Here is a 41,234-nt window from a genome sequence, read left to right on the forward strand (position 1 = left end):
CGCGGCGTTCCTGCTGGCCGCGACCGGTGCGGGCGTCTTCGTCCAGGCGGATGAAAGCTTCGGCAAGCTCGACGCCGATGATCCGCCGCGCTGTCCCGTCGGCGCGGACTGTGTGCCCTCGACCTTCGCCGAGATGGCCGCACACCAGAAAGCCGTGCAGGAGTACGCGCTGGCCGGCACGGTGATCACGACCGTGGCGGGGCTGGCGTGCCTGGGCATCTGCGTGACCCTGCTGCTCAGAAGTCGACGGCACCGCGCCTGACGGCGAACGTCCGCCGGGGGCGCCGGAGAGGGCTGGAACCCGTCGAACGCCTTCAACGTCAAGACCGCGATCGGGTAGGCCCTACCTGTCCCGTACTCGCGCGACTCCGGCCAGCATCCAGACCCGATCGCCCTGCTGCTCGGGCGGGATCTCAGCCTCCGGCCGCCAGTACGACGCCGGGACCAGTCCGGGCGCGACGAGTGCCAAGCCGCTGAACAGCTCTTCGATGCGTCGGCGGGGGCGGATCTCGACGGTCAGTCCGGCCGACCGGTACAGCCGCTGGATCTCCATCACTCCGTCGGCCCGGCTGGTGGTGTCGGTGGCGTGCGAGATCACCAGGTGGCTTCCCGGCGTCATGACCTCGCGGAAGGCCGCCACGATCGGTTCGGGCGAGGTGAGGAAATGCAGCACCGACGACATCAGTACGGCGACCGGCCGACTCCAGTCGATCAACAACCGGGTCCGGGGATCGTCGATGACCGTCCATGGCCGACGGATGTCCGCCTGGATCATCGCCGTGCGCTCACCGTCATCCAGCACCGTACGGCCACGCTCGAACACGGCCGGGTCGTTGTCGACGTACACCACCCGCGCCTGCGGTCGCCTCTCGCGAGCCACCTGGTGAACGTTGGGGTGAGTGGGCAGCCCCGTGCCCAGGTCGACGAACTGGTCGATCCCGGACTCACCGGCCAGGTAACCAACCGCGCGCGCCAAGAACTCGCGGTTGGCTCGCGCGACCGGCTTGAGATCAGGCGCACGGCGCAGCAGGTCGTCGGCGGCTTCGTGATCGACCGCGTCGGTGCCCTCACTGTCCAGGTAGGCGTTGTACAGCCGTGCCACGGTCGGTCCGTCAGCTGTCGTGTCCCGCCTGCGGGAGTCAGGCGGCCCGGGATGCCCCGGTAAGTCCTCACCGTCCACGTGCCAACCTCACCGCGTGTCCCCAACAGGCCACAACTAGCGTCACGACCACATTTACCACCCCTCTCAACAAGCCGAAGCGTCGAGAAGGGCCTTGATGTCGGTTTCCCGGTAGCGGCGTTGGCGACTGGGGGTCCTGACCGAGGGGATCTTCCCGGTCAGCGCCCACCGGTTGACGGTCTTGGGGTCCACGCCGAAGATGCGGGCCACCTCGCCGGGGGTGAGCAGCCGTTCGGTGGTGTCCGGCCCGGTGGAGAAGGTGCCGTCGGGGGCTACGGCCTTGAGCGGAGACATGGGGACTCTCTTTCAGCAGCGGAGGGTGTGCAGGATCTGGTCGTGCCGGGCCAACGCCCTGGCCAGCCGGTGCAAGGTCGTACGGCCGAGCACATCCCGGGCCCCGGCTCCGCGCTGGTCGAGGCGCAGGGGTTCGTAGCGGACGGCCCACCAGCGGGGCAGCCCGGGCAGGTCGTGCTGTTCGTACCGCCAGGCGGGGTGGGTGCTGATGAGCAGGTCGATCAGGCGTCGCTCGTCGTCGGTCATGGTCGTCCCGGTTCGGAGGGCGGACAGGGAACACACGTCGTTCGGGCCGGACTTTCGAGGGCCTTTGTTCGGACCATGAGGCCAGGACCTCACCCGACCAGGGCTCCCGACCGTTTGGACCGTGAGGCCGGGAGTCCTGGCTGGGCTCCTGATCGTTCGGGCCATGAGGTTCACGAAGGGAGGAGGGGCGGGTGCCCGGCCCCGAGCCGGGGAGCACGGGCCGGGCACCCTGGAGGAGGACCGGCCCCACGCACAGGGCCGGTGCGCCAGACGACTCCCCCTTCCCCAGCACGCCAGCGTGCGTGGGAGCCGTCTTGCGGAGGTGTGCGGCCCAGGTCCCTCCTACCTGAGCCACACGTTCATGAGGTACGGCGAGCGACGGGTGGGATGACGTCCACGCCCGCCGTACCGGCTTCAAGAGCGCAGCAACCTGCGCAACGCCGTAGCCCGACCCGGTTGAGCGGCCTGACCAGGACATACGGCCTGCACGACCCGGGCGGTTCGAGTCCGCAGAACACGGGCGACGGCGACGGCCTGGATGCTCGGCGGCACCACCGGGGACACCTGGGCGGCCAACTTGCGGTCCAACTCCTCAGCCGACCCGGCCCGCACCAACAACACGTCCCCGGGGTACGGCCTGCCGGACAGGGCGCTCCGGTAGGCGCTCCACAACCCGGACCGCGAGCTGTGGAACACCAGCCATCCGGGGTGAGCCGCCTGCACGGAGTTACAGGTTCGATCTGAAAACTCAGAAACTTGACGCGGAGCCCAGGCCGACAGCATCATGCCGCCCTCCCACCCGGCGAACGCCGATCCTCAGCGGACACCGTTCCTTCACTCGGTGAACGCCGTGCCCGGGCGGACACCATTGCCTCACCTGACGAAGGCCGTCCCCCGGCAGGCACCGTTCCCTCACCCGGCGAAGGCCGTGCCCGGGCGGATGCCGTCTCCCCGCCCGGCGAGCCCCGCTCCCCGCCGACCACCTCGTTCCGTGCCCCGGAAGACGGACGGCCGGCCCCACCCCTCCTACGCCGAACCGGCGCCGGGGAGGACCGCGGCGAGAGCCGGAACGCCCGGATCATCTCGGCCTCCCGCATCCGCTCCTCCAACCCGTCAGCCGTGGGGTCCTCGACGATCACCGGCCGGGGACCGTCCCAGGCGGCCACGGCGTAGAAACAGCGTCGTCCCAGGCTGTAGAGCACGGTCCAGTCGGCCCAGGCCTGGTCGATCCGCTCGGCCTCGGCCCGCGCGGGGCCGTCCCAGACCCGCCGATAGACCGGGGCGTACGGTAGGCCGTCGCGGTGGCGTCCCGTCATGAGGTGACCTCCTCGACCAGGGCGGTGCGGGCGGTCTCCTCCTGCTCGGCGACGATGGCCTGGATCTCGTCGAAGGTGTCGGCGTCCACCGCCGACTGCGCCCCGGCCCGTACGGCGGCGCGGGGAAAGAGGTGGGTGCGGAAGGCCCAGAACCGGCCCGCGTCACTGATGATCAATCGCCAGCCCGGGATCACCGGGCGGCTGGGGGTGTGCTGCATGATCTGGACCTCCGTGATCCGATCAGAGGCATGTCTGGCCAGGGTGCTCGCCAGACGGGCCTGCCCTGCGGGACAAGGAACAGCCGGAACCCGAACAGGCCGCCAGGCCGTACGAACATGGGGAACGCGACATCGGTCTCCACATCGAAGGGGCCTGCCGCTCGCGGGCCGTACACCGGAGTGGCCGGGCTGACGCACCCTCGTCCAGGTGATCCCCGGCCGAGGCACGCTAGAGGAGGTCCGCCGGATTCGCCGAGGCAGCGACGCCCGAACAGGCCGTACCCGCACAACGGGCGCAGGCTCTGGAACCCGCTCCGCAGCGACGGCCGCCTCGTCCACGAGCTCCGGCGTCTCGTCGGCACCATCCGGTACGGCGTTCGCAGCCGGGACCATCGCGGGCGCCTCCGGCTCAGGGTCAGGATCGGGACGCCGCTGGGCGGGCACCAGCGGAATCACCTCAGCGGGCGCGACCTCCACCGGAGGCCGGGGTGCCGGGAGGAGCTGCGGACCGTACTCGCGGCGGGCCTGGAGACGAGCGTTCATCAACGCCCCGGACGGCTGCACGTAGTCGTGCCTGTCCTGGCTGGAGCAGCCATGGGCGTAGGGGGAATGGCCACAGCGGGCGCATCCCATGGGCAAGGGGACGGCGTCACCGAAGCAGTCGCATCCGTTGCGGAAAGTGATCGACTCAAAGGTCGAAACACTAGGCTTGGTCACGGCTTGGACTCCACTTCCTGATCAAGGAGCCGTCTGGATGAGGCGGGGCGAGAACTGCCCTAAAGTGTCGTACGACACTGGACGCTAGAGCAGGTCAGGATGTCCGTCAAGCGGAATGGCCTACGACACTTGGATATGGTGGTTCGCGTGCAAACAGACCCGAATTCGCCCGCGCGTCGCATAGTGGCCGATCTACGGGCCGACATCACCGCAGGACGCCTGCCCGCAGGCGCGAAACTGCCCTCCGTCCGTGACCTCGCCGACCGATACGACGTCTCCCGTAACACCGCGAACAAGGCCCTCACCATGCTCAAAGCAGAGGGCCTGGTCGTCACCCGGCACGGATCAGGCGCCTATGTCCGCGACGCTTACCCGATCCGACGCCTGGGACCAGACCGCTACGCACGCCACCGCTGGCAGAAGACCACCGTCGAAGTGTTCGCCACCGAACAGCCCAAAAGCGCCTCCGCCCGGCAACAGGGACACCAGACACAGGACGTCTCCCTGGTCGAAGCCGACGAAGCGACAGCCACCGCCCTCGGCATCGAACCCGGCTCACCGGTCTACGAACGAGCCCGCGTCATGACCCGCGACGGCATCCCCACACACACCATGACCTCCTACTACCGCCCCGCCGACATCGAAGGCACACCCCTGACCGACCCCACACCCGGCATCGCCGGACAGTCCGGCGGATTCCAAGTCCTGACCGACCAAGGCCTTCCCCCACACCAGATCACCGAGGACATCTCCGCCCGAATGCCCACCACCGAGGAAACCCTGCTCCTCGACCTCCCCGCAGGCGAACCCGTCGTCGAAGTGCGCCGCACCACCCGCACCGCCGAAGGCCACGTCATCGAATACGCCCGAGGCATCCACTCGGCAAGCAGATTCACCTGGTCATACACCTTCGACATCCCCGACTGACCATCACGCGCAAGGGGCGACAACCGCGAAAACCTAGCCGAACGACCAGCCCGTCCAGCCGGTGATGTGGACCAGGATCACCGCGCCGGTCGGCGGCACCCCCGATACTGTCCGTAACGGGCGATGAGCCGCTCCAACGCTCGGGCCCGCTCCGGCCCCTCTTCCCGGACCTGGGCACGTCCGCCCGCACCCACCACAACCGATCCCAGTCATCGTCGTACTCATCCACCAACAGCGAGACCTGCGGATTCGCCGCGATGTTCGCCAGCCGCCGCAGCCGTACCGTGGACTTCGGCTTGTGATCAACGGCAATCGCGATCACATCGTCAACGACCGCGAACGTGACCGGCACCAGATGAGGTCGACCATCATCACTCACCGTGGCCAAACGGGCCACCCGCGCCGTCTCAAACCGGGAACAAGCCTCTACGGGATCCAGTTTCACGCCTTCACCATGCCCTCATCACACGAATGGCAGCCCACTGTGAACCGCGTTCATTCGGAACTTCCACAGAGGAAAGGCACCAGCTCCGAGATGCCGTCGATATGCCAATCAGCCGGCCGATCCCTCGCCCACAGGTGCCCCCATGGGCCTCGCCTGATCAGGCACGTCCGCAAACCCGCCGCCCTGGCCGGAACGATGTCGTTGGCCGGATGGTCCCCCACGTAAACCGTCTCCTCCGGTGTCGCCCGGCCCAGCTCGACGACACGTCGGAAGAACTCCGGGTCCGGCTTCGCCACCCCCACTCCTCCGAGACGCCGATCTCATCGGCGGGCAGGCCAAGGCCACGCACGAGATCCCCGGCCCTGACCGTCTGGTTACCGGCCACACACACCCGCACCCCTGCCTCCCGCAACGCCCGAAACCCCGGCCGCACATCGGGATACAGATCGCTCTCGTCAAGGAACTCCCCGCGTCCGGCCTCCTCCCGGGCCCGCCGCTCGGCATGCAAATCCGCCCCGGGACGCAACAGCCGGATCGCCTCCGCGTTGTCCAGCCCCATCGCCGTCACCGCACCGACCAGAGCCGACAGAGTGTGCCGGGAAACCCCCAGCCAATCAGCCCAGGACGCCCAATAACGATCATCCCGAACAAGCGTCTCACCGATGTCGAACACCACAACCCTGATCACACCTGGCAGGGTAAGCCACCCCTCCAAGAACGGCCCGGAAGGCGTCGAACCTCTCTGGCCCCGACCTTCATCCCTGCCCAGTGGCGCTCGTTCATCGGCCACGTGAACACCGGCGCCTTCGACGCCTGATCGCCTGCCCTCTCCGCAAGGCCCCGGCACCCTACGGCGCCAGGGCCTTGTCCATGTCAGGGGGGTTGCTCGCACCGTGGGAATCGGAAACGCTGGCTGACGGAGGAAGGGCGCGTGCCCCACCCACGCCACCGGTGGGCCGCCTCCGAAGCGTGGAAAGTGGATGAGTCCGTGCTGTGGCCCGACGCGATACGTAACACGGTCAAAACCGGCCCGGACCGCGAGGTCCTGTCGGTCTACCCCTACCGATCCGCCTGCCCCAAAAGCGTGTGGCGTTCCCTGATCACCAACGCCACCTCAACCATCGTCCTGGCCGGATACACCAACTACTTCCTCTGGCTGGAACACCCCAACTTCGCCAAAGTCCTCAAACGTAAGGCCGAACAGGGCTGCCGCGTCCGCTTCCTCATCGGCGACCCCGACAGCGACGTCACCCGCCGCCGCGAACAGGCCGAAGCCGTACCGCTGACCGTCTCCACCCGCATCCGCGTCACCCTGGCCGAACTCGACCCCCTCAAGAACCTCTCCGGCATCGAGGCCCGCTTCGGCGACGAACACATCGCCCTGTCGGTCTTCCAGTTCGACGACGAGATGCTCGTCACCCCGCACCTGGCCAACCTCGTCGGCCACGACTCCCCGATGCTGCACCTCAAACGCCACCAGGACGACGGCCTCTACGACCGCTTCGCCTACCACGTCAACGAACTGTGGCAACACGGCCGCGACATCTGGACCAACGAACCCGCCGCCCCCTGAACCCAGCAGGAGAGCCGCACGATGTCCCTACAATCGCGCTATCTGGACCTTGCCATACAAATCCGGACCCTGAGAGTTGGCGCTTCGTTCCTCTGGACGATCAGGCCGGTGCGGGTGTCCTCGGATCAGGGTCGAGTACAGGTCACCCGGGCGAACAGGTCCAGCGGAACGGAGCCGTGGTTGGTGGCGCGCACGGTCCATCCGGTGGTCGTCGGGAACGACTCGTTGAAATCGACCGCCGGATCGCCCAGTCCGCCGCCCCCGGTCGGCACCTCACCGGGTCCGCACTCGACGTGGGCGGTGCCCGTGGCGCCCTGTGCCAGCCGGGTCGGACCGCTGGCGTAGGCGGTGTGGGGCGTGTCGGCGCACCGCACGTAGGTCTGCAGGATCACGAAGCGGGGGCCGTGGTTGGTGACCCGGCCGACCCACTGCCGGCCGATGTCGGACGACTGGCTGATGTAGGCCTGCCCGCTGTCGGACCCCGTACCGCGGGCGCCCGCGTTCGGCCCGCCGCCGGTGGCCACCTGACCCGGGTCGCAGGTCGCGCGGACGGTCGCCGTCTGCCCCGACGGCACGTTGACGGAGGTGCCGAACCGGGTCGTGTGGCGCTGGAGGGTGCAGATCGCCACGGGGGTGAAGGTCTGCGGCGTGTCGGTCTCGTTGTAGACGTCACCGACCCAGCTGATTCCGCTGGGCCATGTGGCGGTCAGGAACACCCCGTTGCTCGTGGTGAGCACGCCTCCCCCCGAGGGGAACCGTCCTCCCTGGCAGGGGACGTTACTCGTGCCCGCCGAGTGCGGGCCCACGGTATGGGGGATGCCCACGGTGATCGTGTGCGGAGCCTGGGCGGGGACGGGTTCCGTGTCGGCCGAGGTCTCCCCGGCGCAAAGGACGGTGGCGAACAAAGCGCCGACGGCGCCGAGCGCGGCCAAGCGAGGACGGCCCACGGTTACTCCAGGTGATCATTGAGGTGAGAATGTCAAGGCTGTCATGCCTCATACGCACAGATCAAACACGTAGAGTAATTGAAATGAGTGGTGGCGAAGGAGGGCCTTTCCCCTGCCGTCCGGTATGGACGACAGGGGGTTGGCCCGTTGCCGGGCCTGCTGGTCGCCGCCGGACGGGGTCGGGGCCGGGACATGGGCCCGTTGGTCAGACTCGCCATGCGCGGGCTCAGGCCCACCCACCACCCCAACTGGACTGCGGCTTCAGCCCTTGACCGCTCATCGCCCCGAAGGGTTCGCGACGACCGCGTGCGCGGTCCGAGACCGTAGACGGTGGGTCGCTCATCACCGTCACAGACGGCGGCCGACGGTGAGGACGGCCAGCCAGTGGCGGGTCAGCCGGCCGTCCGGGCGTACGGCCAGCAGGCGGCGCACCTCCCCGTAGAGGTGTTCGCGCTTGGACGCCTGCATGGCGATGTGGCCGGAGAAGGTGTCCAGCAGCGCGATGTACTCCTCGGCGGTGTACTTCCGCGCCCACACGTGGCGTCGCGTCCCGACGACCGCGAACTGTCCGGAGTCCTCGAACTCGGCCGCGGTCGGGTCGGGCTGTTCCTCGGGCGTCGGTGGTGGCCAGGCCGCGCCGTCGCCCTCCCCCATCTCGTCGTAGACCCGCTGGATCTCGGTGAAGAAGGGGTCGAAGTCCTCGGGGAAGGCGTGCTGGGCGTCCCACACGGCCAGGTGGCCGCCGGAGGGCAGCAGGGCGGCGGCCCTGTCGTACTTCAGCCGGGGGTCGATCCACTTCCACGCGGTGGCCGCGTAGAGAAGGTCAAAGGGGGCGACGTCCCGTGACCGCCAGGTCTCGAACGGGGCGGTGACCACCGAGACGGCGGGGAAGTCGCGTAGTTCGCGCCGCGCCTCCCCGGCGAGGGCCGCGCCGAGCTCGACCGCCGTGATCCGGAAGCCCAGCCTCGCCAGGGGGATGGTGGCCTTTCCCGGGCCGCAGCCGACTTCGAGCAGGTTCGCGGGCGGTTCGATCCCCGTCATCGTGAGCAGGTCGGCGTACAGATCGGCCGGATAGTCGGGACGCGCCCTCTGGTAGTCGGCGGCCACGGTGTCGAAGGTGGTTCGCAGGCGTTCTCGGGACATCTCCTCATTCTGGCGGACACACCGGGGACGGGAGAGCGCTCTTCCCCGAAGAAAACGTGAAGGCTAAAGGAAATGGCCGGCCGGGTGATTTTCCGGGGGTGCGGGGAAGGGGGAATCGGCGCCGGGGAAAGGGGCTCCTCGGCCTGGCTTCCGCACGCTCCGCTCCGCGTGCCCGGGAGAAGTGGGGCCACCTCCTCATGGAACGTTCCTGTCCGGAAACCGGACAGGTCATCACCCGAGGGCGTTGCAGCAGATTACCGACGTTTGGGGAGGTCAGGGGAGGGGCGGAGCGTCCCCCACATGCCAATCGGCGTCCGAGGATAAAAGTTGTCGCCACATGCACAGTCAGGGTCGGATGACAACGGACCCAAATGATTGACAGGGGCGCCGTTAAACACACGTACAGTGATCGTTAATGATCAAGGCGTGCTCAACGGATCACATAACCGCAGGTCAGAGGCCATTTTTCGACTCTCCGTTCAGCGGGCGAAAGCCCGCCCGCCGCACCCGAGATGTCCGACATATATGCATATATCACCTTGTTTACAGCTTTCGGCGACGAAGGTGTTGACGGTGACACCGCCGTCGGAATACTCTCCGGAACGTCAAGAGCGCTCTTAACCGTCCCTCAACGAAGCGTTCATCACCCAGCGGCGTCTTCGGTTGCGCAGAATTAGTTTTCCGCACCCAGAAAACATGCGAATAAGGAATGTCAAGGTGTTTCCCATAACCGTCTTCGGGGCCACAGAGGAAAGTCAGAAGATCTCATGATAAGGCCCGTCGTGGCCATTACCGGAGGTGCCGGATTTCTCGGCTCGCATCTTTGCGAGCGATTTCTGGCCGAGGGGTACCAGGTCATCTGCATTGACAACTTCCTCACCGGGGCCGTCGCCAACGTCGAACACCTCATGACCGACGGACACTTCCGCCTGGTACGCGCGGACGTCTCCGAGCATCTGGCCGTCGTGGGAAGGGTGGACGCCGTCCTCCACTTCGCCTCCCCCGCCTCGCCCATCGACTATCTCCGGCTCCCCATCGACACGCTGCGGGTCGGCTCGAACGGCACGTACAACGCCCTCGAACTGGCCAGGGAGAAGGGCGCGCGGTTCGTCCTCGCCTCGACCTCCGAGGCGTACGGCGACCCGCAGGTCCACCCGCAGCCGGAGACCTACTGGGGCAACGTGAACCCGGTCGGCCCGCGTGGTGTCTACGACGAGGCCAAGCGCTTCGCCGAGGCCATGACCATGGCCTTCCACAGGGCGCATGGTGTGGACACCGCGATCCTGCGGATCTTCAACACGTTCGGTCCGAGGATGCGGCCCTTCGACGGCCGCGCGATCCCGACGTTCGTCAGGCAGGCGCTGCTCGGCGAGCCGATCACGGTCGCCGGGGACGGCAGCCAGACCAGGTCGATCTGCTACGTGGACGATCTGGTCGAGGGAGTCTTCCGGGTGCTCAACTCGGACATGCCCGGCCCGGTCAACATCGGCAACCCGCACGAGATCTCCATGCTCGACCTCGCCGAGTGGATCAGGGAGCTCACCGGCACCGCCTCGCAGGTCACGTTCGTGCCCCGGCCGCAGGACGACCCCGAGATCCGCCGTCCCGACATCACGCTCGCCACGACCCGTCTCGGCTGGGCGCCGAGGACGCCGGTCGAGCAGGGGCTGCGGCAGACCATCGCCTGGTTCCAGGAGCATCCGCGGCTGTGGAGCGTCGAGAACCTGGCCGGAGCGGTCTCCTAGGACGAAGGCATGAGCACCACGAGGACCGGCTACGCCGACCTGTTCCAGCAGGATCACACCCAGCCGCACTGGGCCTACCACTACGCGCGACGCCTGATCGACCGGCACGGCCCCGAGCGGCGGGTGGTGATCCAGACCAGCATGTCGCCGACGGGCTGGTTCCACGTCGGCAACTTCCGCGACACCGCCTGCGCCTACCTGGTGCACCGCGCGCTGGAACGGCTCGGGCGCAGGTCGTCGATCCTGCTCAGCTTCGACGACTACGACCCGGTGCGGCCGGCCCAGGCCGCGGCCCAGTCCGAACTGGCCGGGTACGGGACGCGTCCGCTGGGCGCGGTGACCGAGCGCAGCAGGCGGATCTGCCGTCGCTACATCGACGAGCTGAAGCGGATGGGCATCTGTCCCGCCGAGGCCGACGCCGACGGCCGTACCCCGGCCGGTTCTCCCTGGCAGACCCACTACCAGTACGAACGTTACCTGTCCGGCACCTACGTGCCCCTGCAGCGCCACTACCTGCGCGGTGCCAGGAAGCTCGCCAAGCTGCTGGACCAGGCCCCCGAGCACCTGTTCACGGTCTACTGCGAGCAGTGCGGCCGGGGCAGCACCCGTAACCTGCGGCTCGGCCACGACCGGGTGCGGTACGCCTGCGAGTCCTGCGGCGCGCTCGCCACCACCAGGCGCGTCGAACTGGTCAAGCCCTCCTGGGCGCTGGACTGGACGCTGCGGGTGACCCACGAACGCATCGACTGCGAACCCGCAGGTCAGGACCACTGCAGCGCGGGCAGCACGATGGACCGCACCCAGCCGATCTACCGCGGTTACCTGCGCGCGCACCAGCCGGTGATCGTGCCGTACGGCCTCGTCCGCCAGTTCGGCGACCGGGGCAAGGTCTCCGGCTCCCGGGGCGGCGGCATGACGGTCGGCGACCTGCTGCGGGTGATGCCGCCCCGGCTCGTCCTGTTCCTGTACGGCAGGCCGAACTGCCTGTCCGACATGCGGCTCGGTCTCGACCGGGCCTCCTTCCTGGGCGCCTACGACGCCTACGACCGGTTCCTGGCCGAGGTGCGCGAGGGCGACCCGAAGGCCGTGGCGCTCCACGAGCTCATCGACGGGGACGGCGACACCGCCCCGCTGCCCCGGATGCGGGCCGTACTCGGGCTGCTGCACTCGCACAGCTACGACGCCGAGCGGGTCGTCGCCCTGACCGGGGGGACCCCGGAGGTCGCCGAGCGGGTCGGGCACGCCCTGGCCTGGCTGGCCGGGTACGGGCGGTGCTGGATCGACGAGGTCTCCGACGCCGAACCCGGCCCGCTCCTGGCCGGGGACGCGCTGCCGGAACGCTGGGACCGCGCCTCCTACCGGGACCTCTACCTGACGTTGTTCGGCACCGAGTCCGGTCCGCCGCTGCGGCGGCTCGACAGGACGTTCGGCCGGGACGCGGTCGTCGCCGCCGTCCACGCCTACCGTGACCGTGCCGAGCGCCCGTTGCGTAAGCGGGTGCTGGGCCGGCTCAGGCCAGGTGATCCCGGTGCGCGCTGAGATCATCGACCCCACGACCGAGCCGGTGCCCGCCGACTGGGAGATCTTCCGCAAGCAGGAGGGTCTGATCGCGGCCTGGCAGGCACGGGCGCTCACCGCGATCGCCTGGTGCTCGACCAGCCCGGTCTACCTGGGCGTCGTACGGCAGGGCGGCCAGGTGGTCTGCCTGTTCACCGGCTCGGCCGACGGGCCGTCACGGCGGCGCGGGTACGCCGAGCCCGGCTCCATGCCGCCGGTCGGGTGGTTCGACTGCCACCTGCCGGTCGGGTTCACCGGCGGGTTCGCCTTCGCCGCCGGCCTGTCCGTCGCGGAGCGGGCCGAGGCGACGGCCGCGTTCGAGAAGGCGGTGCGCCGCAGGCTGGGCAGGCGCTGCCTGGGCGTGCTGTACCGGCAGGTCACCGCCGAGACGATGCCCGTGTTCGGCCGCCGGTTCCGGCCCAGGATCACCACGGCGCCCAACACGTTGCTGCGCAACCGCTGGGCGAGCCTGGACGACTACTTCGCCGACCTGCCGCGTGACCGGCGGCGCAGGCTGCTGCGGATCCACACCGAGGCGTCCGAACGGACCCGGGTGCTGCGGGGGGCCTGCGGCATCGACGCCGCACGGGCCAGCGCGCTGGCCTGCGCCACCGTGCGCAAGCACAGCCCGTACGCCCCGCCCCTGCCCGTGCGCTACTTCGAGGCGCTCGGCGGCGAGGAGGGGGTGCGTTACTTCGGGCACCTCGACGGGGACCGGCTGCTGTCCTTCGACCTGACCTTCGACGACGGCAGGCGGCTGGTCACCACGGTGAACGGCTCGCTCGACGTGCGGGACGGCGGACGGCGCGATCTCTACTTCGACCTGTACCTGCGGGAGATCGACTACATGATCTCGCACGGCCGTGAGGGCTGCGAGTTCGGCAAGGGCATGGCCGAGCTGAAACAGCGGTTCGGCAGCGAGCTCGTCCCCCAGTCCCTGGTGATCGCCGCCTGGTGACCCAGAGCGTTTCAGAGAGGAAGAACCATGGAGTTTCCCCAGGCGCTTGACGCGCACCTGACGGCGATCCGCTCCCGTGACCTGGACGGATACCTGGAGACCGTGCACCCGGACGCGACGGTGATCCTGCCGAACGGGACGTTCCTGCGGGGTAGGGACGCCGTCGCCGAGTTCCACACCTCGTGGTTCGGCGACCCCGACTGGTCGCTGCGGACCGAGACCGTCCGCATCTCGACGGCGGGTGAGTCGGCGTTCGCGCTGCTCTCCGTGGTCTACGACGACCTGGACCCCGAGGGCAAGCCGTACCAGAAGGAGTACTACCTGACGCTGTACTTCACGCTGGTCGAGGGCCGGTGGCTGCTCCTGCACGACCAGAACACCTTCTGCTGACATGTGGACTCGGGGGTTCTCGGAAAGGGCCTGGGAGCGGGGGTGCCGGGAGACGGTGGCGCGGGCGTTCGCGGCCGTGCCGTACTACCGGGAGATGTGGGCCGTGGCGGGCGCGCGGCTCGACGAGCCCGAGGCGACGCCGGTGACGCGGCTCGACACGGTGCTCGACCGGCTGTATCCGCTGGACGCGCCGTACGTGCGGCGGCGGGAGGAGCCGCTGTGGGTCGGGGAGCCCGCGGAGCTGTTCGAGGCGCTCGAACTGACCGGCGCCCACCGGCGTGACCTGCCGCTGTTCGAGGTACGGACGTCCCTGCTGGACTGGGAGCGGATCGGTCCCGGCGGGGGGCGCTACCACGTCGTGCTCAGCGCGTCCGCCGAGGTCGCCGACCCGGAGCTCCGGCAGGGGCAGTTGCGGGCGCTGCGGGAGGCCCGTGATCCCGGGCTGCTCGCCGACGCCGCGCAGCTCACCGAACTGGACGGCGGGACGGCCGGGGCCCGGGTCTTCCTGCGCCGCTCCCCCGGCGAGGTCGTCGAGGACGGTGCGGCCGCAGAGGTCACCGAGGTCGTGCACGACGAACGGCTCGGCTACCTGGGCGCACGGCACCGGGGCTGTGGCCGTACGCACCTGAACTGGCGGCGGGTCCACGCGCGGACCGGTGGGTCGGGGCCGCTGTTCACGATGACGCGGCGGCGCAGGCCGACGCTGGCGAACATCACCCTGCCCGGCACCACCCACCTCACCGTCGGCCGCTGCGCCGAGCACGGCACGCCGACCCTGGACGGGGGGTCGCGATGAGCAGGCTGCGCTCGACGATCAGTCTCGCGCCCGTCGCCTACAACCTGGCCATGATCCGCAGGCAGGAGCGCCTGCCCCACGCCGAGCAGCTGCGGATCCAGTCCCGGCTGCTGCGCGAGCTGGTACGGCACGCCCACGCCGACGTCCCGCACTACCGCAGGACGCTCACCGCCGCCCAGGTCGAGGGGGTGCGCACCGCCCACGACCTGGCCGGCCTGCCGACGCTCGACCGGATCACCCTGCACGACGCCCCCGCGCGGGACATGCTCGCGGCCGGTTTCACCACGGAGAACACCCGGGCCGCCACGACCAGCGGTTCCTCCGGCATCCCGATCACGGTCCGCAACTCGGAACGCGACCTGGGGTACCTGCGGGCGACCTACCTGCAGGACATGCTGGCCAACGGGCTGCGCCCGACCGACCGCATCGCCTACTTCCGGGTCATGTCGTTCCTGCGGCACCCGCTGGAGCGGTTCGGCATCCTGCGCAACCACCACATTCGCACCGACCGGCCGCTGGACGAGCAGGTCGAGGCGTTCCTCGCGGCCAGGCCGACGTTCCTGATCGGCTTCCCCAACGTCATCGCCAGCATCGTGGACGAGCTGAAGCGGCGCGGTATCACCCACGAGGGCGTCAGGACCGTGCTGTTCGGCGGGGAGCGGCTCACCCCGACCGCCCGCGCCCACATTCTCGACTACTTCGGCGCCTCCCACCGGGAGGTGTACGCCTCGGTCGAGGTCTTCACGATCGCCCGTACCTGCCCGGCGGGCAGCATGCACCTGCGCACCTCCGACCTGGTCGTCGAGGTCGAGCACGACGACGGGACCGTCTCCGTCGAGGACGGCGTCGGGGAGATCCTGGTGACCAGGCTGCGCAGCGAGGCGATGCCGCTGATCCGCTACCGGCTCGGTGACCGGGTGCGGATCTCCCCCAACGACTGCCCCTGCGGGGTCGCGACCACCCCGATCGTGCGGGAGGTCGTCGGCCGCAGTGAGGACCGCATCGTCGCCGCCGACGGCAGGCGTTACTACGGCGACTTCATCTCCACCGTCATCCAGGACTTCTCCCAGGTCGTCCGGCTGCAGATACTCCAGCCGCGACCGGGGGCGGTCGAGGTGCTGGTGATCCTGTCCGGGGACGCGCCCGACGACGTGACAGCCGACATCGAGCGGGAGGTCCGGCGCAGAGCGCCCGGCCTGGACGTCACCGTACGGCGCACACATCGGATCACTCCAGAAGCCAACGGAAAGATCAAGCTTGTGAAGGTGCTCACTCCCACCGGAGAACGTGTGCCTTCCGGGGGTCCTGCCTCAGCGGAGGGCGGACCGTTACCACAGAAAGGTCGGATGTCAGATGTCGCTGAAGGAAACGATTGACCAGCGTCTCGCCGAGCACCTGGAGACCACCTACACCGACGAGCACGCCGTGCGTAAACTCTCGCAGCACTTCCGCCGCGAGGGTTACGTGAAGCTGCCCGAGCTGGTCTCCAAGGACCTGTTCCAGGAGGTCAGCACGGAGGTCCACCGGCTGCTCGACCTGCACGAGAAGCGGATCGACATCCAGCTCGCCGAGACGGGTAACTCCCCCCGTTACATGAGCACGATCAGCCAGCAGGCCATCGCCAAGGACAGCGAGCTCATCCCCGCCGTCTACGAGTCGCAGGCGCTGATGGGTTTCCTGTCCAGGATCGCGGCCCAGCCGGTTCTGCAGTGCCCGTGGGAGGAGGAGAAGTACATCGCCATCCGCCAGCACAAGCAGGGTGACACACACGGCTGGCACTGGGGTGACTTCAGCTTCACCGTGATCTGGATCATCGAGGCCCCGGAGGCCAAGTACGGCGGCCAGCTCCAGTGTGTCCCGCACACCGACTGGAACAAGCAGGACCCGCGCGTCGAGGAGTACCTCCAGGCCCACCCGATCAGGACCTGGGGACACGTCACCGGCGACCTGTACTTCCTGCGGTCCGACACCACGTTGCACCGCACCATCCCGCTGAACGCGGACAAGACCCGCATCATCCTCAACACCTGCTGGGGCAGTGAGTCCGACAGCAAGAAGGAAGCCACCCACGAGACCATGCACGCGATGTTCGACTGACCGATGGCCGACTCCGTGCGTTCGATGGACACACGGGTGAAGCGGGGGGCGGGCCGTGTCCCGCCCCCCGGCATCACCGCGATGGTCCCCTGCTACAACGAGATCGCCTGCGTCGATCGTGCCTACCGGGAGATCCGGGCCGAACTGTCGAGGTACGACGACGTCGAGCTGCTGTTCGTCGACGACGGCAGCACCGACGGCACGCTTGAGGCGATCAAGGGGTTCGCCGCCGAGGACCCCCAGGTGAAGTACATCTCCTTCGCCAGGAACTTCGGTCTTGAGGCGGCCTTCTCCGCGGGGTTCAAGTACGCCTCGAAACCGTGGACGGTCCAGTTCGACGCCGACCTGCAGTCGCCGCCGCACGAGATGCACCGTCTGGTGGACAAGGCGCTCGAAGGGTACGACGTGGTCTTCGCCGTACGCGAGAACCGGCAGGACCCGTGGCACCGGCGGCTCGGCACCTGGGCTCACCAGACGATCGCCAGGAAGTGGCTGGGCATCGAGCTGCCCCAGGGGGCGTCGGTGTTCCGGATCGTCCGCACGAGCGTGGCGCACAAGGTGGTGGACAGCAGGCTGTCCACGCCGTACTTCATCGCCACCGCGCCGTTGCTCGGCGCCCGCTACACCACGTTGCCCACCGCGCACCAGCCCCGCCTCGACGGCCAGGGCAAGTGGAATCTGCGCAAGCTGTTCTCGCACGCCGTCGAACTGTTCTTCGGGTTCTCGTTCCGGCCGCTGACCTGGCTGATCGGCCTGTCCGCGGCGGTGATGGCCATCGGTACGGCGGTGCTCGCGCTGGCACTCGCCGGGGGGCTCGGGGCCGTCGCGGTCGAACTGGCCGGGCTGACGGCCGTACTGGTCACCCTCGCCCTGCTGATGGTGATCGCGCGTTACCTCGTGCGGGTGATGCGGGTGCAGGCCATCGGCGTGCCCCGCTACCAGATCCGGGAGGCCAACATCCCGATCCGCGCGCAGGAAGCCCTCTACGGCTACGAGACACCCGACGTCAGCGGTCACTTCAGGGAACCAGAGGTCTGGGAGGACGCCAGTTGAGAAACCTCATCGTGCTCGGCGGGGGCGAGGACCAGATCCCCGCGTACCGGGAGGGCCGCAGGCTCGGCTACCGGGTGATCGGCGTCGACCAGCGCCCCGACGCGCTCGGCGCCGCCGAGGCCGACCACTTCCTCTGCATGACCAGCAGGGACCCCGAGGGCATCGCCCGCGCCCTGGGGCCGATCGAGGTCGCGGCCGTCATCTCCCCCGCCAGCGACGCCGCCCAGGAGTCGGTCGCCGAGCTGAGCCGCATCTACCGGACCGCGCACCAGGTCGCGCCGGACGCGCTGCGCTGCTCGGTCGACAAGGGCTTCTTCCGTGAGGTGGTCGCCCGGGTCGGGCTGCCCACCTACCGGCACGTCCAGCACGACGACGTGGACGGCCTCATGGCGGCGGCGGCCGAACTGGGCTACCCGCTGATCGTCAAGCCCGCCGACTCCTCCGGCAGCAAGGGGATCACCGTCCTCGACGACCCCGCCGACCTGCCGGGGGCGATCGAGCACGCCCGCAAGTACTCCTTCTCCCGGCAGGTGATCCTGGAGGAGCTGATCGAGGGCAGGCACGGCGCCGTCGAGTGCTTCCTCGCCGGGGGCGAGCTGGCGTTCATGGCGGTGACCGACCGGGTCATCACCGGGCCGCCCGCGATGATCAGCGTGGCGCACACCGTCCCGGCCGACCTCGACGAGGACGTCCACACGCGGCTGCGCGAGGCGGTCGTCGCGATCTGCGCCGAGGTCGGGCACCGGCAGGGGCCGGTCAACCTCGACTTCGTGCTCACCCCGACCGGCGACATCCACCTCATCGAGATGGGCGCCAGGCTCGGCGGCAACGGCATGCCGCTGATGGTCAGGCACGCCTTCGGGCTGAACACCGTCGAGGCCGCCATCCGGCTGGCCCTCGGCGAGCCGCTGACGATCGACGTCACCGAGCACCGTACGGCGACGCTGCGGATCCTGGCGGCCGAGACCGACGGGACGCTCACCGCCGTCGAGGGACTCGACGCCCTGCGGCGGATGCCCGAGGTCGTCGAGGTGCAGGTGTTCAAGGCACCCGGCGACCACGTGAACGCCTACACGCAGGCGGGACACAAACTTGGCTACCTGGTGATGGTGGCCGACACGCGCGAGGCGCTCGACGAGGCCGTCGACCGGGCTCTGCGCACCCTCCGATTCGAGATCGAGCCTGACACGAGAGGTCAACGATGCTCCCCCGCAAGCCCCTCGGCTTCCTGATATTCGTCGCGCTGGCCGTCGCCGCCGCCGCCTTCGTCTGGTTCGGCCTGCCGCACGACCGGGAGGTGAAGTCACTCGGGCTGTTCCTGGTGAAGCTGCTGCCGTTCGTCTTCGCCACCGAGGCACTGGCCAGGCTCGACGTGGAGTGGGCCAAGCGGCTCAAGCTTCCGCTGATCACGCTGCCGGTGGCGTTCCTGGTGTTCTTCCTCTACTTCGTGCCGAAGATCTTCTTCTACGGCGGTGTGGAGACCGGGACCAGGGAGTCCTTCTACGCGCTGTACTACCACGTGCTCACGCTGACCCCGCTGATCATCCTGACGATCACGCTGGCCAACCGGCTCGGCGGCGGCACCGCGGCCCTCACCCGCAGGCTCGCCTACGGCATGCTGCTGCTGATGCTGTCCGGCCTTGAGGACTTCGCCTTCCTCACGGTCAACGACCACACCGACCCGGCCTACGCCACCATCCCCGCCGTGTGGGACTGGGCCTCGCACATGACCGTGTTCATCGGCCACCCGCCGACCAGGAACGAGGCCTACGCCTTCATCATCGTGCACGTCATCCTGGCGCTGCTGGTGTTCTTCAGCCCCCAGCGCTGGTGGGACGCGCTGGCCAACCGGGTCAGGCCGCGCGGGACGCGGTCGGAGAGCGCGTAACGATGCTGGTCCGGGAGGCGGCATACATACCGCTCACCATCGCCCGGCAGTACGGCGGCGCGGCCGGGCTGCGCCGCCGTCAGCTCAACGGGCTCAACCGGATGCTCGACGTGGCCCGTACCCGGGTGCCCTACTACCGCGACGACCCCCGCTACGCCGGAGGGCCGCTGCGGAACCTGGCCGACCTGGCACGCCTTCCGGTGCTGGACAAGCAGGTGCTCCGCGACGAGCCGCTCGAACGCATGCTCGCCGACGGCGTCGACCTGGACGACTGCCTGTCCTTCCAGACCAGCGGGAGCACCGGGCGCCGGGTCAGGATCGTGCACGACCAGGACAGCCACGACTACCACATGGCCGCCTGCGTGCGCCGGTTCCTGGCGACCGGCCGCTACCTGCCGACCGACCGGCTCAGCCACATCCGCCCGTTCGCGCCGCCGGCCCGCATGTTCGAGAGGTTCAACCTGTTCCGCAGGCACGTGATCCTCTCCAACCGGCCGATGCGGGAGATCAAGGCGGAACTGCTGGCCAACCGGCCCAAGGTACTGATCGGCTACCCGGTCCACCTGCGGGCGCTGCTGCGGGCACTCACCCCGGAGGAGATGGCACAGCTGCGCCGTACGCTGCGGATCGTCATGACCGAGTCCGAACTGCTGCTGCCCGAACACCGGAAGCTGTTCCAGGAGCGGTTCGGCGCCCCGGTCTTCGACGAGTACTCGGCGTTCGAGGTGCTCAACGTCACCTACGACTGCCGTCACGGCCGCGCCCACCTGGGTGAGGACCGGGTGTACTGCGAGATCGTGGACGACGACGGCGCCGTGCTGCCCGACGGGGAGCCGGGCAACGTCGTCGTGACGGCCTTCCTCGAACGGGCCATGCCGCTGGTCCGCTACAGGCTGGGCGACATCGGGTTCATCTCCCCGGAGCGCTGCCCCTGCGGGCGTCGTTTCCGCACCCTGCGGCTGACCACGGGGCGGAGCAACGACTACGTCACGCTCCCCTCGGGGGAGAAGCTCTACCCGGACGCGTTCCTGCACCTGGCCGCCACCCATCCCGGGGTCAGCGAGTGCTTCGTGCACCAGGACGCGACAGGCCTGGTGCGGGTGCACGTGGTCCCGGCGGACGAGGCGGGCGAGGAGGTGTACACGACCGTACGGCAGAAGCTGTTCACCCTGGCCGGAGGGGAGTTCCCGCTTGAGGTCGTGCCCGCGGAGACCGTGCGGATCACCGTCGGGGGAAAGGGAAGGTTCGTCACCTCCGACTACGCCGCCCCCCTCACATGAGGCTGCCGGGAACTCCGAAGACACGGGCCCTGGTGATGCTGCTCGGCGGACGGGCGGCGTTCCGGGGCACCGTGCTGCTGTCCAACCTGGCGTTGCTGGCCGCCTGGGGGGCGAACGGGTACGCGGACTACGCCCAGGCCATGGGCAGCATGATGTTCCTGGCCCCGCTGGCCTCGATCGGCATCGAGAAGTGCGCGCTGAAGCTCATCCCGAGGCTGCGACCGACCGTCGCCTCGCTGCTGGTCGGCGTCTTCGTCACACTCTGCGCGCTGCTGCTGACCGTGGCGCTCACCGTGCTGGCGACCACGGTCGCCCTCGGCCACTCCGGCCACTGGGCGACCGCCGGGCTGGCCGGGCTGTACGCGATCTGCGTCGGCCTCACCCAGGTGATGGTCGGCCTGTCCAGGGCCCTCGGCAAGCCGAAACGGGACGTGGCCGCCCATCTGACGCTCTGCGTGGCGCTGGCCTGCTGGACGGTCGTGGTGGTCGTCCTCAAGGTCTCCCCGGTGACGTTCCTGACGTTGACCGTGGCCACGATGGCCACGGTCAACGTGGTGCTGCTGGTCATGCTGCGGCCCCGGTTCGACGGGCTGCGGCGCCGTACGCTCGTGCGGGCCGCGATGCGGACGTCACTGCTGATGGCGATCCCCGACCTGGTCGGCGGCCTGTCGATGAGCCTGCTGTTCGTGGCGCTCTCGGTGACCGGCGCGCGGGCCGAAAGCACCGGCCTCTACATGGCCTCCGTCGCCTCGGCCCTGTTGCTGAACGCCTTCTCCTACCTGCTGCGCGTCCTGCAGCCCGACGTCTCACGCTCCCTGAACCAGCGCGACCTGACCGCGACCTACGACCGGCTGTCGCGCTGGCTGCGGCTGCTGGTGCTGGCCGGGGTGGTGTACGTGCCGGCCGTACTGGCGCTGGCGCTGGCGGTGCTGCGGCCGTACGGCGGGGCCGGGGTCGTCATCGTCTACGCGGCGTGCGTGCCGGTCATCTTCGCGGTCGGCAGCGCCAACTACGTGATGGAGAACGCCAGCGCCGGGGCCCTGGCCGCGACCTCGGCGGGGGCGGCCGTCTCGCTGGTCGCGGTCGGGGCGCTGGCCTTCTCGATCGTGCCGTGGGCGGGCGCGCTCGGCGCGGTGACCGTGCTGGCCTTCGGCGAACTCGTCCACGCCCTGGTCATCCTGCGCTGGCTGCGCACCCTGGACAAGCCCGCGTCTCACATCCTCATCGGTGAAAGGAAGTAGTCCCATGACCTACACCTCGCTCGTCACCGGGGGTGCCGGGTTCATCGGCTCCCACGTAGCGGCCGACCTGCTCCGCGCCGGTCACCGGGTCGTGGTGCTCGACGACCTGTCCGGCGGGACCGCCGGGAACGTCCCGGCCGGCGCCCACTTCCACCAGGGCGACATCTGCGACCCGGGCGTGGTCGACGCCCTGTTCGCCGAGTGGAGGTTCGACCACGTGTTCCACCTGGCGGCCTACGCCGCCGAGGGACTCAGCCACTTCATCAAGCGCTACAACTACACCAACAACGTGGTCGGCAGCGTCAACCTCATCAACGCGGCCGTCAACTCCGGCAACGTCCGCTGCTTCGTCTTCACCTCCTCCATCGCCGTGTACGGCCACGCCGAACCGCCGATGACCGAGGACCTGATCCCCTCGCCGGTCGACCCGTACGGCATCGCCAAGTACGCCGTCGAGCAGGAACTGAAGGTCAGCCACGAGATGTTCGGCCTGCCGTACATCATCTTCCGCCCGCACAACGTGTACGGCGAGCGGCAGAACATCGGCGACCGCTACCGCAACGTCATCGGCATCTTCATGAACCAGATCCTGCGCGGCGAGGAGTGCGTCATCTTCGGCGACGGCGAGCAGACCAGGGCCTTCAGCCACATCGACGACGTGGCGCCGCCCATCGCCCGCTCGATCGAGAACCCCCGGGCCTACGGGCAGACCTTCAACATCGGGGGCGACACGCCGTACACCGTCAACGAGCTGGCCGAGGCGGTCGCCGCGGCGATGGGTGTCGAGGCGCGCGTGCGGCACGTCGAGGCCAGGCACGAGGTCGTGCACGCCTTCTCCTCGCACGACAGGGCCCGCGAGATCCTCGGCGTCGGCGCCGGCTCCGTCCCCCTGTCGGAAGGCCTCACCCAGATGGCCGCCTGGGCCAAGAAGCACGGCCCCCAGGAGCCCTCGATCTTCTCCGGCATAGAGGTGTCCAAGAACATGCCCCCGTCCTGGCGGTCCGTCGTCACCTCCGACTGACCCTCCTTCCCCCGAAGCGCCACCTCCGCGTGGCGCTTCGGCGTTTCTCCGGTCAGGAGCCGAGGTGTCGCGGTACCTTCCCTCGCGATGACCGACGAGGACCCGCTCACCGCCGCCATCCGTACCCAGATGAAACTCCTGGACGGCTCCCTCCTCGCCGGCCTGTCCCCCGACCGCATCGACGAACTCGGCGGCACCGGCGACTGGGAGCGCTAAGGCGACTGTTCCGCCTCCTGAGGAGGGGTGAACAGCCTTCTCAGGAGGGCGCGGGCGGTCAGTCGCCGGTGAATTTTGGGGTTCTGCCCTCCTGGATGGAGGCGAAGCCCTCCCTCAGGTCCTGGGTGCCGAACATCAGTTGGTAGCCGCGGCGTTCCAGGGCTATTCCCGCCTCGAAGGAGGTGTCCAGGCCGAGGCGGACGACCTCCTTGATCTGCCGTACGGCCAGCCTGGGGCGGGAGGCGATCAGGGCGGCCAGTTCGACGGCCCGGTCGATGGCGTTTCCGGCGACCACCTCGGAGACGTAGCCGAGCCGGTGGGCGTCGTCGGCGCTCATCGGGGCGCCGGTGAGCAGGGCGTACATCGCGTTCTGCCGTCCGATGGCCCTGGGCAGGCGCTGGGTGGCGCCACCGCCGGGGACCAGGCCGATGGTGACCTCGGTCTGGGCGAAGCGCGCGTTCTCCGCGGCGATGACGAAGTCGCACTGGAGGATGAACTCGTTGCCGCCGCCGAAGGCGTCGCCGTTCACGGCGGCGATCACCGGCTTGCCGCTGTACCAGAACGCCTGGTGGGTGTAGGCGCGGATCGCGCCGACCACGTCGCGTCCGGCCTGTTCGCCCAGGTCGGCGCCGACGGCGAAGACGGTGTCGCCGCCGGTCAGGACGATGGCGCCGACGTCGTCGTCCTTGTTGAGCTCCTCGACGGCCGCGGCGAGCAGTTCACGTACCTCGGTGTTGAGCGCGTTGCGCACCTCCGGCCGGTTGAGCCGGATGATCGCGACACCGTCGCGAGGCCTTTCGATCTCGACAACTGCCATGGGTGTCTCCTGGCCTTTCCTACGCCCGGCGAGGGCGTCAGTGATGGGACTCGAAGGTGTCCATGTTGGGGTTGTTCCTGAGCTTTCCGAAGATCTCGGAGCCGGTGTTGATCCAGTGCGGCGCCTCGGGCGTTCCGGCCTCTCCGTCGAGGTCGGCGACGCCGATGAAGCAGACCATGAACCAGATCAGTTCGGCGGCGAACATCTCCGGGTGTCGCTGTGGATCGCGTCCGCCGACCCGCCGGGACCACTCGGCCATGGCCGTGTCCAGGTCGATCCGGAAGCCGAGGGTGTCCTCGGGGACGTCGGTGTCGTGGAAGATCACCAGGATCCGGTCCTTGCCGTCCTCGACCGTGTGCCGTACCTCCTCGAAGGTGAAGGCGGGCCAGAAGGGACGGTCGTGGAGGTACTCGTCCTCGGTCGGCGTGTGGGGGGCGCGGCGGTTGGTGCGGTAGCGGTCGCTCAGCAACGACCACATGTTGTCCCTGATCACCTCGGGCAACGCCCGGTCACCGGTGGATTCGCCGTTCACCGTGCGTACACCTCCTCACTCGTCGTTTCCCCGGCCGGAGGTGCTCCGGTTGAAGGGTCTCCGGCCGACGAACCCCCTGCTGAAGGGGCTTCGGCCAGTTCGGCCTGGATGCGGGCCTTCATCCGCATCACCGCGCGGGGCGCGTTGACGCCCGCCGCGGCGACGATCCGGCCCCCGCGGAGGTAGGTCACGAACGGGTACCCGCCCGCCCCTGCCTCCTCGACGTGGACCTCGTCGTGACCACGGGCGTGGCCGACCATCTGGTACTTGAGGCCGTACTGGTCGGACCAGAAGTAGGGCACGTCCGCGAAGGCGGGCGGCCGCCTGTCCTCCTGGCCGGCCAGCCAGCTCTCCACGGCGTGCCGTGCCTGCGCCGAGGCGTTGCTCCAGTGCTCGACCCGCATCCGGTGCCCGAACAGGGGGTGGCGCCAGTTGGCGACGTCCCCCGCGGCGAGGATGTTGGGCCGCGCGGTGCGCAGCGTCTCGTCACAGCCGAGGCCGTCGGACAGGTCGAGGCCGCAGCCGTCCAGCCAGTCGCAGGAGGTCACCGCGCCGAGCCCGAGGACGACCATGTCGGCCGTGCTCTCCCGCCCGTCGTCGTAGGTCAGCGTGACCGGCCCCCGCGGCCCGGCCGACGACAGGGCGGTGACGGTCGTGCCGAGGCGGGTGGTGACGCCGTTGGCGTGGTGCTGTTCCAGGCAGAACCGGCCGAGTTCGGCGCCGAAGACGGCCTCCATGGGCAGTTGTCCCTGCACGATCAGTTCGACCGGCAGTTCGCAGGAGCGCAGGGAGGCGGCCATCTCGCTGCCGACCAGGCCCGCGCCGACGACCACGGTGCGGGGCCGTACGGCCAGCCGTTCCTTGATCCGTTCGGCGTCGGCGAGGGTGCGCAGGCTGTGCACGCCGGGCAGTCCGGCGAACGCCCTGGGCACCCTGGCGTTGGTCCCGGTGCAGACGAACAGGGCGTCGAAGGAGATCCACTCCTCCTTGGAGGCCCGGGTGACGAGGACCCGGTCGGCGTGCGGGTCGAGCCGCGCGCAGACCGCGCCGTCCATGATCCGCGTTCGCGGGCCGTACGGCCGTTGCACGGGCAGCCGGATCGTCTCCGCGGTGACCTTGCCCTGGATGAGTTCCTTGGACAGCGCGGGCCGGGAGTAGGGGGCCGTGCCCTCCTGGCCCCGTACCCAGACGATCCGCCCGGCGAAGCCGCGCCGTTCGAGTTCGGTGACCACGGTGTGGCCGGCGAGGGAGCCGCCGGCCACCACGATGGTCTGTGAGGTGTCGCCCACCACGGTCGATCACTCCTCCAGGGACAGGGCGAGGACCGGGCAGGAGGTGACCGACTGCCGGACCTGGGCCTGGACGGCCGGGTCGTCGGGGATCTCGTCCACGATGTGCAGGTTCAGGTCGTCGTCGATGTCGAAGACCTCGGGGGCGATGCCCATGCACACGCCGTTACCGTCGCACAGGGTGCGGTCGACAGAGATTTTCACGGTGTTTCCTCACTCGGGAGTTCAGCGGGTGGCCGAGGGTTCGGGGGCGCCTTCGACCAGGTCCACGTAGTCCTGGTAGCGCTTCAGCAGCCACTGGTTGAACTGCAGGAGCGACTCCTCCTGGAAGGAGTAGCGGCCGGGACGGCGGAAGCGGGAGCGCATGCCCTTCTGCAGGGAGGCGTCCGAGCTGGCGTCCTGCTGGTGGAAGAGGACGAGGCCGTCCTGGGCGATCTTGTAGAGCTGTTCGAACCGCGGGTGCTTGGTGGACTCCTCCGGGTAGAGGTGGCCGATGCGCAGGTTCATGTGCTCGGGCCCCGCGGGCAGGACGAGGTAGTAGAACAGGCCCTCCGGCACCGCCCCGAAGCCGAGGTTCGGCGGGATCGAGGCGAAGATGACCTGGTTGCGCTCCTTCTCGCCGAGGGTCGGGATGATCGGCAGCAGCGCCTTGGTGGTCGGGTTGAATCCGGCGTCGGCGTGGTAGAAGCCGGTCGGATGGTAGATCGCGCCCTCGTCAGGGCTGATCTCCACGAAGCTGGTCAGCCTGACGTGCGCGAAGTCGTGCAGCATGCCGTGGAGATAGGCGCTGTGGTACGGCTCGATGCCGTTCTCCAGCTGGGACTTCCAGTTCCAGGGGTTGTCGCGCAGTTCGGCCACCGGCATGCTCACCATGTCGCCGATGTGGTAGTTCTCCAGTTCGGCGGTCAGCTTGGTGAGGGTGGGCGCGAGGGGTTTCGCGTCCGGGTCGAGATTGGTGAAGACGAAGCCGTTCCAGATCTCGACCCGGTGCGAGGGGAGGTAGGCCTCTCCCTTGAGGTTCTTGAGGCCGACGGTGTCGTTCATGGAGGGCGCCGCGATGAGGTTGCCGTCCAGCCCGTAGGTCCAGGCGTGGAAGGGACAGCGGAAGAGCCTGCCGGTGTTCCCCGACCCCTCGCACACCAGGTGGGCCCGGTGCGCGCAGATGGGGCTGAGGACCCGGATCTCCATGTCCTTGCCACGGACCATCATCAGGGGCTCGTCGCCCATGTCGACGCGGACGAAGTCGCCGGGCTTCGGGATCTCGTCGACGCGGCCGAGGCACAGCCACTGCCGCATGAAGATGGCCTCCTGCTCGAAGGCGTAGAACTCCGGATCGACGTAGCACTCCCGGGGGAGGTTCCACCCGGTGGCCATGTCGTGGGAGCCGTCCTCGATGACCTTGAGGATTCGCCGGAGGTTCGCTGAGACGGGCGCCTGACCCATGACGTGGTGCTCCTTAGGTACGTGTGTGCTGACGCCGGGGCGTGGGACTCAGGCCGTGCCCTCCTGGGCTTCGGCGAGTTCGGGTGCCTCGGCGGGTGGTTCTTCCCTGCGGGTCTCCCCGCGGACGAACAGGTGGTTGAAGAGCAGGTTGAGCAGCAGCGCCACCAACACGGTGGCCGTGATCGCGCTGCCGAGGATGAACTGGGTGTCCTGGCTGAACTTCTGGTAGATCGTGGGCACCACGACCGGCAGCATGCCGACGCCGAGTGCCACGGCGACGATGAGCAGGTTCTGGTTGCCCTCGTACTCGACCTTCTGGAGCATCTGGATGCCCACGGCCGCCGTCATCGCGAACATCACCAGGCCGGCGCCGCCGATCACGGGTCCGGGCAGGCTGGCGACGAGTTCGCCGAGCTTGGGAATGGCTCCCATGATCACCAGCAGGATTCCGGTGACCGTGATGACGTAGCGGCTCTTGACCTTGGTGAGGCTGATCAGGCCCACGTTCTGGCCGAAGGTGGAGTCCGGTACGGAGTTCATGAACCCGGCCAGCAGGGAGGACAGGCCGTCGGTGGCCAGGCCCCTGGCCATGTCCCTGTCGGTGACCTTCTTGCCGACGGCGTCCCCGATGGCCAGGACGCAGGCGGTCATCTCGCTGAAGACGACCAGCATGGCCACGCACATCGCGATGATTGGAACGATCCGGAACTCCGGCGCGCCGAACTGCAGCGGGGTGGAGAAGCCGAACCACTTGGCCCCGGCGACGGAGGAGAAGTCCGCCAGGCCCATGAACCAGGAGATCACCGCGCCGATGGCGAGTCCGAAGAGCACGGAGACGTTGCGGACGAACCCGCCGAAGATCCGGTTCACCAGGACGATGATCGCCACGACGCCGAAGGCCAGCAGGATGTACCGCACGCTCGCGTAGTCCGCCGCGGCCGGGTCGGAGCCGATGATGAGGTCCGCGCTCACCTTGATCAGCGACAACCCGATGATCGTGATCACACAGCCGGTGACCAGGGACGGGAAGTACCGCAGCACCTTGGAGAACGGTCTGGCGACCAGGATGCCGAAGACGCCGGCGGCGATCATCGAGCCGTACATGGTCGGCAGGCCGTACTCGGAGCCGATCAGGATCATCGGGGTGAGGAAGGTGAACGAGGCCCCCGCGACCACCGGCATCCGGATGCCGAAGAAGCGGGTCAGGCCGACGCTCTGGATGATGGTCGCGATTCCGGCCACCAGAAGGTCGGCGTTGACGATCAGCGCGATGGTGTGGGTGTCGAGTTTGAGCACCGCTCCGAGCACGAGCGGGACGGCCACGCAGCCCGCGTACATGATCAACATGTGCTGCAGGCCGAAGAAGAACAACTGGGGGATGGGCAGGACTTCGTCTACCGGATGGCGGTCCGAAGCCGTTGACTGGGGTGCGCGGACGGTAGGTGACACGACGGTCTCCTGGGCACTGAGTGGAACGCGCCCTGGTCCCTCCGGCGGCGTCGACGTGGCCATGATCCGGAGCTATGGGCAGACGTGTTCGATGCCCGCCGGAGCGGGAATCCTCGCTGGTCCGACGGCCGGGGTGGCCCGTCAGAGCGCCGTTACAGTGGGTATCCGGTTAGCGGTATATGGAGATTAAGCGCGACCTATACCAGTGTCAACGACTTGTTTTCCTACGGACCACTTCTTAGGATTCTGTATACCGTATCCCTAATCGACCCCTCTGAGCGGAGGCACAGTGCAGCCGGCCGCCCGGCGGATAGGCATGATCGCCCCGTCTTCCAACACCGTCGTCGAACCCGTCACCGGCGCCCTGCTGGCCGCGAGGAACGACGTCTCGGTCCACTTCACCCGGATCAGGGTGACGAGCATCAGCCTCGATCCGGCCGACACCCGTCAGTTCGACCAGGACACCTTCACCGACGCCGCCAGACTCCTCGGTGACGCCCGCGTGGACGTCGTCGCCTGGAACGGCACCTCGGGCTCGTGGCTCGGCCCCGGCCGTGACGAACGCCTGTGCCGCGCCATGGAGGAGGTCGCCGGCGTCCCCGCGACCACCTCGACCCTGGCCATGCTCACGGCGCTGCGGGCCTTCGGGTCCGAACGTCCCGGCCTGCTCACGCCGTACACACCGGACGTCGGGGAGGCCATCGCCGTGAACTACGCCGAGCAGGGCCTTCCCGTGCGGGCGGCCCGCCACCTCGGCCGCACCACCAACTACGACTTCGCGCTGATCGGCGACGCCGAGCTCGACGCGGCCTTCGACGGGCTCGCCGCCGCGGGCTGCGACGCGGTCGCGGTGGTGTGCACCAACGTGCGCGCCGCGCACCTGGCCGCCCGCTGGGAGGCCGGGTACGGCGTCCCGGTGGTGGACAGCGTCGCGGCGACCCTGTGGCGGGCCCTCGTCCTGGCCGGGGACACCACTCCGATCACCGGGTACGGCGAGCTGCTCGCCGCCCAGAGATGAGGAAAAGCATGGCCAAGGACATAAAGATCCTCGTGGGGGTCGACGTCGACGCGGTCGCCGGCTGGCTCGGCTCCTACGGCGGCGAGGACTCCCCCAACGACATCCAGCGCGGCGTGTTCGCCGGTGAGGTCGGCACCCCACGCCTGCTCCAGCTCTTCGAGCGGTACGGCCTGCGGACGACCTGGTTCATCCCGGGCCACTCCATCGAGACCTTCCCCACCGAGATGGCGGCCGTCGCCGAGGCGGGGCACGAGATCGGGGCGCACGGCTACTCCCACGAGAACCCCATCGACATGACCCCCGACCAGGAGCGGGACGTGCTCGGCCGCTGCGTCGAGCTGGTCGAACGCCTGTGGGGACGGCCCCCGCGCGGCTACGTCGCCCCCTGGTGGGAGATGAGCCCCAACACCGCGGGCCTGCTCAAGGAGTTCGGCTTCTCCTACGACCACTCGCAGAACTACAACGACTTCCACCCCTTCTACGCCCGGGTCGGCGACGAGTGGACGAAGATCGACTACACCGGACGGGCCGCCGACTGGATGAAACCCCTCAAACACGGCACCGAGGTGGACCTCGTCGAGTTCTGCGGCAACTGGTACGTCGACGATCTGCCGCCGATGATGTTCGTCAAGAAGTCCGCCAACAGCCACGGCTTCGTCAGCCCCCGCGACGTCGAGCAGCTGTGGCGCGACCAGTTCGACTGGGTCTACCGTGAGCTGGACTACGCGGTGTTCCCCATGACGCTCCACCCCGACGTCTCCGGACGGCCCCAGGTGCTGATGATGCTGGAACGGCTCTTCGACGACTGGCTCGGCCTTCCCGGGGTCGAGTTCACCACCTTCGACGCGGCGGCCGACGACTTCCGGCGGCGTTATCCTTTCGAGGAGACCGAGCGTCCGGCGCCCGTCGGCGACGGTCCCGGGCCGAGACCGAACACCGGGGAGACGACCCTGTGAGCAGGCAGCCGGACGCGCCGGGTTCTTTCGACATCGACGCCGACTACAAGCCGCTCAGGGACCGCGTCCGCGACGAGCTGCGCCGGCGGATCATCGACGACGTCTACCCCGCGGGCACCCGGCTCGTCGAGACCGAGATCGCGGCCCAGCTCGGCGTCTCCAGGCTTCCGGTGCGCGAGGCCATCCGGGCGCTGGAGACCGAGGGGTTCGTCAGGACGGTCCCCCGCAGGGGCGCGGTCGTCGTCGAGCTGTCCGAGCAGGACGTCGAGGAGCTGTTCGACGTCAGGGAGGCCCTTGAGGTCCTGGCCAGCCGGCAGGCGGCGACCCGGGCGACCAAGGCCGAGCTGCGACGGGTCCGCAACGCCCTGGCCAGGGGCCGCAAGGCCCTTGACGCCGGAGACCGGGTGGCCCTCGGCGAGGCCAACGAGGCCTTCCACGACGAGATCCTGAAGCTGTCCCACAACGTCCTCCTGCAGACCGTGCTCGAACCCCTCCAGGGACGTCTGCACTGGCTGCTGCGCCAGACCGGCGACCCGCACGACCTGTTCGAGGAGCACTCCGCCTGGTTCGAGGCGATCGCCTCCGGCTCCCCCGACCTGGCCGCCGAGCACGCGCGCAGGCACGCCCGGCTGAACCGGGAGATCGTACGCAAGCTCCTGGCCGAGCGGCACCAGGCCCCCTCCGCCTAGGCCTGTTCGAGAAATCCACACAGCGTTTCCCCCACGGCGAGCGACCCCGCCGTGCCTTCGCCTTCCCACATATCAGGAGCACCGCCATGTCCGATCCGACCCGGGCGACACTCGACGCCCTCAACGGCACCGACGTCCACCTGCGCCGCGTCTGCAAGGCCCGCGACGCCACCGACCAGGTCGGGCCACGGCACTTCCTGCACGCGGGACCGCCGATCGCCCTGGCCGACATCCCCGGGCCCATGCGGGGCGGGATCATCGCGGGCCTGCTCCTGGAGAAGGAGGCCGGGTCCGTCGCCGAGGCCGAGGCGATCATCGACCACGGCGAGGTGAGCATCAGCCCCTGCCACGACGCCGGCGCCGTGGGGGCCATGGCCGGCATCGTCACCCCCGGCACCCCCGTCGTGGTCGCCGAGACCGCCGGCGGGCTGCGGACGTTCTCCCCCCTGAACGAGGGCATCGGCGGGGCCATGCGCTACGGGTCGTACGACGAGGTGACGCTGGCGCGGCTGCGCCGGCTCGGCGACGTGCTCGCCCCCGCCCTCGACGAGGCCGTGGCGAACTCCGAGCCGCTCGACCTGATCGCCCTGGTCGCCGAGGGGCTGCGCCGGGGCGACGACTGCCACAACCGGCTGGTGGCCACCAGCGCGGCCCTGCTGGTCACGCTCACCCCCGGCCTGCTGCGCTCCCGCCTCGACCGGGAGGACCTGGCGGAGGTCGTGGCCTTCGTCGCGGGCAACGGGCACTTCGCGCTGCCCTTCGCGATCTCGGCGGCCAAGGCGGTCACGCTGACCGCGAGCGGCATCGCGGGCAGCCCGATCGTCACGACCATGGCGGGCAACGGGCGGGAGTTCGGCATCCGCGTCAGCGGCCTCGGCGACCGCTGGTTCACCGTGCCCTCGCCGGTCGGCGACCCGGTCCTCGTCGAGGGGGCGACCCTCGACGACGTCACCCCGACCATGGGCGACTCGATGATCGCCGAGACCGCGGGCTTCGGCGCCCTCGCGATGACCGCCGCCCCCGCGATCATGTCCTTCGTCGGCGGCGACATGGCCCTGGCCCAGGGGATCACCCGGCGCATGCGGACCCTGTGCGCCGGGACGAGCGAGCGGTTCCTCATCCCGGCCGAGGACTTCCTGGGCACCCCGCTCGGCATCGACGTGCACCGGGTGCGCGCCCTCGGCGTCGAACCCGTCATCAACAACGGCCTCGCCCACCGGGAGCCGGGACGCGGCCGGGTCGGCGCCGGGATCACCTCGATCCCGATCGAACCGTTCGTCGCGGCCAGCCAGGCGCTCACGGAGGAAACGGAGCGGCGCGGGTGAGCCTCCCTTCCTTCACCTCAGCGGACCTGGAGGCCGTCGCGGGCCGGTGGAACCTCGACCCCGGGCTGGTCGGCAGGCTCGGCCCGGCGATCGACCGGATGCGCGACGCCTACGGCCGCGTCCGGGACCTGGCGGCCGAGGATCACGCCTCCAAAGCCCCGGAACCGCCGCCCGTCGCGGTCACCCGGGTGCCGCGCGGTCCGGACAACCCGCACGGTGCCTGGCTGTACCGGATCGACGACCCCGAAACGCCGGGAACCGGGCCGCTGGCCGGGCGGACGGTGACCGTCAAGGAGTCCGTCGCGGTGCGCGGGGTGCCGATGACCCTGGGCAGCCGCCTCATGGCCGGGTTCGTCCCCGGCTCGGACTCGGTGGTCGTCGGCCGGATGCGCGACGCCGGGGCGGTGATCGTCGGCACGTCGGTCTGCGAGGACCTGTGCTACTCCGGGTCGAGCTTCACCAGCGCGCACGGCCCGGTGGGCAACCCCTGGGACCCGAGCCGCTCGGCGGGCGGCTCGTCGAGCGGCGCCGCGGTCCTGGTCGCCACCGGGCAGGCCGACTACGGCGTCGGCACCGACCACGGCGGCTCGGTCCGCAACCCCGCCGCCTGGTGCGGCGTCCTCGGACTCAAGCCGACCTATGGGATCGTCGACTACGACGGCGCCATGCCGACCGAGCGCACACTCGACCACATCGGCGTGCTGACCAGGGACGCCGCCGACCTGGTCGCCTTCCTTGAGGCGGCGGCCGTGCCGGGGCCGTACGCCGAGGGGTATGCCGAAGAGGTGGCCGGGCTGCGGGCCGGGGTCCTCACCGAGGGGTTCGGCTGGCCGGGCCGTTCCGACCCGCGCCTGGACGACGTGGTCCGCGGGGCCGCGCGGGCGCTGGAGAAACTGGGGCTGACCGTGTCAGACGTCTCGGTGCCGCTGCACCGGTACGGCAGGGACATCCACCTGCCCATCTCGATCGAGGGCGGCCTGACCACCGTCTTCGAGTCACGGCTGCAGGGCAACAACCACCAGGGGCCCTACCACCCGAACTTCGGGGAGACCTTCGGCCGGGCCGTCGCCGACCGTCCGGAGGACATCCCGGTCGGCGGGGTGCTGGCGCTCGTCGGCGCCACCCTGCTGCGGGACGCCACCCACGGCAAGGTCATGGCCTACGCCCAGCAGTTGCGCCGGAGGCTGCGCGAGCAGGTGGACCTGGCCCTGCGGGAGGTCGACCTCCTCGTCCTGCCGAGTGTCCCGATGCCGCCGCACCCGCTGCCCGCCGACCCCCGCGAGGCCGTGATCGAGACCGACCTCCCCTTCGAGATGCACGACAACAACTGCGTCTTCAACCTCACCGGGCACCCGGCGCTCAGCGTCCCGTGCGGATTCGTCGACGGGCTGCCGGTCGGCATGCTGCTGGTCGGACGGCCCGGCGCCGACGCCCGCCTGGCCCGGGTCGCGGCCGAGTTCGCCGAGCGCGTCTTCCGCTGCCCCGTGCCGCCGCACCACGAAACCATCGGGAGCCAACGATGACCGAGCAGGCACTGAACGTCTTCGGCGAGCCGCTGGAGGCCTGCGGCTTCGACCCGATCACCGGTTACCGCCGCGACGGCCACTGCCACACCGGCCCCGACAACCCCAAGGGGCACACCGTCTGCGCGATCGTCGACGAGGGCTTCATCGCCTTCCAGTCCACGGTGGACAACGACATCGCGACCCCCCGGCCCGACCTGGCCTTCCCCGGGCTGAAACCGGGTGACCACTGGTGCGTGATCGCCGCCAAGTGGTACGAGGCCTACCTGGCCGGTCACGCCTGCCCGGTGAACCTCGCGGCGACCAACGTCAGGGCCCTGGAGGTGATCCCCCGCGAGGTCCTGATGGAGTACGGCGTGGACCTCCGCGCCTCGGACGGACGAACCCCGGACACACCGTGAGCCGCTGGAACGCGCTACGCGCCTACGCCGCCCTGCCCGCGACCACCGGCCCGTGGTACCTGGCGATCACCCTGCTCGGCCGCATCCCCGCCTCCATGGGCCAGCTCGGCTCGCTGCTGCTGGTCAGCGGGGCGACCGGGTCGCTGGCACTGGGCGGCGCCACCGCCTCGGCCTTCGCGATCGGGCAGGCCACCGGCGGGCCGCTCATCGGCAGGTCCGCCGACCGGTACGGCCACCGGCCGACCGGGCTGGTCGCCGCACTGCTGCACGCCGCCGCCCTCGTCCTGCTGGTGGTGTGCGTCGAACAGGACGCGCCCACCTGGGCGGCGCTGGCCTCCGCGGTGGTCGCGGGCTCCGCCGTACCGCAGGTGGGGCCGCTGTCCAGGGCCCGCTGGACCGCGCTGGTCCATCGCGGGAAGCTGTCCCTGAACCGCTTCCCCACCGCGATGAGCTTCGAGGGGACGAGCGACGAGTTCGCCTTCGTCCTCGGCCCCGCCCTGGTCGGCATCATCGCGACGGTCACCTCCCCCCGCACGGCGGTGCTCATGGCGGCGGCGCTCACCGCCACGGCCTGTGTGTCCTTCGCCCTGCACCCGACGGCGACCATGGTCACCCGGCACGAGGATCGGGACGGGGCCGCCACGGCTCCGGTGCGGCGCGTCCCGGTGTTCCTGCTCGCCGCCGGGCTGACCGGTCTGGGCTGCTACTTCGGCTCGGTGCAGGCCGGGGTCACCTGGCGCGCGGTCGACGCGGGCTCGGAGGGGGCCGCCGGGCTGATCTACGCGATCCTCGGGCTGAGCAGCGCCCTGGCCGGGGTCTTCGTCCCGATGCTGCCCGCCTCCTTCCCGCTCGCCCGCAGGCTCCAGGCGGGTTTCGCGCTGCTGGCCGTCCTCAGTCTGCCGCTGGCGATCGTCGGCGGGCTGAACATCGGCGGGCTGTGGCCGCTGGGCCTGCTGATCGTGCTGCCCGGCGTCACCATCGCCCCGATCCTCGTCACGGCCTACACCCAGGCCGAGATGACGGTCCCGGTGCAGCGGATCTCGTGGGTCATGACCGTGCTGACCTCCTCCGTCGTCATCGGTTACGCGATCGGCGCCTTCCTGTCCGGCACCCTCGCCGACCGGTACGGCCCGCTGGCGGCCTTCCTGGTCGCGCTGGGCGCGGCCTGTGTCGGCGTCGCGGCCAGCGGCTTCGGCCGGCGACGACTGGCGGCCCTGCGGCCGGGATAGTGCGAGAGGCTCGTCGAGGGCCCTTCGTTCGGCCGGTGCGGTGGTCTCCGTGGTGGTCTGAGATGATCTGTCGCCATGGGGCCGTTCTCGGCGGTGAGGTGGGTACGCGCGACGGGGTTCGCCGTCACCTGCGCCACCCTGGCCGTGCTCGGTCACCTGCTCGGCGGCGGATCCTTCGACCCTGCGGCGGCCGTCGGCGGCGTCCTGCTGCTGGTGCCGGTCGCGCTGGCGCTCACCGGACGTGAGCGGACCTTCGGCGCCATCCTTCCCGCGACCGGCCTGTCGCAGGTCGTCCTACACGCCCTGCTCTCCTACGGCGAGCCGCAGGCGGCGGTGGCGCACCACACGACGGGCACACCCCCGGGGCAGATGGGCCACATGGCCACCTCGGCCCTGGGCATGCCGCTGATGCACCTGGCGAGCGTGGTGGCGACCTCGGTGTGGCTGCGCTGGGCCGAGGAGAACCTGTGCGCCCTGGCCAGGCAGCTGGCCGGGCACGTGCTGCGGCGCCTGCTGGTCCTGCTGATCCTGACGCCCCCGCAACCGTACGGCCCGGTCACCGTCCCGGTGGCCGAGGAGATCGGGGCTCCCCGAGCCCGCACCCTGCTGAGACACGCCCTCGTGCGCAGAGGGCCTCCGGGAGCGCGCGCCGCGTCGGTCGCGGCCCTCTGACATCCGGCGACCACCCCGGACGGCCCGTCACGGCCGCCCGGCACGGTCCCGCGCGCCGGCGCGCACCCTTTCCGTACGGCTTCCGCGACCTTCCTCTGCGGCTTCCCGTGTTCCTCCGTACGGCCTCCGTGCTTCCGTGAGGTGCCCCGGCGCGCGCTCTCCCCTCGGCAGAAAGCGCGAACACCCATGTCCTTCGACCGTCTCACCAGACCACTGGCCGCCGTACTCGCGACGGCCCTGACCCTCACCGGCTGCGGCGCCCGGGGCGGAGACCCGGCCGCCGCGAAACCCCGGGTCACCGAGGCCCCCGGCCCCACGGAATACCCGTTATACCCGTTGACCCTCGACAACTGCGGCATGCGGATCACCTTCCAGGCTCCGCCACGACGCGTGCTGATCCTCAACGGGACGAGCGTCGGCGAGGCGGAGAGCTTCGTCCTGCTCGGCCTGGAGCGGAACGTCCTGGCCAACGCGCAGAGCTACGGCGTCTCCGACGACCCGTCGATGGTCGGCAGGGTCAGGGCGCTGCCGACCGGCGGGCTGACCATGAACAAGAACTTCGACGTGCCCGCGGAACAGGTGCTCAACCTCAAGCCGGACCTGGTCGTCTCCACCTGGTCCGGCGGGTTCGAGGCCAGGAACGGCTTCGCCACCCGCGAGCAGCTCGCCGCCGCCGGGATCATCTCACTCGTCAACCCGGTCAACTGCGCCATGGGCAAACCCGACGCGACGCCGGAGGAGAAACTCGCCTACCGGGACCAGTCCATCGGCTCCACCTTCGAGTTCATCGGCCTGCTCGGCAGGATCTTCGACGTCCAGGAACGGGCGCGGGACCTGGTCGGACAGCTGCGCTCCCGGGTCGAGGCCGTACGGGCGCGGGTCTCCGGCCGCCCCGCCAGGAGGGTGCTCATCGCCTACCCCGGCATGTCCATGATGAACGCCAACGGCCTGCCCGCCGTGATGACCGGGGGCATCTACGACGACGTGATCAGGGCGGCCGGGGGCGTCAACGTCTTCGCCGGTCAGACCGCCGACATGACGCGCACCCTCAACAGGGAGCAGCTGGCCGTCGCCCCGGTCGACGTCCTGGTCGTCGGCCTGTTCGGCCCCCGGGAGGACGGCGAGCGGGAGGCGGCCAGGCTGTTCGCCGCCTACCCGCAGTGGCCCGCGTCCCGGTCGAGGAGCTACACCGTGGTCTCCGACGGCGCCTACCTCGGCCCGCTCAACGCCTGGGCCGTGGAGAAGATCTCCCGGGTGGTGCACCCCGGTGACTGACCTCGCAACCCCCGCGAAGAGCCGCCCCCACCTGATCTCAGGACCCGCGACCGGGGCGCTGCTGGCCGTACTGGCGGCGGCCCTGGTCGCGGCCCTGGTGCTCGGTGTCTCCGTCGGCTCGGTCACGCTGCCCTTCGGCCAGGTCTGGCAGGTGGTCTGGGCGCATCTGTCCGGCCACGGCGACCAGGCCGACCCGATGCTCGGACAGGTCGTCTGGGAGATCCGTACGCCACGGGCCCTGCTGGCCGCGCTCGCCGGGGCGGGGCTGGCGGTGGCCGGGGTGGCGCTGCAGGCGCTGGTCCGCAACCCGCTCGCCGACCCCTACGTGCTCGGCGTCTCGTCGGCGGCCTCCCTCGGCGCCGTGCTGGTGCCCGCCCTCGGTGGTACGGCGCTGGCCGGGCTGGCCGGTTCACTCGGCGTCACCGGCGCCGCCTTCGTCGCCGCGATGGCCTCGGCGCTGGTGGTCTACGTGCTGGCCCAGCGATCCGGGCAGCTGCTCGACTCCTGGCTGGTGCTGAGCGGGGTCGCCGTCGGATACCTCTGCACGGCGGCCACCACCTTCGTCCAGCTCCAGCTCAACCCGACGGAGCTGCAGGGGATGATGTTCTGGCTGATGGGCAGCGTCGCCGGGGCCTCCTGGGACGACCTCGGGGTGCCCGCCCTGGTCACCGTGGCCTGCGTGGCGTGGCTGCTGACCCAGGCCCGCGCGCTCAACGCCCTGCTGGCCGGGCAGGACGCGGCCGTCGCCGTCGGCGTGCCGGTTGCCGCGCAGCGCGTCGGACTGCTGCTGGTCGGGTCACTGCTCACCGCGACCGTGGTCAGCGTGGTCGGCGGCATCGGGTTCGTCGGGCTGATGATCCCGCACGGCACCAGGTTCGTCGTGGGGGCCGACCACCGGCGTGTGCTGCCGACGTCCCTGCTGTCGGGGGCGTTGTTCCTGGTGCTGGTCGATCTGGCCGCCAGGGTCGTCGACCGCCCCAACGAACTGCCCGTCGGCGTGTTCACCACCGGGTTCGGCGTACCGTTCTTCCTGTGGTTGCTGCGCCGCCGTACGAACGGGGGCTCCGATGCGTCTTGACCTGGCCGGGGTCAGCGCGCGCATCGACGCGCGCCCCATCGTCAGCGAGGTCGACCTGACCGCCGAACCCGGGGAGTTCGTCGCGCTGGTCGGCCCGAACGGCAGCGGCAAGCCGACTAGCAACCTGACACATATTTCGCTTAGGTAACGACCCTGTCGGGGATGGCCTTGACCTGGGGTTTCTTGCCGTACCCCTCCCCTCCTGCACATCTTCCCCTAGCCGGTCTTCCCGTCCGCCGTCGTCCCCCTGCGGGAATAAGCGGAGTCGGGGCAGGGGGTCAAGGTGCAGCGCCCTACTGGACGAACGACCTTGACCCCCTGCCCCGACTCCGCTCCGCTTTTGGGGGACGTCGGCGGACGGGAAGACCGGCCTTCCTCAGCCATCGCCGCTACCCGCGCGTTTGCGCTCCTCCTTCCCGGAGTCGGAGTCCCCTCGGTTTGAGCTTTGGCGGTACATGTTGTGTCTGGGTTTGGGGCTGTACCGCTTGTCAGGGTCGGACGTGGGTGGCCTGTCCCGGGTCGGTATCGGGGATCGGATCGGCGGAGCGATCGGCGTTAGGGCCACGGCCCGGGATGATGCGGTTCCGGTGATCGGGCAGAGCATGCATGTTCTGCCCGGTCAGCCCTCTGCTTTGCCCCTGGCCGCGACTTTGGGAGTCCTGAGCCCGCGCTGACTCAGTCCGCGGTCGTTGGTTGTTCAGGTCAGGCGTGATCGGTACTGCTCAAGTTCCTTCATGGCCTCTCGGGGCCAGCCGTCGGTCTTAGCCTTGTTTTCGTCTCTGACGGTCCACTTGATGAGCATGGTTCCGTCGAGGCGTTCCAGGACGTAGTTGTCCTCGCGGTACCAGAGCGCCTCGGAGACTCTGATGCCCTGCTTGTAGGTGCGGCTGATCTCCTGCTCTGCCCAGGTCTCCGTGATCTCCTGGTTGGTGACGGTCACCTTCATCTGCTCGGCGAAGGTCTCGCTGATGGAGGAGCCGAACCCCTTGAACCCGAACGACGCCCCGGCACTCACCGATGTGCTGGTGGTCTTCTCCACCTGCTCGGAGTTGAGGCTCGTAAGGCCGACGTGGGTCGTCTGCTTCTCCGTGTACTCCGAGGCGCCTCCGTGCTCGTACTGGAAGACGCGCCTCCAGTAGCCGTACCTGCGCAGGATGTAGTACGGGTTCAGCTGTGCCTGGCGCCGTCGGTCGTAGGCCTGGTCGGTGATGAGGGGGAACGGGTAGGCGAAGTTGGCGACCTCGACGGGATCGGTGGTGTCCTTGTCCGGGTGCTCAAAGCTGGTCAGCCGGTGGATGTCACCGATAGTCACCCCTTCGAAGGTGGGCAGGTTCAGCACGCGCTCGAACTTGTCCCTGACGTTGAACTCCCACTGCCGCGACTTCATGCTGTCTGGGTCGGCGTCTGCGGTCTGTTCGATGTTCGTCCCTCTTATCAAGGAGGAATTCCTGACCTTCAGGAAGAGTTGACTGTTCTGGTTGCGCACCTGGTAGGTGTTACCGGAGACGTGCTCAAGGAGCCAGGTCTGGCTTGGGGCCCGATCGGGCGAGTCCAGTTCGTACTGCTCCACCGACCTCCCCGGCTCGGTGCTGTCGTCGAAGATCTTCATGATGAGGCCGCTGTTCTTGTTCGCGAACAGGTGGAAATCGTTGTCCAGGGGGAAGACGTGCCAGGTTTGCGCGTCACACTCCGCCCCGAAGATCTTTATGGACTCCTGGTCCAGGTTCATGCCGCTCGCCGTGCTGGCGCGGGTCGCGTTGAGGTAGTAGGTGCTGCGCCCGTTCCCGATCAGGTAGGTCTGACCGGCCTTGATGATGGACATGGGTGAAGCATCCCCCCGCTCAATGATCGCTACAATGTGAATCCAATCATGAACACTGTGTGATTTCCCATGGGCACGCCCACCCTCCCGGCAAACCCCACCCCGCCCTTGCCGCCCTACACACCCCGGGCCGCGATCGTGAACTCCTCGGTCGTGGTCCTGAGCCTTCTTCGTGATCGGTGAGCCGTTCGCCGGAGATTTTGTGTGTCGATATGGTGTCCGCGGTGGGTGTTTGGGCTGATTAGCCGTAGTGAGACCGAAAAAAATTTAAGTATGTCGGCGTGTGTGTTGTTGAGCGCATGAGAACGCACGTGATCACATGTTTCCGCTGTTGACCTTGTACCTTCTTTGGATCGCTCACCGGTGCCGGTGAGGAAAGTCTCATCGCCGTGCGCGGCTGGGGCGGTGCGGGTTCGCGACGGGAGGCGAGGCCCGGCGGGACGGGCGCGGCGAGCACGGCGCCGACGT

At 69.4% G+C, this 41,234-nt stretch carries 45 protein-coding genes (1 of these 45 running past the window's edge); 28 read left to right on the top strand and 17 right to left on the bottom strand.

Annotated elements, in window-relative coordinates; all coding sequences use genetic code 11:
- A protein-coding gene (locus ACFOYY_RS23180; protein ID WP_386191904.1) for a hypothetical protein crosses the window boundary here: on the top strand, positions 1 to 262 show its 3' portion. The gene continues 182 nt to the left of window position 1, outside the view; only the last 262 of its 444 coding nucleotides appear in the window; its start codon lies off the left edge, out of view; the stop codon is at positions 260 to 262.
- 81 nt (positions 263 to 343) lie between these two features.
- On the opposite strand, the gene ACFOYY_RS23185 is transcribed toward ACFOYY_RS23180, so the two are convergent.
- From ACFOYY_RS23185 to ACFOYY_RS23205, 5 genes are all read right to left on the bottom strand, one after another.
- On the bottom strand, positions 344 to 1,180 hold the full coding sequence (locus ACFOYY_RS23185; protein ID WP_386191907.1) for an SAM-dependent methyltransferase: 837 nt from the start codon (positions 1,178 to 1,180) through the stop codon (positions 344 to 346).
- Positions 1,181 to 1,246: 66 nt separating this feature from the next.
- Positions 1,247 to 1,474 carry a BldC family transcriptional regulator gene (locus ACFOYY_RS23190; protein ID WP_352015947.1) on the bottom strand — a complete coding sequence of 76 codons (228 nt, stop codon included), beginning with the start codon at positions 1,472 to 1,474 and terminating at the stop codon, positions 1,247 to 1,249.
- A gap of 12 nt (positions 1,475 to 1,486) precedes the next feature.
- The gene (locus ACFOYY_RS23195) at positions 1,487 to 1,720 is read right to left on the bottom strand and encodes a hypothetical protein (protein ID WP_386191911.1); all 234 of its coding nucleotides are present in this window, start codon (positions 1,718 to 1,720) and stop codon (positions 1,487 to 1,489) included.
- 414 nt (positions 1,721 to 2,134) lie between these two features.
- Positions 2,135 to 2,443: a hypothetical protein gene (locus ACFOYY_RS23200; RefSeq protein WP_386191914.1), complete on the bottom strand. Its 309-nt coding sequence runs from the start codon at positions 2,441 to 2,443 to the stop codon at positions 2,135 to 2,137.
- Positions 2,444 to 3,032: 589 nt separating this feature from the next.
- Positions 3,033 to 3,254, bottom strand: coding sequence for a hypothetical protein (locus ACFOYY_RS23205; protein ID WP_386191916.1), 222 nt, complete (start codon positions 3,252 to 3,254; stop codon positions 3,033 to 3,035).
- A gap of 816 nt (positions 3,255 to 4,070) precedes the next feature.
- Here ACFOYY_RS23205 and ACFOYY_RS23210 point away from each other — a divergent pair.
- Positions 4,071 to 4,898 (top strand): GntR family transcriptional regulator, encoded by an 828-nt coding sequence (locus tag ACFOYY_RS23210; protein WP_386191919.1) that lies wholly within the window; start codon positions 4,071 to 4,073, stop codon positions 4,896 to 4,898.
- Here ACFOYY_RS23210 and ACFOYY_RS23215 read toward each other — a convergent pair.
- Genes ACFOYY_RS23215 through ACFOYY_RS23225 form a run of 3 tightly spaced genes read right to left on the bottom strand, consistent with a single transcriptional unit; the run spans position 4,864 to position 6,031 of the window.
- Positions 4,864 to 5,343 carry a TIGR03668 family PPOX class F420-dependent oxidoreductase gene (locus ACFOYY_RS23215; protein WP_386191922.1) on the bottom strand — a complete coding sequence of 160 codons (480 nt, stop codon included), beginning with the start codon at positions 5,341 to 5,343 and terminating at the stop codon, positions 4,864 to 4,866. The two genes, ACFOYY_RS23210 and ACFOYY_RS23215, sit on opposite strands and share 35 nt — an antisense overlap.
- Positions 5,344 to 5,393: 50 nt before the next feature.
- The gene (locus tag ACFOYY_RS23220; RefSeq protein ID WP_386191986.1) at positions 5,394 to 5,597 is read right to left on the bottom strand and encodes an HAD family hydrolase; all 204 of its coding nucleotides are present in this window, start codon (positions 5,595 to 5,597) and stop codon (positions 5,394 to 5,396) included.
- Entirely contained in the window at positions 5,501 to 6,031 is a 531-nt protein-coding gene (locus tag ACFOYY_RS23225; RefSeq protein ID WP_386191989.1) for a hypothetical protein, read from the bottom strand. Before ACFOYY_RS23225 ends, ACFOYY_RS23220 begins: the two co-directional genes overlap by 97 nt.
- Before the next feature lie 300 nt (positions 6,032 to 6,331).
- On the opposite strand from ACFOYY_RS23225, the gene ACFOYY_RS23230 reads away from it, so the two are divergent.
- Positions 6,332 to 6,916, top strand: coding sequence for a hypothetical protein (locus ACFOYY_RS23230; protein ID WP_386191925.1), 585 nt, complete (start codon positions 6,332 to 6,334; stop codon positions 6,914 to 6,916).
- A 125-nt stretch (positions 6,917 to 7,041) separates the two neighbouring features.
- Here the strand turns inward: ACFOYY_RS23230 and ACFOYY_RS23235 are convergent, their stop codons facing one another.
- Positions 7,042 to 7,863, bottom strand: coding sequence for a hypothetical protein (locus ACFOYY_RS23235; protein ID WP_386191928.1), 822 nt, complete (start codon positions 7,861 to 7,863; stop codon positions 7,042 to 7,044).
- Between the two features lie 348 nt (positions 7,864 to 8,211).
- Positions 8,212 to 9,006 (bottom strand): class I SAM-dependent methyltransferase, encoded by a 795-nt coding sequence (locus ACFOYY_RS23240; protein ID WP_386191929.1) that lies wholly within the window; start codon positions 9,004 to 9,006, stop codon positions 8,212 to 8,214.
- Positions 9,007 to 9,773: 767 nt separating this feature from the next.
- Here ACFOYY_RS23240 and ACFOYY_RS23245 point away from each other — a divergent pair.
- From ACFOYY_RS23245 to ACFOYY_RS23310, 14 genes are all read left to right on the top strand, one after another.
- Positions 9,774 to 10,751: a UDP-glucuronic acid decarboxylase family protein gene (locus ACFOYY_RS23245; RefSeq protein WP_352014354.1), complete on the top strand. Its 978-nt coding sequence runs from the start codon at positions 9,774 to 9,776 to the stop codon at positions 10,749 to 10,751.
- A gap of 9 nt (positions 10,752 to 10,760) precedes the next feature.
- On the top strand, positions 10,761 to 12,290 hold the full coding sequence (locus tag ACFOYY_RS23250; RefSeq protein WP_386191931.1) for a hypothetical protein: 1,530 nt from the start codon (positions 10,761 to 10,763) through the stop codon (positions 12,288 to 12,290).
- A complete protein-coding gene (locus ACFOYY_RS23255; RefSeq protein ID WP_386191934.1) occupies positions 12,280 to 13,266 on the top strand; it encodes a hypothetical protein in 987 nt (328 codons plus the stop codon). The genes ACFOYY_RS23250 and ACFOYY_RS23255 overlap by 11 nt, the downstream gene beginning before the upstream one ends.
- A 27-nt stretch (positions 13,267 to 13,293) precedes the next feature.
- Positions 13,294 to 13,656: a YybH family protein gene (locus ACFOYY_RS23260; protein WP_386191936.1), complete on the top strand. Its 363-nt coding sequence runs from the start codon at positions 13,294 to 13,296 to the stop codon at positions 13,654 to 13,656.
- A 1-nt stretch (position 13,657) separates the two neighbouring features.
- The gene (locus tag ACFOYY_RS23265; RefSeq protein ID WP_386191939.1) at positions 13,658 to 14,452 is read left to right on the top strand and encodes a hypothetical protein; all 795 of its coding nucleotides are present in this window, start codon (positions 13,658 to 13,660) and stop codon (positions 14,450 to 14,452) included.
- A complete protein-coding gene (locus ACFOYY_RS23270) occupies positions 14,449 to 15,828 on the top strand; it encodes a phenylacetate--CoA ligase family protein (RefSeq protein ID WP_386191941.1) in 1,380 nt (459 codons plus the stop codon). Before ACFOYY_RS23265 ends, ACFOYY_RS23270 begins: the two co-directional genes overlap by 4 nt.
- A complete protein-coding gene (locus ACFOYY_RS23275) occupies positions 15,806 to 16,549 on the top strand; it encodes a HalD/BesD family halogenase (RefSeq protein ID WP_352014360.1) in 744 nt (247 codons plus the stop codon). Before ACFOYY_RS23270 ends, ACFOYY_RS23275 begins: the two co-directional genes overlap by 23 nt.
- A gap of 24 nt (positions 16,550 to 16,573) precedes the next feature.
- Positions 16,574 to 17,602: a glycosyltransferase family 2 protein gene (locus ACFOYY_RS23280; protein WP_362778411.1), complete on the top strand. Its 1,029-nt coding sequence runs from the start codon at positions 16,574 to 16,576 to the stop codon at positions 17,600 to 17,602.
- Entirely contained in the window at positions 17,599 to 18,834 is a 1,236-nt protein-coding gene (locus tag ACFOYY_RS23285) for an ATP-grasp domain-containing protein (protein WP_386191946.1), read from the top strand. Before ACFOYY_RS23280 ends, ACFOYY_RS23285 begins: the two co-directional genes overlap by 4 nt.
- Entirely contained in the window at positions 18,804 to 19,490 is a 687-nt protein-coding gene (locus ACFOYY_RS23290) for a hypothetical protein (RefSeq protein WP_352014363.1), read from the top strand. The genes ACFOYY_RS23285 and ACFOYY_RS23290 overlap by 31 nt, the downstream gene beginning before the upstream one ends.
- Before the next feature lie 2 nt (positions 19,491 to 19,492).
- Positions 19,493 to 20,770 (top strand): phenylacetate--CoA ligase family protein, encoded by a 1,278-nt coding sequence (locus ACFOYY_RS23295; RefSeq protein ID WP_386191949.1) that lies wholly within the window; start codon positions 19,493 to 19,495, stop codon positions 20,768 to 20,770.
- On the top strand, positions 20,767 to 22,011 hold the full coding sequence (locus ACFOYY_RS23300; protein WP_362778417.1) for a hypothetical protein: 1,245 nt from the start codon (positions 20,767 to 20,769) through the stop codon (positions 22,009 to 22,011). The genes ACFOYY_RS23295 and ACFOYY_RS23300 overlap by 4 nt, the downstream gene beginning before the upstream one ends.
- Before the next feature lie 4 nt (positions 22,012 to 22,015).
- Entirely contained in the window at positions 22,016 to 23,032 is a 1,017-nt protein-coding gene (locus ACFOYY_RS23305) for an NAD-dependent epimerase/dehydratase family protein (RefSeq protein ID WP_352014366.1), read from the top strand.
- 87 nt (positions 23,033 to 23,119) lie between these two features.
- Positions 23,120 to 23,248 (top strand): hypothetical protein, encoded by a 129-nt coding sequence (locus ACFOYY_RS23310; RefSeq protein WP_386191952.1) that lies wholly within the window; start codon positions 23,120 to 23,122, stop codon positions 23,246 to 23,248.
- 58 nt (positions 23,249 to 23,306) lie between these two features.
- Here ACFOYY_RS23310 and ACFOYY_RS23315 read toward each other — a convergent pair whose 3' ends face one another.
- The 6 genes from ACFOYY_RS23315 to ACFOYY_RS23340 are packed head-to-tail and all read right to left on the bottom strand — an operon-like array spanning position 23,307 to position 28,778.
- The gene (locus ACFOYY_RS23315) at positions 23,307 to 24,065 is read right to left on the bottom strand and encodes an enoyl-CoA hydratase-related protein (protein WP_352014379.1); all 759 of its coding nucleotides are present in this window, start codon (positions 24,063 to 24,065) and stop codon (positions 23,307 to 23,309) included.
- Between the two features lie 37 nt (positions 24,066 to 24,102).
- On the bottom strand, positions 24,103 to 24,597 hold the full coding sequence (locus ACFOYY_RS23320) for a hypothetical protein (protein ID WP_352014380.1): 495 nt from the start codon (positions 24,595 to 24,597) through the stop codon (positions 24,103 to 24,105).
- Entirely contained in the window at positions 24,594 to 25,886 is a 1,293-nt protein-coding gene (locus ACFOYY_RS23325; protein WP_386191956.1) for an NAD(P)/FAD-dependent oxidoreductase, read from the bottom strand. Before ACFOYY_RS23325 ends, ACFOYY_RS23320 begins: the two co-directional genes overlap by 4 nt.
- 9 nt (positions 25,887 to 25,895) lie before the next feature.
- Positions 25,896 to 26,090, bottom strand: a complete 195-nt coding sequence (locus ACFOYY_RS23330; RefSeq protein WP_352014382.1) for a ferredoxin — start codon at positions 26,088 to 26,090, stop codon at positions 25,896 to 25,898.
- Between the two features lie 21 nt (positions 26,091 to 26,111).
- Complete coding sequence (locus ACFOYY_RS23335; protein ID WP_386191958.1) at positions 26,112 to 27,329, bottom strand: aromatic ring-hydroxylating oxygenase subunit alpha; 1,218 nt, start codon at positions 27,327 to 27,329, stop codon at positions 26,112 to 26,114.
- Between the two features lie 48 nt (positions 27,330 to 27,377).
- A complete protein-coding gene (locus tag ACFOYY_RS23340) occupies positions 27,378 to 28,778 on the bottom strand; it encodes a nucleobase:cation symporter-2 family protein (protein WP_352014384.1) in 1,401 nt (466 codons plus the stop codon).
- Positions 28,779 to 29,094: 316 nt separating this feature from the next.
- On the opposite strand from ACFOYY_RS23340, the gene ACFOYY_RS23345 reads away from it, so the two are divergent.
- From ACFOYY_RS23345 to ACFOYY_RS23395, 11 genes are all read left to right on the top strand, one after another.
- Entirely contained in the window at positions 29,095 to 29,796 is a 702-nt protein-coding gene (locus ACFOYY_RS23345; protein WP_362778453.1) for a maleate cis-trans isomerase family protein, read from the top strand.
- 8 nt (positions 29,797 to 29,804) lie between these two features.
- On the top strand, positions 29,805 to 30,752 hold the full coding sequence (locus tag ACFOYY_RS23350) for a polysaccharide deacetylase family protein (RefSeq protein ID WP_352014386.1): 948 nt from the start codon (positions 29,805 to 29,807) through the stop codon (positions 30,750 to 30,752).
- On the top strand, positions 30,749 to 31,441 hold the full coding sequence (locus ACFOYY_RS23355) for a GntR family transcriptional regulator (protein WP_386191963.1): 693 nt from the start codon (positions 30,749 to 30,751) through the stop codon (positions 31,439 to 31,441). The genes ACFOYY_RS23350 and ACFOYY_RS23355 overlap by 4 nt, the downstream gene beginning before the upstream one ends.
- A gap of 86 nt (positions 31,442 to 31,527) precedes the next feature.
- Complete coding sequence (locus tag ACFOYY_RS23360) at positions 31,528 to 32,766, top strand: YlbE family protein (protein ID WP_352014388.1); 1,239 nt, start codon at positions 31,528 to 31,530, stop codon at positions 32,764 to 32,766.
- Positions 32,763 to 34,289 (top strand): amidase family protein, encoded by a 1,527-nt coding sequence (locus ACFOYY_RS23365; protein ID WP_386191966.1) that lies wholly within the window; start codon positions 32,763 to 32,765, stop codon positions 34,287 to 34,289. The genes ACFOYY_RS23360 and ACFOYY_RS23365 overlap by 4 nt, the downstream gene beginning before the upstream one ends.
- Positions 34,286 to 34,690 (top strand): DUF2237 domain-containing protein, encoded by a 405-nt coding sequence (locus tag ACFOYY_RS23370; RefSeq protein WP_352014390.1) that lies wholly within the window; start codon positions 34,286 to 34,288, stop codon positions 34,688 to 34,690. The genes ACFOYY_RS23365 and ACFOYY_RS23370 overlap by 4 nt, the downstream gene beginning before the upstream one ends.
- A complete protein-coding gene (locus ACFOYY_RS23375) occupies positions 34,687 to 35,919 on the top strand; it encodes an MFS transporter (protein ID WP_362913615.1) in 1,233 nt (410 codons plus the stop codon). Before ACFOYY_RS23370 ends, ACFOYY_RS23375 begins: the two co-directional genes overlap by 4 nt.
- Before the next feature lie 75 nt (positions 35,920 to 35,994).
- Positions 35,995 to 36,591: a hypothetical protein gene (locus tag ACFOYY_RS23380; protein WP_352014392.1), complete on the top strand. Its 597-nt coding sequence runs from the start codon at positions 35,995 to 35,997 to the stop codon at positions 36,589 to 36,591.
- 186 nt (positions 36,592 to 36,777) lie between these two features.
- A complete protein-coding gene (locus ACFOYY_RS23385; RefSeq protein ID WP_386191970.1) occupies positions 36,778 to 37,866 on the top strand; it encodes an ABC transporter substrate-binding protein in 1,089 nt (362 codons plus the stop codon).
- Positions 37,859 to 38,944: a FecCD family ABC transporter permease gene (locus tag ACFOYY_RS23390; protein ID WP_386191973.1), complete on the top strand. Its 1,086-nt coding sequence runs from the start codon at positions 37,859 to 37,861 to the stop codon at positions 38,942 to 38,944. Before ACFOYY_RS23385 ends, ACFOYY_RS23390 begins: the two co-directional genes overlap by 8 nt.
- Complete coding sequence (locus tag ACFOYY_RS23395) at positions 38,934 to 39,092, top strand: ATP-binding cassette domain-containing protein (RefSeq protein WP_362778472.1); 159 nt, start codon at positions 38,934 to 38,936, stop codon at positions 39,090 to 39,092. The genes ACFOYY_RS23390 and ACFOYY_RS23395 overlap by 11 nt, the downstream gene beginning before the upstream one ends.
- A gap of 549 nt (positions 39,093 to 39,641) precedes the next feature.
- Here the strand turns inward: ACFOYY_RS23395 and ACFOYY_RS23400 are convergent.
- The gene (locus ACFOYY_RS23400; RefSeq protein WP_386191976.1) at positions 39,642 to 40,766 is read right to left on the bottom strand and encodes an RICIN domain-containing protein; all 1,125 of its coding nucleotides are present in this window, start codon (positions 40,764 to 40,766) and stop codon (positions 39,642 to 39,644) included.
- Between the last annotated feature and the right edge of the window lie 468 nt (positions 40,767 to 41,234).

It is taken from the genome of Streptosporangium jomthongense (genome assembly GCF_042650425.1).
Lineage (GTDB): Bacteria > Actinomycetota > Actinomycetes > Streptosporangiales > Streptosporangiaceae > Streptosporangium.

Coding starts and splice junctions, on each gene's coding strand:
- ACFOYY_RS23300 (WP_362778417.1), top strand. CDS start 20,767: ATGAGGCTGCCGGGAACTCCGAAGACACGGGCCCTGGTGATGCTGCTC.
- ACFOYY_RS23395 (WP_362778472.1), top strand. CDS start 38,934: ATGCGTCTTGACCTGGCCGGGGTCAGCGCGCGCATCGACGCGCGCCCC.
- ACFOYY_RS23280 (WP_362778411.1), top strand. CDS start 16,574: ATGGACACACGGGTGAAGCGGGGGGCGGGCCGTGTCCCGCCCCCCGGC.
- ACFOYY_RS23240 (WP_386191929.1), bottom strand. CDS start 9,006: ATGTCCCGAGAACGCCTGCGAACCACCTTCGACACCGTGGCCGCCGAC.
- ACFOYY_RS23310 (WP_386191952.1), top strand. CDS start 23,120: ATGACCGACGAGGACCCGCTCACCGCCGCCATCCGTACCCAGATGAAA.
- ACFOYY_RS23385 (WP_386191970.1), top strand. CDS start 36,778: ATGTCCTTCGACCGTCTCACCAGACCACTGGCCGCCGTACTCGCGACG.
- ACFOYY_RS23305 (WP_352014366.1), top strand. CDS start 22,016: ATGACCTACACCTCGCTCGTCACCGGGGGTGCCGGGTTCATCGGCTCC.
- ACFOYY_RS23205 (WP_386191916.1), bottom strand. CDS start 3,254: ATGCAGCACACCCCCAGCCGCCCGGTGATCCCGGGCTGGCGATTGATC.
- ACFOYY_RS23290 (WP_352014363.1), top strand. CDS start 18,804: ATGCTCCCCCGCAAGCCCCTCGGCTTCCTGATATTCGTCGCGCTGGCC.
- ACFOYY_RS23270 (WP_386191941.1), top strand. CDS start 14,449: ATGAGCAGGCTGCGCTCGACGATCAGTCTCGCGCCCGTCGCCTACAAC.
- ACFOYY_RS23380 (WP_352014392.1), top strand. CDS start 35,995: ATGGGGCCGTTCTCGGCGGTGAGGTGGGTACGCGCGACGGGGTTCGCC.
- ACFOYY_RS23210 (WP_386191919.1), top strand. CDS start 4,071: ATGTCCGTCAAGCGGAATGGCCTACGACACTTGGATATGGTGGTTCGC.
- ACFOYY_RS23190 (WP_352015947.1), bottom strand. CDS start 1,474: ATGTCTCCGCTCAAGGCCGTAGCCCCCGACGGCACCTTCTCCACCGGG.
- ACFOYY_RS23245 (WP_352014354.1), top strand. CDS start 9,774: ATGATAAGGCCCGTCGTGGCCATTACCGGAGGTGCCGGATTTCTCGGC.
- ACFOYY_RS23400 (WP_386191976.1), bottom strand. CDS start 40,766: ATGTCCATCATCAAGGCCGGTCAGACCTACCTGATCGGGAACGGGCGC.
- ACFOYY_RS23195 (WP_386191911.1), bottom strand. CDS start 1,720: ATGACCGACGACGAGCGACGCCTGATCGACCTGCTCATCAGCACCCAC.
- ACFOYY_RS23315 (WP_352014379.1), bottom strand. CDS start 24,065: ATGGCAGTTGTCGAGATCGAAAGGCCTCGCGACGGTGTCGCGATCATC.
- ACFOYY_RS23350 (WP_352014386.1), top strand. CDS start 29,805: ATGGCCAAGGACATAAAGATCCTCGTGGGGGTCGACGTCGACGCGGTC.
- ACFOYY_RS23370 (WP_352014390.1), top strand. CDS start 34,286: ATGACCGAGCAGGCACTGAACGTCTTCGGCGAGCCGCTGGAGGCCTGC.
- ACFOYY_RS23260 (WP_386191936.1), top strand. CDS start 13,294: ATGGAGTTTCCCCAGGCGCTTGACGCGCACCTGACGGCGATCCGCTCC.
- ACFOYY_RS23275 (WP_352014360.1), top strand. CDS start 15,806: ATGTCGCTGAAGGAAACGATTGACCAGCGTCTCGCCGAGCACCTGGAG.
- ACFOYY_RS23360 (WP_352014388.1), top strand. CDS start 31,528: ATGTCCGATCCGACCCGGGCGACACTCGACGCCCTCAACGGCACCGAC.
- ACFOYY_RS23345 (WP_362778453.1), top strand. CDS start 29,095: ATGATCGCCCCGTCTTCCAACACCGTCGTCGAACCCGTCACCGGCGCC.
- ACFOYY_RS23295 (WP_386191949.1), top strand. CDS start 19,493: ATGCTGGTCCGGGAGGCGGCATACATACCGCTCACCATCGCCCGGCAG.
- ACFOYY_RS23250 (WP_386191931.1), top strand. CDS start 10,761: ATGAGCACCACGAGGACCGGCTACGCCGACCTGTTCCAGCAGGATCAC.
- ACFOYY_RS23265 (WP_386191939.1), top strand. CDS start 13,658: ATGTGGACTCGGGGGTTCTCGGAAAGGGCCTGGGAGCGGGGGTGCCGG.
- ACFOYY_RS23335 (WP_386191958.1), bottom strand. CDS start 27,329: ATGGGTCAGGCGCCCGTCTCAGCGAACCTCCGGCGAATCCTCAAGGTC.